General features: G+C 60.8%; 42 protein-coding genes. 23 read left to right on the forward strand and 19 right to left on the reverse strand.

Annotated features, from left to right (window positions below):
- Positions 1–207 precede the first annotated feature (207 nt).
- On the forward strand, positions 208–1,014 hold the full coding sequence (gene tcdA / locus ACW5W7_RS20445; protein ID WP_456502892.1) for a tRNA cyclic N6-threonylcarbamoyladenosine(37) synthase TcdA: 807 nt from the start codon (positions 208–210) through the stop codon (positions 1,012–1,014).
- A gap of 94 nt (positions 1,015–1,108) precedes the next feature.
- On the opposite strand, the gene ACW5W7_RS20450 is transcribed toward tcdA, so the two are convergent.
- Together ACW5W7_RS20450 and ACW5W7_RS20455 are read right to left on the reverse strand one after the other, a co-directional pair.
- Entirely contained in the window at positions 1,109–1,546 is a 438-nt protein-coding gene (locus ACW5W7_RS20450; protein ID WP_456502893.1) for a SufE family protein, read from the reverse strand.
- A 13-nt stretch (positions 1,547–1,559) separates the two neighbouring features.
- Positions 1,560–2,780 (reverse strand): aminotransferase class V-fold PLP-dependent enzyme, encoded by a 1,221-nt coding sequence (locus ACW5W7_RS20455; RefSeq protein WP_456502894.1) that lies wholly within the window; start codon positions 2,778–2,780, stop codon positions 1,560–1,562.
- A gap of 152 nt (positions 2,781–2,932) precedes the next feature.
- On the opposite strand from ACW5W7_RS20455, the gene rep reads away from it, so the two are divergent.
- Positions 2,933–4,945: a DNA helicase Rep gene (gene rep / locus ACW5W7_RS20460; protein WP_456502895.1), complete on the forward strand. Its 2,013-nt coding sequence runs from the start codon at positions 2,933–2,935 to the stop codon at positions 4,943–4,945.
- A 37-nt stretch (positions 4,946–4,982) separates the two neighbouring features.
- Here the strand turns inward: rep and ACW5W7_RS20465 are convergent, their stop codons facing one another.
- The 5 genes from ACW5W7_RS20465 to ACW5W7_RS20485 all read right to left on the reverse strand — a co-directional run bounded on the left by ACW5W7_RS20465 (position 4,983) and on the right by ACW5W7_RS20485 (position 11,125).
- Positions 4,983–7,259, reverse strand: a complete 2,277-nt coding sequence (locus ACW5W7_RS20465) for a putative bifunctional diguanylate cyclase/phosphodiesterase (protein WP_456502896.1) — start codon at positions 7,257–7,259, stop codon at positions 4,983–4,985.
- A gap of 84 nt (positions 7,260–7,343) precedes the next feature.
- The gene (locus tag ACW5W7_RS20470) at positions 7,344–7,799 is read right to left on the reverse strand and encodes a c-type cytochrome (protein ID WP_456502897.1); all 456 of its coding nucleotides are present in this window, start codon (positions 7,797–7,799) and stop codon (positions 7,344–7,346) included.
- Between the two features lie 195 nt (positions 7,800–7,994).
- Positions 7,995–9,020: an L-threonine 3-dehydrogenase gene (gene tdh, locus ACW5W7_RS20475; protein ID WP_349920399.1), complete on the reverse strand. Its 1,026-nt coding sequence runs from the start codon at positions 9,018–9,020 to the stop codon at positions 7,995–7,997.
- A 90-nt stretch (positions 9,021–9,110) separates the two neighbouring features.
- Positions 9,111–10,301: a glycine C-acetyltransferase gene (locus tag ACW5W7_RS20480; RefSeq protein ID WP_456502898.1), complete on the reverse strand. Its 1,191-nt coding sequence runs from the start codon at positions 10,299–10,301 to the stop codon at positions 9,111–9,113.
- 179 nt (positions 10,302–10,480) lie between these two features.
- Positions 10,481–11,125 (reverse strand): TetR/AcrR family transcriptional regulator, encoded by a 645-nt coding sequence (locus tag ACW5W7_RS20485; RefSeq protein WP_456502899.1) that lies wholly within the window; start codon positions 11,123–11,125, stop codon positions 10,481–10,483.
- 156 nt (positions 11,126–11,281) lie between these two features.
- On the opposite strand from ACW5W7_RS20485, the gene rfaD reads away from it, so the two are divergent.
- From rfaD to ACW5W7_RS20515, 6 genes are all read left to right on the forward strand, one after another.
- Positions 11,282–12,241, forward strand: coding sequence for an ADP-glyceromanno-heptose 6-epimerase (rfaD, locus tag ACW5W7_RS20490; RefSeq protein ID WP_349920396.1), 960 nt, complete (start codon positions 11,282–11,284; stop codon positions 12,239–12,241).
- 86 nt (positions 12,242–12,327) lie between these two features.
- Entirely contained in the window at positions 12,328–13,449 is a 1,122-nt protein-coding gene (locus ACW5W7_RS20495) for a glycosyltransferase (protein ID WP_456502900.1), read from the forward strand.
- A 95-nt stretch (positions 13,450–13,544) separates the two neighbouring features.
- Positions 13,545–15,305, forward strand: coding sequence for a polysaccharide deacetylase family protein (locus ACW5W7_RS20500; protein WP_456502901.1), 1,761 nt, complete (start codon positions 13,545–13,547; stop codon positions 15,303–15,305).
- Positions 15,306–15,311: 6 nt separating this feature from the next.
- A complete protein-coding gene (locus ACW5W7_RS20505; protein WP_456502916.1) occupies positions 15,312–16,523 on the forward strand; it encodes an O-antigen ligase family protein in 1,212 nt (403 codons plus the stop codon).
- Complete coding sequence (locus ACW5W7_RS20510; RefSeq protein WP_456502902.1) at positions 16,520–17,197, forward strand: glycosyltransferase family 25 protein; 678 nt, start codon at positions 16,520–16,522, stop codon at positions 17,195–17,197. The genes ACW5W7_RS20505 and ACW5W7_RS20510 overlap by 4 nt, the downstream gene beginning before the upstream one ends.
- Before the next feature lie 47 nt (positions 17,198–17,244).
- A complete protein-coding gene (locus ACW5W7_RS20515) occupies positions 17,245–18,279 on the forward strand; it encodes a glycosyltransferase family 9 protein (RefSeq protein ID WP_456502903.1) in 1,035 nt (344 codons plus the stop codon).
- Here the strand turns inward: ACW5W7_RS20515 and ACW5W7_RS20520 are convergent.
- The 4 genes from ACW5W7_RS20520 to ACW5W7_RS20535 all read right to left on the reverse strand — a co-directional run bounded on the left by ACW5W7_RS20520 (position 18,230) and on the right by ACW5W7_RS20535 (position 21,616).
- Complete coding sequence (locus tag ACW5W7_RS20520; protein ID WP_456502904.1) at positions 18,230–19,294, reverse strand: glycosyltransferase family 9 protein; 1,065 nt, start codon at positions 19,292–19,294, stop codon at positions 18,230–18,232. The genes ACW5W7_RS20515 and ACW5W7_RS20520 overlap by 50 nt on opposite strands.
- Before the next feature lie 230 nt (positions 19,295–19,524).
- Entirely contained in the window at positions 19,525–20,781 is a 1,257-nt protein-coding gene (locus ACW5W7_RS20525; protein ID WP_349920389.1) for a PTS ascorbate transporter subunit IIC, read from the reverse strand.
- Positions 20,782–20,850: 69 nt separating this feature from the next.
- Entirely contained in the window at positions 20,851–21,138 is a 288-nt protein-coding gene (locus ACW5W7_RS20530) for a PTS sugar transporter subunit IIB (RefSeq protein ID WP_456502905.1), read from the reverse strand.
- A 34-nt stretch (positions 21,139–21,172) separates the two neighbouring features.
- Positions 21,173–21,616, reverse strand: coding sequence for a PTS sugar transporter subunit IIA (locus tag ACW5W7_RS20535; protein ID WP_349920387.1), 444 nt, complete (start codon positions 21,614–21,616; stop codon positions 21,173–21,175).
- A 253-nt stretch (positions 21,617–21,869) separates the two neighbouring features.
- On the opposite strand from ACW5W7_RS20535, the gene ACW5W7_RS20540 reads away from it, so the two are divergent.
- The 4 genes from ACW5W7_RS20540 (at position 21,870) to ACW5W7_RS20555 (ending at position 24,621) form a co-directional block, all read left to right on the forward strand.
- Positions 21,870–22,892 (forward strand): LacI family DNA-binding transcriptional regulator, encoded by a 1,023-nt coding sequence (locus tag ACW5W7_RS20540; RefSeq protein ID WP_349920386.1) that lies wholly within the window; start codon positions 21,870–21,872, stop codon positions 22,890–22,892.
- 24 nt (positions 22,893–22,916) lie between these two features.
- Positions 22,917–23,897, forward strand: a complete 981-nt coding sequence (gene acuI, locus ACW5W7_RS20545; protein WP_456502906.1) for an acrylyl-CoA reductase (NADPH) — start codon at positions 22,917–22,919, stop codon at positions 23,895–23,897.
- A 71-nt stretch (positions 23,898–23,968) separates the two neighbouring features.
- Positions 23,969–24,091 carry a hypothetical protein gene (locus ACW5W7_RS20550; RefSeq protein WP_349920384.1) on the forward strand — a complete coding sequence of 41 codons (123 nt, stop codon included), beginning with the start codon at positions 23,969–23,971 and terminating at the stop codon, positions 24,089–24,091.
- Between the two features lie 185 nt (positions 24,092–24,276).
- Complete coding sequence (locus tag ACW5W7_RS20555) at positions 24,277–24,621, forward strand: DUF2799 domain-containing protein (RefSeq protein ID WP_456502907.1); 345 nt, start codon at positions 24,277–24,279, stop codon at positions 24,619–24,621.
- 58 nt (positions 24,622–24,679) lie between these two features.
- Here the strand turns inward: ACW5W7_RS20555 and ACW5W7_RS20560 are convergent, their stop codons facing one another.
- Together ACW5W7_RS20560 and ACW5W7_RS20565 are read right to left on the reverse strand one after the other, a co-directional pair.
- Positions 24,680–24,850, reverse strand: coding sequence for a hypothetical protein (locus tag ACW5W7_RS20560; RefSeq protein ID WP_434664774.1), 171 nt, complete (start codon positions 24,848–24,850; stop codon positions 24,680–24,682).
- Between the two features lie 69 nt (positions 24,851–24,919).
- Positions 24,920–25,345 (reverse strand): flagellar basal body-associated protein FliL, encoded by a 426-nt coding sequence (locus ACW5W7_RS20565; protein ID WP_349920381.1) that lies wholly within the window; start codon positions 25,343–25,345, stop codon positions 24,920–24,922.
- A gap of 145 nt (positions 25,346–25,490) precedes the next feature.
- On the opposite strand from ACW5W7_RS20565, the gene ACW5W7_RS20570 reads away from it, so the two are divergent.
- Positions 25,491–26,042, forward strand: coding sequence for a chorismate--pyruvate lyase family protein (locus ACW5W7_RS20570; protein ID WP_349920379.1), 552 nt, complete (start codon positions 25,491–25,493; stop codon positions 26,040–26,042).
- Positions 26,039–26,902 carry a 4-hydroxybenzoate octaprenyltransferase gene (ubiA, locus tag ACW5W7_RS20575; RefSeq protein WP_349920377.1) on the forward strand — a complete coding sequence of 288 codons (864 nt, stop codon included), beginning with the start codon at positions 26,039–26,041 and terminating at the stop codon, positions 26,900–26,902. Before ACW5W7_RS20570 ends, ubiA begins: the two co-directional genes overlap by 4 nt.
- Before the next feature lie 88 nt (positions 26,903–26,990).
- Here the strand turns inward: ubiA and plsB are convergent, their stop codons facing one another.
- Positions 26,991–29,414: a glycerol-3-phosphate 1-O-acyltransferase PlsB gene (gene plsB / locus ACW5W7_RS20580; RefSeq protein WP_456502908.1), complete on the reverse strand. Its 2,424-nt coding sequence runs from the start codon at positions 29,412–29,414 to the stop codon at positions 26,991–26,993.
- Positions 29,415–29,627: 213 nt separating this feature from the next.
- On the opposite strand from plsB, the gene lexA reads away from it, so the two are divergent.
- The 4 genes from lexA to dinF all read left to right on the forward strand — a co-directional run bounded on the left by lexA (position 29,628) and on the right by dinF (position 33,177).
- Complete coding sequence (gene lexA, locus ACW5W7_RS20585; protein ID WP_349920373.1) at positions 29,628–30,251, forward strand: transcriptional repressor LexA; 624 nt, start codon at positions 29,628–29,630, stop codon at positions 30,249–30,251.
- A 388-nt stretch (positions 30,252–30,639) separates the two neighbouring features.
- Positions 30,640–30,930 carry a hypothetical protein gene (locus ACW5W7_RS20590; protein WP_349920371.1) on the forward strand — a complete coding sequence of 97 codons (291 nt, stop codon included), beginning with the start codon at positions 30,640–30,642 and terminating at the stop codon, positions 30,928–30,930.
- A gap of 227 nt (positions 30,931–31,157) precedes the next feature.
- The gene (locus tag ACW5W7_RS20595) at positions 31,158–31,784 is read left to right on the forward strand and encodes an SCO family protein (protein WP_349920369.1); all 627 of its coding nucleotides are present in this window, start codon (positions 31,158–31,160) and stop codon (positions 31,782–31,784) included.
- A gap of 22 nt (positions 31,785–31,806) precedes the next feature.
- On the forward strand, positions 31,807–33,177 hold the full coding sequence (dinF, locus tag ACW5W7_RS20600; RefSeq protein ID WP_456502909.1) for an MATE family efflux transporter DinF: 1,371 nt from the start codon (positions 31,807–31,809) through the stop codon (positions 33,175–33,177).
- Between the two features lie 61 nt (positions 33,178–33,238).
- Here dinF and trmL read toward each other — a convergent pair whose 3' ends face one another.
- The 3 genes from trmL to ACW5W7_RS20615 form a co-directional block, all read right to left on the reverse strand.
- Positions 33,239–33,703 (reverse strand): tRNA (uridine(34)/cytosine(34)/5-carboxymethylaminomethyluridine(34)-2'-O)-methyltransferase TrmL, encoded by a 465-nt coding sequence (trmL, locus tag ACW5W7_RS20605; RefSeq protein WP_438551083.1) that lies wholly within the window; start codon positions 33,701–33,703, stop codon positions 33,239–33,241.
- A gap of 69 nt (positions 33,704–33,772) precedes the next feature.
- On the reverse strand, positions 33,773–35,128 hold the full coding sequence (locus ACW5W7_RS20610; RefSeq protein ID WP_456502910.1) for an ATP-binding protein: 1,356 nt from the start codon (positions 35,126–35,128) through the stop codon (positions 33,773–33,775).
- The gene (locus tag ACW5W7_RS20615) at positions 35,125–35,817 is read right to left on the reverse strand and encodes a response regulator (protein ID WP_434664763.1); all 693 of its coding nucleotides are present in this window, start codon (positions 35,815–35,817) and stop codon (positions 35,125–35,127) included. The genes ACW5W7_RS20610 and ACW5W7_RS20615 overlap by 4 nt, the downstream gene beginning before the upstream one ends.
- Before the next feature lie 86 nt (positions 35,818–35,903).
- On the opposite strand from ACW5W7_RS20615, the gene fieF reads away from it, so the two are divergent.
- The 4 genes from fieF (at position 35,904) to ACW5W7_RS20635 (ending at position 39,348) form a co-directional block, all read left to right on the forward strand.
- Complete coding sequence (fieF, locus tag ACW5W7_RS20620) at positions 35,904–36,815, forward strand: cation efflux pump FieF (RefSeq protein ID WP_456502911.1); 912 nt, start codon at positions 35,904–35,906, stop codon at positions 36,813–36,815.
- An 8-nt stretch (positions 36,816–36,823) separates the two neighbouring features.
- Positions 36,824–37,603 carry a serine O-acetyltransferase gene (cysE, locus tag ACW5W7_RS20625; RefSeq protein WP_456502912.1) on the forward strand — a complete coding sequence of 260 codons (780 nt, stop codon included), beginning with the start codon at positions 36,824–36,826 and terminating at the stop codon, positions 37,601–37,603.
- Between the two features lie 6 nt (positions 37,604–37,609).
- The gene (locus tag ACW5W7_RS20630; protein WP_456502913.1) at positions 37,610–38,890 is read left to right on the forward strand and encodes a hypothetical protein; all 1,281 of its coding nucleotides are present in this window, start codon (positions 37,610–37,612) and stop codon (positions 38,888–38,890) included.
- A gap of 248 nt (positions 38,891–39,138) precedes the next feature.
- The gene (locus tag ACW5W7_RS20635) at positions 39,139–39,348 is read left to right on the forward strand and encodes a cell division protein ZapB (protein ID WP_349920353.1); all 210 of its coding nucleotides are present in this window, start codon (positions 39,139–39,141) and stop codon (positions 39,346–39,348) included.
- An 86-nt stretch (positions 39,349–39,434) separates the two neighbouring features.
- Here the strand turns inward: ACW5W7_RS20635 and elbB are convergent, their stop codons facing one another.
- On the reverse strand, positions 39,435–40,085 hold the full coding sequence (elbB, locus tag ACW5W7_RS20640) for an isoprenoid biosynthesis glyoxalase ElbB (RefSeq protein ID WP_349920351.1): 651 nt from the start codon (positions 40,083–40,085) through the stop codon (positions 39,435–39,437).
- A 402-nt stretch (positions 40,086–40,487) separates the two neighbouring features.
- On the opposite strand from elbB, the gene polA reads away from it, so the two are divergent.
- The gene (polA, locus tag ACW5W7_RS20645; RefSeq protein ID WP_456502914.1) at positions 40,488–43,250 is read left to right on the forward strand and encodes a DNA polymerase I; all 2,763 of its coding nucleotides are present in this window, start codon (positions 40,488–40,490) and stop codon (positions 43,248–43,250) included.
- Positions 43,251–43,326: 76 nt separating this feature from the next.
- Here the strand turns inward: polA and ACW5W7_RS20650 are convergent, their stop codons facing one another.
- Positions 43,327–43,869: a gamma carbonic anhydrase family protein gene (locus tag ACW5W7_RS20650; protein WP_456502915.1), complete on the reverse strand. Its 543-nt coding sequence runs from the start codon at positions 43,867–43,869 to the stop codon at positions 43,327–43,329.
- Positions 43,870–44,107 lie beyond the last annotated feature (238 nt).

Genomic DNA, 44,107 nt, shown 5'->3' on the forward strand with positions numbered 1-44,107 from the left:
GTCACGCCGGGGGTCGCGGGTTCGAGTCCCGTCCGCTCCGCCACTAACAAGAAGCCCAGTCTAACGACTGGGCTTTTTTTCGTTTCTGCGTATCTGAATACGCCTCGTAAACCTGACCCTTCACTCCCTGTATTCACCCTATCCGATCCGATGATGTCGTAGGCCGCCGTTGCCGCTATAATGGCCGCCCTCAAGCAAGGTGGTGGTATGAAAGCAGAATATCTACAGCGATTCGGGGGCATTGCCCGTCTTTATGGCCAGAGCGCGCTCAGCTCCTTCAGCCAGGCAAGCGTCTGCGTGGTGGGCATAGGCGGTGTGGGCTCCTGGGCGGCGGAGGCGCTGGCCCGTGCCGGTATCAACCGGATCACCCTGATCGACATGGATGACATCTGCATCACCAATACCAACCGCCAGATCCACGCCATGCAGGGGACTGTTGGCCGCCTCAAAACCGAGGTGATGGCGGAGCGTATCCGTGCCATCAACCCGGATTGCGAAGTGACCGAGGTGGATGACTTCGTCACCGCCGACAATCTGGCTGAACATATCAAGAAAGAGTTCGACTATGTGGTGGACGCCATCGACTCGGTCAAGGCCAAGGTGGCGCTGATCGCCTTCTGCAAGCGCAACAAGATACCCGTGATCGTGGCGGGTGGTGCCGGTGGGCAGATGGACCCGACCCGGATCACCGTCGCCGATCTTGCCAAGACCATTCAGGATCCGCTGGCGGCCAAGGTGCGCTCTGACTTGCGCCGTCTGCATAACTTCAGCAAGAATCCAGCCCGCAAGTTTGGGGTGGAGTGCGTCTTTTCCACCGAACAGTTGAGCTACCCGGATGGCAATGGCGGCACCTGTCAGGCCAAGGCCGCCAGCGATGGCAACATGAAGATGGATTGTGCCTCCGGCTTTGGCGCCGTGACGCCGGTGACGGCCACTTTCGGCCTGGTAGCGGCATCCCGTGTGTTGAAGAAGATCGCCGAGCGGGGTGCTCGAGCCGAAAAATCCGTCGAGTAGATTTGCAGACAATGCAGAAATAAAGAGAGCGCCCAAGTGCGCTCTCTTATTTCTAGTGGTGCTCTTTATTGTGGTACTTGGAATCAGCCAGCCATCAGCGATCAGCCAGCGCCACTATGCCCTGCACTATGGCTCTGAGGCCGTTGCCCCGAGAAGGGCTCAGGTGTTTCTCCAGCCCCAGTTCGGCAAAGTAGCTATCCATATCGAACGTCTGAATAGTCTCAGCACTTTGGTGATTGAGCGCTGCCAGCACGATGACGATAAGTCCGCGCACGATGCGGGCATCGGAGTCACAGGCGAAGTGCCAGCAGCCATCCTCGCTCTGTTCTCCCTTCAGCCAGGCTTGGCTCTCGCACCCTTTCAGGCGGTTCTCTTCGATCTGCCACTCCATGGGCAGGGCAGGCAGCAGCTTGCCGAGCTGGATGATGAGCCGGTACTGGTTCTCCCAGCCCTTGGCTGCCGCAAACTGCTGACGGATGCTATTTGCGTCGGGCTCAACGCCTATCCGGGTATAGGTTGCGAGACTGTTCATTGGATGATCTGCCTTAGAAGAAGTCACAGAGTTTGTGCAGGGCGGCCAACAGGGTATCCACGTCGTTCTGATCGTTGTAGCAGGCCAGCGATACGCGCAGGGTGCCGCCGATCCCGAGGCTCTCCATCAGCGGCATGGCGCAGTGATGGCCGACCCGCAGCGCTATGCCCTGCATGTCGAGCAGAGTGGCGGCATCCTGAGGATGGATCTCGTCCAGCAGGAAGGAGACGGCGCCGGCGCGCTGCCTGGGCTCGCCGACGAGGCGCAGGCCAGGTACCTGTTGCAGTCCCGTCACCAGATAGTCGGTGAGGGCCGCTTCGTGGCGGACCAGTGCGGCTCTGTCCAGATCCGCGATGAAGTCGATGGCGCTGGCGAGGCCGATGGCACCGGCGATATGAGGGGTACCTGCCTCGAACTTGAAGGGCAGGATATTGAAGCTGGTGCCTGCGAAGCTGACCCTGTCGATCATCTCGCCGCCGGCCTGCCAGGGGGGCATGCGCTCCAGCAGGTCGGTTCGACCCCAGAGCACGCCGATCCCGGTGGGGCCATAGAGTTTGTGGCCGGAGAAGGCATAGAAGTCGCAGCCAATCTCTTGTACATCCACGTCGAGGTGGGCTACCGCCTGGGCACCGTCGATCAGGGTGAGGGCACCCACCGCCCTGGCGGCCGCCACTATCTCTTTCACCGGGTTGACGGTACCGAGGGCATTGGAGACATGAGCCACGCTTACCAGCCGGGTGCGCGGCCCCAGCAGGCTCTGGTAGGCATCCATATCGAGATCGCCCCGCTCATCGAGGGGGATGACCCGGATGAGGGTGCCGGTGCGCTGGGCGACGAGCTGCCAGGGGACGATATTGGCATGGTGCTCCAGGGTGCTGAGGATGATTTCATCCCCCGGTTGCAGCTCGCTCAGGCCCCAGCTCTGGGCCACCAGGTTGATCGCCTCCGTGGTGCCACGGGTCCAGATCACCTCCTGCGGGCGGGGAGCCTTGATAAAGCGGGCGACCGTCTCGCGGGCAGCTTCGAAGGCGCGGGTGGCACGGCCGCTCAGGGCGTGGGCGGCACGGTGCACGTTGGCGTTGTCGGTGCTGTAGTAGCGCGCGATCGCGTCCAGAACCCGCTGCGGTTTCTGGGTGGTGGCAGCGTTGTCCAGATAGATCAGGGGATGGTCGTTGACCTTCTGCGCCAAGGCCGGAAACTGGCTGCGAAGCCCGGCGTGTTGTTGCTGGTTCATGCTCCCCTCGTCATCTGCTGGAAAAGTCGGTCATGATCCTGAAAATGGTGGCCAAACACAAGGCGAAGTGATGGGGCCTGCGCGTGGTTTCGGCTGCCCGCGGGATCTCTGTTACAATGCCGCCCCTCATCATAAGCCAAGAGATCCGGCCCATGAAGCTCAACCCCAATCAGAACGAAGCGGTCAAGTTTGTCTCCGGCCCTTGCCTGGTACTGGCGGGCGCCGGATCGGGCAAGACCCGCGTCATCACCAACAAGATTGCCTACCTGGTGCAGCAGTGTAGTTATAACGCTCGCAACATTGCGGCGGTTACCTTCACCAACAAGGCGGCGCGGGAGATGAAGGAGCGGGTGGGCCAGACCCTGGGCCGCAAGGAGGCGCGGGGGCTGATGGTCTCCACCTTCCACACCCTGGGGCTGGATATCATCCGCCGCGAGCACAAGAGTCTGAATCTCAAGGCGAACTTCTCCCTGTTCGACGACACCGATCAGCTGGCGTTACTCAAAGAGCTGACCGAGGCCGAGCTCGACAACGACAAGGACAAGCTCTCCGCCCTCATCACCCAGATCTCCAACTGGAAGAACGATCTCATTCTGCCGGCCCGCGCCATGCGTATCGCCCGCGGGCCGGAAGAGGTGCTGATGGCCCAGCTCTACGAGCGCTATCACCGCCAGATGGTGGCCTACAACGCGCTGGATTTCGACGATCTCATCGTGATGCCGACCCTGTTGCTCAAGAACAACGAAGAGGTGCGCACCCGCTGGCAGAACAAGATCCGCTACCTGCTGGTCGATGAGTATCAGGATACCAACACCAGCCAGTACGAGCTGGTGAAGCAGATCGTTGGTGAGCGGGCCCGCTTCACCGTGGTGGGGGACGACGATCAGTCCATCTACTCCTGGCGTGGCGCCAAGCCGCAGAACCTGGTGCTGCTGAATGAGGACTTCCCGAGCCTCAAGCTGATCAAGCTGGAGCAGAACTACCGCTCCAAGGGGCGCATCCTGAAGTGCGCCAACATCCTGATCGCCAACAACCCCCATGTGTTCGACAAGGCACTCTTCTCCGAACTCGACTACGGGGTGCCGGTCAAGGTGCTGTTCGCCAAGAACGAGGAGCACGAGGCGGAGCGCATCGCCGCCGAGCTGATGGGCCACAAGTTCATGAACCGCACCCGCTTCAAGGACTACGCCATCCTCTATCGGGGCAACCACCAGTCGCGCATCTTCGAGAAGGCGCTGATGACCAACCGCATCCCCTATCGCATCTCCGGGGGGACCTCGTTTTTCTCCCGCACCGAGATCAAGGACATCATGGCCTACCTCAAGCTGTTGGTGAATCCGGACGAGGACACGGCGTTTTTGCGGGTGGTCAACCTGCCGCGGCGGGAGATAGGCCCCACCACCCTCGAGAAACTCGGCCAGTACGCGAACCAGCGTGGCAAGAGTCTGTTTGCCGCCAGCTTTGAACTGGGGCTGGAGCAACATTTGTCTGGCCGCGGCCTGGTCGCCTTGCAGGCCTTCACCAACTGGCTGGTGCGGCTCGGGGACGAGGCCCAGCGCGGCAACGCGGTGGAGGCGGTGCGGGACATGATCAAGGAGATCCACTATGAGGAGTGGCTCTACGAGACCTCACCCAGCCCCAAGGCGGCGGAGATGCGGATGCAGAACGTCTCCACCCTCTATCGCTGGATCACCGAGATGCTGGAGGGGAACGAGCTGGATGAGCCCATGACCTTGCCCCAGGTGGTGACCCGACTCACCCTGCGGGACATGATGGAGCGCAACGAGGGGGAGGATGATGCGGATCAGGTGCAGTTGATGACACTGCATGCCTCCAAGGGGTTGGAGTTTCCTTATGTCTACATGGTGGGAATGGAGGAGGGTCTGCTGCCACACCAGACCAGCATAGATGAAGATAACGTGGAGGAGGAGCGGCGCCTCGCCTACGTGGGCATCACCCGCGCCCAGACCGAGCTCACCTTCACCCTCTGCAAGGAGCGGCGTCAGTACGGGGAGTCGGTGCGGCCCGAGCCGAGCCGCTTCCTGCTGGAATTACCCCAGGACGACCTGGAGTGGGAAAACCAGAAGAAGGTGACCGCCGAGGAGCGCCAGCAGAAGGGGCAGGTCGGGGTTGCCAACCTGCGGGCCCTGTTTAAAAAGGATTGAGTGTCAAAAGGGCTGAATGCGACGGTTTAAACCTGCGTCAAACCATACCCGCCTGACCCAGCAGGGGGGTAATATCGGCCCCCGGCAGAGGAGGCGAGATGTGGCGTCCCTGTCCCATGGCGCAGCCGAGATCGATCAGTTTCTGCAACTGCTGGGGACTCTCGATGCCCTCGACCACCAGGGTGAAGCCAAGATCCTGGCAGATGTCCCGCATGGCCCGGATCAGCGCCAGATCCTTGGGAGAATTGAGCATGCGATGGGTGAAGCTGTCATCCACCTTGATGTAGTCCACCGGGAAGTGGAACAGGGCATTGAGGGAGGAGAAGCCGGTGCCGAAGTCATCCAGGCTGATCTGGATCCCCTTGGCCCTGAGTTCATGCAGGGCGGTGAGGGAGTCGGCACTCTGGCGCGACAGCTCCCGTTCGTTGAACTCGAAGATGAAGTAGCCCGGCATGACCCCCTCTTCCTCCATGATGTTGACCAGTTGCAGGATATGCTCCCGGCTGGCCAGATGCTTGCCTGACAGGTTGAGGGCGACCTTGAAGCGACCGGGGCCGGACACCGGCAACCAGCGCTTGAGCTGCTGGCAGGTGCGGCTGAGGATCTGTCTGTCCAGCTCCTGGATGAGGCCGCACTGCTCCGCCAGCGGAATGAAGTCGAAGGCGTCTTTCAGTTCCCCCTCCTCCGTGATCCAGCGGGCCATCACCTCCAGCGCCGTCAGACAGCTGTCCTCGAGCCGGATGACCGGCTGGAAATAGGGCACTATCCTGCCTTCCCGCAAGGCTTTGGCGAGCCGCTCCTCCGGTGAGCCTGCACTCTCCTTGCACGCCTCCGAGTAGTTGACGATGCGGCTGCGGCCATTGCGCTTGGCCTGATACATGGCGAGATCCGCCTGATGCAGCAGTTCGCTGACATCGTTGATCTGCTCGGAGACGCTGGCCACCCCCAGACTGATGGTGATGCTGAGCTCGTTGCCCTGCAGCCGGAACGGATGGGCGATGCGGCCGATCAGGCGGTTGAGTACCGGGCTGACATCCTCCTCTTCCTGGCTGTTGTCCAGGTAGATGACGAACTCATCCCCTCCGAGCCGCGCCACCATGTCGTTTTGCCGGATGCAGCTCTGCAGGCGCTTGCCGATCTCCTGCAGCAGTTGATCTCCGGCACTGTGGCCGAGGGCATCGTTGATCTGCTTGAAGTGATCTACATCGAGGAAGATCAGGGTGAAGCCAGCCGCCCGGTAGCGGCGAAAACGGGTCATGGCGTGATGGAGATGATTCATCAGCAGTGCCCGGTTTGGCAGCATGGTCAGGGGGTCGTGCAGCGCGTTGAACTGCAGCCGACGCTCCAGCTCCTGATGCTGCTTGAGCTGCTTCTGCAACCTCAGGTTGGTCTGGCGCAGCTGCTGCAGCCGTCGGTTGATGGACTCCTCGGAGTTGAGTTCATCCAACTGCTGCCTGACGCGTTTCAGTTCCAGCAGCAGGGTCAGCTGATGGCGCAGAAAGTCGAGGAACAACCGGTCATCGGCCTCCAGGGGATGAGGGGTGTTGATGATGAGGTGCGCGAAATATTGCTGTTGCTGACGCAGGGGCAGGCTGTACCAGTACATGCCCTGCTCGCAGCGCTCGACGCCGTTGGTGCTGTGGCACAGGCCCCGGATGAAGTCAGCCGGGTGGGCAAGCTGTGCCGGGTAGAGCGTCTCCAGCCGCTGGCTGCCCTGATGAACGAGCAGCATGTCCTGGACGGCCAGCATCTGGCGCAGCACGGCTTCAAGCTGGGAGAGCAGAGCGTGTTGGGGCAGGCTGTGGGCCAGCCGCATGATGCGGCTTATTTTCTCTATCTTCTGCTGCCAGTGAGGATCCCGCTGCATGAGGGGGGAGGCCTGCCCGGCCAGTTGGGTACCCGCCTGGGTTTCGTGCAGCCGCTTGGCCAGACACTCCAGCAACAGGCGCAGGGTAGCCGTCTGCTCCGGGGTCGAGCGGGCCAGCAACCACTGTACCTCGACGTGTTCCACGGGTTGCACGCACCAGCCCTGCTGCTCGTCGAGCTGGGTCAGTTGCTCCGTGAGGCGGGGCTCTTCCCGTCCCAGCCACTGCTTGAACGCCTGGGGGAGCCGCTCTTCATACAACCAGTGCACGCCGCCGTCGGCCAGGCCCAGCATGGCAAAGTGCTGCAGGGGGCAGAGTTGGTCGAGCTGCTGCACCAGGCGACCATAATCCTGTGCAGAGGCGGCGCCGGGGGCGGGGAAATCCATGATGGAAGAGACGGTCGCCAGCAAGGGCGTGGCATCGTGCGGTACGGCTGGCTGAACGGACATGCAACACTCCCGATTGAACGTACCTTCAAGGGTAGCCGGAAGTAGACAGATTGAAAGGGCTACAATAGAAGCCCTTTCAATTACTTAGAGCTTATCGATCATGTAGTGGATGGCATTCTCGAGCTCTTCATCGCTACAGGCGGCGCAGGTACCCCGAGGTGGCATCATGCCGGTCTTGCCGGTGAAGCCCTCGATGGCGTGCTTGCGCAGGGTGTCGAACCCCTGGGCGATGCGAGGTTCCCAGGCGGCCTTGTCACCCCGCTTGGGAGCACCGGCAGCGCCGGTATCATGGCAGGCGAAGCAGGCGCCCTTGAACACGGTTTCCCCGTCACGGGGGCCGGAGGAGGCAGCAGCAGCCGCGGGGGCGGCTGCCGTGGCTATCCCTTCCAGATCCTTGGCGGTATAGACCTGACCGACAGGGGCGATACGCTCGGCGATGGCCTCTGGCGACATCTCATCGGCGGCAAACGCGGCGCCGGACAGGCTGATGGCCGTGACGCCGACAGCCCATAAATAGCTCAGTTTTCTCAACACGCTCATCCACTCCCAGCTGGTTCTTATTATCCCTAGAAAACGACGGGATTATAACCGAATAGTTACAGCCATTTAAACGCTTGTGTGTGAAGTGTTAAGCAATCTGTGAAGAAAGTTTCGACAGCGAACGAGGGGAGCGACGGGAACGTAGGCAAAAAGAAACCCGGCGCTTGCCGGGTCTCTGGGGGCTGGGTCTTCACATCAATCCCAGTTCAGGATCACCTTGCCGGACTGACCCGAGCGCATGGCATCGAAGCCTTTCTGGAAATCATCGATGTGGAAGTTGTGGGTGATGATGGGGGAGAGATCCAGGCCGGACTGGATGAGGCTGGCCATCTTGTACCAGGTCTCGAACATCTCGCGGCCATAGATGCCCTTGATGAAGAGCCCCTTGAAGATCACCTTGCCCCAGTCGATGGCCATGGTGGCGGGGGGGATGCCGAGCATGGCGATTTTGCCGCCATGGTTCATCTTGTCGATCATGTCCTGGAAGGCGCTGGGCACACCGGACATCTCCAGCCCCACGTCGAAGCCCTCGGTCATGCCGAGCTCGGCCATGACATCGGAGAGCTGCTCCTTGGCCACGTTGACGGCGCGGGTCGCGCCCATCTTGCGGGCCAGTTCCAGCCGGTATTCGTTGACGTCGGTGATCACCACGTGGCGGGCACCCACGTGACGGCAGACGGCAGCGGCCATGATGCCGATGGGACCGGCGCCGGTGATGAGCACATCTTCCCCTACCAGATCGAAGGAGAGCGCCGTGTGCACGGCGTTGCCGAAGGGATCGAAGATGGCGGCCAGCTCATCGGGCACGTTGTCCGGCAGCTTGAAGGCGTTGAAGGCCGGGATCACCAGGTACTCGGCAAAGGAGCCGGGACGATTGACGCCGACGCCTATGGTGTTGCGGCACAGGTGGGTGCGACCGGCGCGGCAGTTGCGGCAGTGGCTGCAGGTGATGTGACCCTCGCCGGAGACGCGATCGCCGACCGCGAAGCCACGCACTTCCTGACCAACGGCGACGACTTCGCCCACGTATTCGTGACCCACCACCATGGGGACCGGGATGGTCTTCTGGGACCACTCGTCCCAGTTGTAGATGTGGATGTCGGTGCCACAGATGGCGGTCTTGCGGATCTTGATCAGCAGATCGTTGTGGCCGAGTTCCGGGGCCGGGACATCCGTCATCCAGATGCCGACTTCTTTCTTCAGTTTGGAGAGTGCTTTCATGACAGGGTTCCTCAGGGCACTTGGCCGAAGACAGAGGGTAATAAAATGGGGCCCAACCTTGGCCCCCGTTTTAATCAATCAGCCATGGGCTCAGATCACGCCCAGTTCGCGGCCGATGCGGATGAAGGCATCGATGGCCTTGTCCAGCTGCTCGCGGGTGTGGGCGGCGGACATCTGGGTGCGGATGCGCGCCTGACCCTTTGGCACCACGGGGAAGGAGAAGCCCACCACGTAGATGCCGGCGGCCAGCATGCGGCTCGCCATCTCGGCGGCCAGTTTGGCATCCCCCAGCATGACCGGGATGATGGCGTGATCGGCGCCGGCCAGGGTGAAGCCGGCGGCGCTCATGCGGGTGCGGAAGTAATCGCTGTTCTCTTTCAACTGGGCGCGCAGGGCGTGGCCCTCGGCCAGCATGTCGATCACCTTGATGGTGGCGGCAACGATGGAGGGAGCCAGGGAGTTGGAGAACAGATAGGGGCGGGAGCGCTGACGCAGCCAGTCGATCACTTCTTTCTTGCCGGAGGTGTAGCCGCCGGAGGCGCCACCGAGGGCCTTGCCCAGGGTGCCGGTAATGATGTCGACCCGATCCAGCACGTCGCAGTATTCGTGGGTGCCGCGACCGTTCTCGCCGATGAAGCCGACGGCGTGGGAGTCATCCACCATGACCAGGGCGTCGTACTTGTCCGCCAGATCGCAGATGGATTTCAGATCGGCAATGACGCCGTCCATGGAGAAGACGCCGTCGGTGGCGATCAGCTTGAAGCGGGCGCCATCGGCGTTGGCTTGCTTGAGCTGGGCTTCCAGCTCGGCCATGTCGTTGTTGGCGTAGCGGTAGCGTTTGGCCTTGCACAGACGCACGCCGTCGATGATGGAGGCGTGGTTGAGTGCATCGGAGATGATGGCGTCTTCGGCACCGAACAGGGTCTCGAACAACCCGCCGTTGGCGTCGAAGCAGGAGGAGTAGAGGATGCTGTCCTCGGTGCCGAGGAAGTCAGACAGCTTCTGCTCCAGCACCTTGTGCTGATCCTGGGTACCGCAGATGAAACGCACCGAGGCCATGCCGAAGCCGTGGCTGTCCAGCCCCTGATGGGCGGCGGAGATAAGCTCGGGATGGTTGGCCAGCCCCAGGTAGTTGTTGGCGCAGAAGTTCAATACCTGCTCGCCGCCCACCGCAATCCGGGCCTGCTGGGCCGAGGTGATGACGCGCTCCTGCTTGTACAGGCCTTCCGCTTTGACCTGTTCGAGCTGCTCGGTCAGGTGACGATAGAATCCGTTAGACATCCTCGGTCCTCATTCGCTGTGTTAGCTGTGTCGTTCCGGGTCTGCCTGTGCCGGCCATCTGGCCGTTGCCGCCTTCATGATGAAACGCCAGCAGACCCTGGAGTGGGCGAGATTTTACTGCAACCTCTGCTCGTTAATTCAAATTATTGTGCTGATATTCAACAATTGTGAAACAGATCTCACCCAGCTGGTTGGGCCAGCTGGTGGTAGTGTTGTTCCAGCTGGCGGATCTGATCCGCCACCTGGGGCTGCACATAGGGGCGCAGCAGGAAGAGTACGCGCAAGACCCCCTGATACAACAAGGGCTTGGTGATTCGGGTGGCGGGGGCCTGGGCTATCTGGAAGGGGATCCAGCAGGTCACCACCATCTTGATGGTCTGGCCAAGATCTGGCAGGTCATCGTCGCTGACGGTAATGATGCCGCCATCACGCAGGCTGCGAAGCAGGGCCTCCACGGCGGCCCTGAGCTGCTCCTGAGCCTTGAGATACTTCTGCTGCAGAGGGGCGTCGCGACTCAGAATGTCCGGCAGGTTTGCGTAGAAGAAACGGAACTGCCACATCAGATAGAAGATGGCGTCCAGGTAGCCCATCAGGTCTTCCAGCTTGATCTCGTGGCTGCGGGCCGGGGTAAAGCTCTCGCTCAGGTGGCGGGCATATTGATCGAAGATGGAGTGGATGATGTCTTCTTTATTGCGAAAGTGGTAATACAGATTGCCCGGGCTGATGCCGAGATGGGCGGCAATGTGGTTGGTGGTGATGTTGCGTTCACCCTGATCGTTGAACAGCTCGGTGGCGCTGTGAATGATCCTGTCTCTGGTCTTCATCGCTGATCCCTCTGCCGGGCCCCTGCCGGGGAAAGTCATCGAGGTCGAATCCCCTTGCGGCCCGTGATAAACTTTTCGGCAATTTCAAATTGGCTCACTATACACAGCTTTAACAGGCAGTCACACGTGGCCATCAACGTATGCGAGGCAAACTCCATGATCGTAGTAACTGGCGGTGCTGGCTTTATCGGCAGCAATCTGGTCAAGCAACTCAATGCCATGGGACGCACCGATGTGGTGGTCATCGACGATCTGACCGACGGCACCAAGTTCGTCAACCTGGTCGACCTCACCATCGCCGATTACATGGACAAGGATGAGTTCCAGGCGCGGATTGTCTCCGGCGACGAGTTCGAGGAGTGGGATGGCGGCATCGAGGTGATCTTCCACGAGGGTGCCTGCTCCGCCACCACAGAGTGGAACGGCAAGTTCATCATGGAGGTCAACTACGAGTACTCCAAGGATCTGTTCCACTACTGCATCGAACGCGAGATCCCCTTCATCTACGCCTCCTCCGCCGCGACTTACGGCGGGCGCAACGACAACTTCATCGAAGATCCCAAGTTCGAGCAGCCCCTCAACGTCTACGGCTACTCCAAGCAGTTGTTCGATCAGTACGTGCGTCGCCTGATGCCGGAGATAGACTCCCAGGTCGTTGGCCTCAAGTACTTCAACGTCTACGGCCCACGCGAGCAGCACAAGGGCTCCATGGCCTCCGTCGCCTTCCACCTCAATACCCAGGTGAAACAGGGTGAGAACCCCAAGCTGTTCGAAGGTTGTGACGGCTTCCCGGATGGCGGTCAGATGCGCGACTTCATCTACGTGGACGACGTCTGCAAGGTAAACCTGTGGTTCTGGCAGAACCCGCAGCACTCCGGCATCTTCAACTGCGGCACCGGCCGCGCCGAACCTTTCCAGAATGTGGCGGAAGCGGTGATCAAACATCACCAGCAAGGCGCTATTGAATACATCCCCTTCCCGGATCACCTGAAGGGTCGTTACCAGAGCTTCACCCAGGCCGACCTCACCCGCTTGCGCGGTGTCGGCTATGATGGCGAGTTCAAGACAGTGGCCGAAGGCGTGGCCGATTACATGGCCTGGCTAAACCGGGCTTGATGTAATTTTTTCAGTGACAAGGGCTACCCCTATATCGGGTAGCCCTTGTATTCTTTGTTCACGCCTTAAATTATGTGATTTCAAGTATGAAGAAAAAAGTGCTGTTCGTGATGAAAACCCTGGAGGGCGGAGGGGCCGAAAAAGTACTGGTCAACATACTCAATCATCTCGATGAAGCCAAATATGAAATAACCTTGCTGTTGCTGAAATATGAAGGGGTTTACCTGTCTTCATTGCCGAGTCACATCAAGGTGAAATATTTGCTGGGGCCTGAGCCGACGGGCTTCCTGCGTCGTGGAATCATCTATTCCATGAAGAAACGCTGGTATTCCCTGATCCTGGCCAAGCCATGGCTGGCCAATATGCTGCTTCCCGACTATTACGATGTGGGTGTCTCATTTCTAGAAGGGGATGCCAGTTTGCTGCTCTCCTATCTCAACGGCCCTCAGAAAAAAATAGCCTGGGTTCATATCGACCTTGAACGGCATCACACCTTGCCGAGAGAGGTTGAAAAGGTGGTGTATGAGCGGATGGATGAGGTCGTCTGCGTGTCGGAAGGTGTCAAGCAATCCGTACTGAATCTCCATCCTGCCCTCGAGAGCCATATTTCGGTTATTTATAATCCGGTTGATATCAACCACATCGCATTCAAAGGCCAGGAGTGCATCAAGGTCGGTGATGGCTTGAATGTGCTGGCGATTGGACGATTGCTGAACTCACAGAAGGCCTTTGATCTGTTGCTGACGGCCCATCATCGGAATATTGCAGCAGGGCTGAATTATCATCTCACCATTCTTGGTGAGGGCTCGGATAGAGAGGGATTGGAAAAATATATTCAGGAGCACCAATTGGGCAATCACACCAGCTTGCTGGGTTTTCAGGACAATCCTTATCCATATATAGCTGGCTGCGATCTCTTCGTGATGTCCTCTCGCTATGAGGGCTACCCAGTCGTTCTGGTTGAAGCCATGACACTGGGCAAGGCGATTGTCTCGACGGATTGTACCGGGCCGAAAGAGGCTCTGCATGATGGCGAATTTGGCTATCTGGTCCCCGTCAATGATGTTGATGCCCTGGCCGAGGGGATAAGGACCCTGTTGGAGGATGAGGAGGTCCGCGACCGCTACGCCAGTCTATCCAGGCAGAGATCCGATATTTTTAGCTTCAGACGAAGCATGATGGATGTCGAGCGCCTGCTAGATTCCTAATCCTCCGTTGCTTGCACCTGCTCGGCCACCGTTACCAAAGAAGTGTGGTTTTGTGGCAGAGTGGATGAGCAGCCTTAGTCGTGAGCCGAATAACTATGAATATATTGATGGCACTCTCCCAGCTCGAAGTGACGGGCGCCGAGGTTTATGCCACCACGGTGGGCAATGAGTTAACCTGCCGTGGCCACAACGTCTTCTACGTTTCAGACACCCTGACCAAGCCGACCCGGGGGCCTGTTTTCAAGCTGCGCTTCAACAAGCGCAGCATCTTGCGCCGCTTCTGGCATGTGTTTTACCTCATCTATCTCATCAAGAAGCATCACATCCAGCTGGTGCATGCCCACTCCCGTGCCTCCGGCTGGAGCAGCTACGTGGCCTGCAAGCTGACCGGCACGCCGATGATCACCACGGTTCACGGCCGCCAGCCGGTGCATGCATCGCGCAAAGCATTCCATGCGCTGGGCTACCGGGCGGTAGCGGTATGCGAGGACATCGCCCATCAGATCATCGACAACCTTGGTGTGGATCCCACCAAGGTACAGGTGCTGCGTAACGGCATTGAAACCGACAAGTTCCAGCCTGTCTCTGCCCCCAACAATCCCAAGCCGGTGATCGCCATCATAGGACGGCTGAGCGGTCCCAAGGGCGAGCTTTGCTATCGCTTGCTGGATGAGGTGCTGGACTTGGATGCCTGCCTGGTGCGAGTCGTCAGTGGCACTCAGGTGCCGGAGCGCTTTGCCCGTTTCAAGGACAAGGTCGAATTTGTCGGCTATGTGGATGATGTGCCGACCCTGCTGGCGGGTTGCGATCTGGTGATCGGGGCTGGTCGGGTGGCGATGGAGGCCTTGCTCTGCGGCCGTCCTGCCTTTGCCATCGGTGAGGCCAAGGCCATCGGGTTGGTGGATGAATCCAACCTGGACGAGGCACTGGCCAGCAACTTTGGCGACATCGGTCCGAAGGATCTGGCGATCGATTTTGCCGCACTGAGCGCTCAGATTGTCTCGGCCCTGACCTGTACCAGCGTGCCCGACCCCATTCGCCAACGTATCCATCAGGAATATGACCTGCAGGGCGTGGTGACGGGGCTTGAGTCCATCTATCAGGATGCCGTGGTGGAGACCTTGCGCCGTGAGGTGCCGGTCATCATGTATCACCGCTTCATTGAACATGAGAGCGAGAAGGGGGTGCATGGCACCTGGCTGCCCATCACCATGTTCGAAAAGCACCTCAAGCTGATGAAGTGGCTTGGCTACGAGACACTGACCTTCAGGGATCTGGCAGACAAGGGATTTATCCACCGTCTGCAATACGACAAGAAGTACCTGATGATCACCGTCGACGACGGTTATCGGGACAACCTGACCCGCATGCTGCCGCTGCTTGAAAAATATGGTTACAAAGCCGTGGTGTACATAGTGACGGGTGAAGATCACAATCGCTGGGATGTGGAGCATCCGACCCACCCGGACAGGCCGGTATCGCTGATGAATGCCGACGAAATTCGCATGTTGGGGGCATCTGAGCATATCGAGATCGGGGGTCATACCTTGACCCACCCACGTCTGAGCCAGCTTACCCCCGAGCAGCAGGCACACGAGATCCAGGCCAACAAACAGAGGCTGGAGCAGTTGCTCGATCATTCACTCATCACGTTTGCCTACCCTTACGGGGATCTGAATGACAGTGCTAAAGCTCAGGTAACGGCTGCGGGTTATCGCTATGCTGTGGCTACCAACAGTGGCCCCAAAGCCATGCATCAGGATCCGCTCCAGATCCGCCGAATCGCCATCTTCCCCCGTACCGATATGTTCGGGCTGTGGCGAAAGATCCGTGGCAACTATGTGTTCAGGAAATAAGACTTGATGTTGATTAAGCCTCGTAAACTGCTCGATAGAGCAACGACCACTGTTTATGCACTGACCATCATGTTTGCCTTCTGCGGACTTTTCCTGGTTCCGTCTGGTCAAAGCATTCTATCCAATCTGCTGGTGGTATCAGGCGTGTTTGGTCTGCTGAATTATTTCGTGGGAGGCAGCAGGGATGTCTTCTTTATCGATCGTCGTCTGCTATGGGCATTTATGTTTTATGCGGCGATAATCTTGCTTAACAGGGTTGTGCATGGTGATCAATATGGCATTATGCGAGGCCTGTTCTACGTGTCAATATTCTCTCTGATGATGCCCAAGAATAAAATAATACTCTCTCTGGGTTGGGTCGCTATTGTCGCTGGGGGAATTGGATTAGGTTTATTGAGTGTCTGGCAGTTCAAATCTGGGCTGATAAGAGTCGAAGGGTTTACCAACGCCATACTTTTCTCTCAGGCCGCACTGATTCTTGCCATATTAAATTGGTGTGCTTTCAGTCAGTCAAAAGAAAATAATATAATAAAATACATTGCCCTGTTTTCCATGATGTCCTCTATTGTTGCACTGTATTTCTCTCAGAGTCGGGGTGTGTGGTTGGCTTTGGGGGGCGTGATTATTATACATGTTATATACAAGGGCTTTCATAAGCCTGTTAAATATACCATTGTTGCACTCTTGTTGGCAGCCTCAATGGGGGGGATATATCAAACCAATAAAATTGTGCAGGATAGAGTCGCCGATGCAGCCTCGGATATAAGAGGGATAGAAGGTGGGACTTATTACTCCTCATGGGGACTGCGAGTCGTTGCATGGGAGAGTGCGTGGCTAGGTTTCTTGAACTCACCGATCATCGGTGTCGGTACTGATGGCTTTACTGCGGTCAAAGAGCAGCAAGTTGCACAGGGCTTGGTATCCCCCTTGGTAATGGATCCGGCGTTAGTGCACGCACATAGTCAATATATGCAGAATCTAGTGGTCAGGGGGCTCATCGGAATATTTGGTTTGCTGATTTTCATCTTTTACCCGATGAAGCTGCTGGTAGAGAAAACTGGCTGGGGATCTCTCTATATGATGATCCCACTGTCTATTTCTATTTGCGCATTCAGCGATGTCCCGTTTGAACATCAAAATGTACTCTATCTATATTCACTGAGCCTTGTTTTTGCTTGGTGTGCGACAGAATTCACTATGAAAGAGAATCAGTCATGATCCCAGTCTTTGTCATCAGCCTTCTTAGAAGCCATGATCGCCGCCATTTTATCGATCAGCACTTGGGTAGCCGGGCTATCGACTTCGCATTTTTTGATGCCGTAGACGGAAAGTCATTGTCAGAAGATGAATTGAAAAAAGTGGATTTCCCCATGGCCAAGCAATTTTGCGGTCACGACCTGAGTCTGGGGGAAGTTGGCTGCGCCATGAGCCATATCCGTATCTACGAGATGATGGTCGCCAGGAATATTGAGCGCTGTGTCGTGCTGGAAGACGATATCTATCTGCACAGCAACTTCAAATCCATCCTGTCAAAAGCAATATCCGCCAGCCAGTCTGATATTGTTTTCTTGCACCATGGCAAGGTGAAGTCTTGGCCATGGATGAAAAAAATGCCGGAAGGATATCGCCTTGCCAGCTATATCTCACCGAGTCGAAACTCCAAGCGCGGAATCATATCGACGGCAGGGTATATATTGACCTTGTCTGGCGCCAAGAAGCTGTTAAGCAAGGCCTATCCCATCCGGATGCCGTCTGATTATCTGACGGGAAGGTTGCAGCTCAACGGCCTGACGGCTTCGGGGATTGAGCCCTGCTGCATGGATGTCGGCCTGTTCGATACCACTATTGATGACCGCAATTACGGCCCCCATGTGGGCGGTGAAGGGGCGTGATGGTGATAGGCTACCTTCAACTGTTGCGTGATCGGGTGCGTAGGGCCTTGGGCATCTTCTTGTTTGACAAGAAGATGCCGTCCGGTATCCAGGGGGAGATCCACCATATATTGGTGGTGCGCTGGGATGCCAAGCTGGGGGACTCCTTCATCTCCTCCTTTTTCTTCCGGGAGATAAAAAAGCTGCCGGGTAACAAGAAAGTAACGGTTATCACGACCCCAGCCCTGGCCAGCCTGTATCGGGATTGCTTTGGTGTCGATGAGGTCATCGAGATCAACAAGCGGCCCGGCTATGGTGCCATCAAGAAGATGGCCGCAGCCATTCCCCATGTCGATCTGGTGATACACCTCACCGAGGGGATGAAGATGAAGGATCTCTATCTCCTTCACCGGCTCTCTCCCACCCACGTTGCCTCGCTCGATGACAGCATCGGGCGTGTGAATATCAAGCTGTCCAAGGCGACGGCCGGTTTGCTGTTCCAGGATAAATACCGCTATTTGCTCTCTCTGCTGGGGGCGAAAGAGGTGGATCAGCAATACATCATCCCGGTGGTGGGGAAGGGCAATGTGACCTCGCCCTGTGAGGATCTCATCCTCATCAATCCCTTTGGCAGCACCCAGTACAAGTCCTTCTCCCACAACAAGGTGGTCAGCTTGCTGCAGACGTTGGGAAGGGAATTCGCAGGTCACCGCTTCGGTGTGCTGTCATCCCCGGCGACGGATACCGTGGCGAGAGCCATGATCAACGCCTGTTCAACTAGCAATGTGATGCTGGTGGAGGGCGTATTGACGATAGATGATGCTATCTATTGCGTGCAGCAAGCAAAGGCTGTGCTGTCAGTGGATACCGCTATAGTGCATATCGCTGTCGGACTGCAGAAGCCGCTGGTAGCCATCTACCCGCGCCACGGCGAGACGTTCAACCAGTGGCTGCCGACCCGCACGCCGCGGGTCCGGATCCTGTTCAGCGATTCCCCTGGCCTGAATGCCGACATGAACAATGTCGATGACAGGTCCGTCTGCGAGGCGCTGTCTAGTCTGCTGTCTGTGACTGAACCAGCAGAGCCGCGAGCCGCTGAATAACCAGTTCCGGCGTAATTGAGCGGAACAGGGCCTCATCGAAGGCGTCCTTCTCCTGGGCGGGTAGCTGAAAGTCCGCCCCCTTGGCATCGAAGATATCGATGGCCTGATAACGGGGGTGGTTCACCGGGTTGGCGATGATCTTGTCGCCGCCCGGGGCCACTATGGTCAGCAGCGGCAGGCCGATGGCTTGGGCCATGTGCCGCGGACCCGTGTCGTTGCCGACGAACAGCTGGCAGTGGGCGAAGAGGCCGACCAGCTCCCGTACCGAGCGGGTCTGGATATGGTCAAACACGCTGGCTTGCAGCGTTTCTGGTAGCAGTGGCTTGAGGCCCCGGTTGTACTCTTCTTCCCCCGGGCCGCAGTAGATCAGGATCTGGGCGTCGTGCTCCTCGATGAGCCAGCGCGCCACCGCCGCAAAACAATCGATGGGCCAGCGCTTGTAGTGACCGAGGGAGTTGACGCCCATGGCGATGAGGGGCTTGCTCAGATCCACCCCGGCCGCCTGCAGGCTCTCGCGTCCCTGTTGCTTCTCCGCATCACTCAGCCAGAGATAGTAGTTGCGATCCTCTTGTGCTAGTCCGAGGGGTTTTAGCAGTGAGAATCTGTCGTCAACCAGGGTACTGTTGCCCTGATGTTCTGTGTCTTTGCGAAACCGCACTATGCGATTGTGGCCGAGTCGCCAGGGGAAGGAGTCAAAGCCGATGCGCAATCGGGCCCCGGACAGCAGGCAGGTCAGCAGGCCAATCATCTGGCCCTGGCTGTTCACCACCACGTCGTAGCGCTCGCGTCGAATATCAAGCAACACGTCTTTCATATAGCGCCATTCGTTGCGGCGCTTCTTCTCGATGACGATCAACCTGTCGATATTCGGGTTGCCCTCTGCCATGCCCGCGCAGTAATCCATCACCAGATAGTGCACTTCCCCAGCGGGATCATGCTGCTTGAGGTTGTTGCACAGGGCGGTGGAGATCAGCACGTCCCCTATCTGTTTGGTTTGTACTACCAGGTATTTCATGGAGAAGGCCTCGATGGAGGTCGGGTGGTTCGTGAGCCCGACAGCATATCGCACTCATTGGTCAGATGCTGCCGCGACGGTGTGAAAATCCGATCACCGGCACTGTGGTGACCAGATTTATTTAATCGGTGCGGGGAGATCCGCCACGCAGGGCGGGTTGATGCAGCGACATGTAAAAAGGCACGACCCCGGGTCGTGCCTTTTGTCGGCTATATCGTGGCGATGTCGGATCAGCGCACGATCAGGCCAAGCAGTATGCCTACCACACCGAAGTCGGCATCGCTGAAGGTTGTGTTGGCAAAGCCGAGATCCCCCAGCACCGGCAGCAGGAACACCGGCAGGAAGGTGATCAGCAGGCCGTTGGCGAAGGCACCCAGCAGAGCACCGCGACGACCGCCGGTGGCGTTGCCGAAGACCCCGGCAGCGGCGCCGACGAAGAAGTGCGGTACCACCCCCGGGATGATGACGGTGAGCCCCAGCAGGTAGAGCAGCACCATGCCTGCCAGGCCGGCGGTGAAGCTCGACAGGAAGCCGATCAGCACGGCGTTGGGGGCATAGGGGAAGACGATGGGGCAGTCCAGCGCCGGCTTGGCGTTGGGGACCAGCTTGTCGGAGATCCCTTTGAAGGCCGGCACGATTTCGGCGATGACCATGCGCACACCCTGCAGGATGACGTAGACACCGGCGGCGAAGGTGATGGACTGCATCAGGGAGAACATGAACCAGTGCTTGCCTTTGGCAACGCTGGAAACGAACTCGGGGCCGGCGAAGGCGGAGGTGATGAGGAAGATGATGCCCATGGTGAAGGAGATGGCTACCGGGGTATCGCGTAGGAACAGCAGGCTCTTGGGCACCTGCACCTCTTCACTGCTGTGGGCCTTGTTGCCGAATTTGGCGCCGATCCAGCCCGCCAGCACGTAGGAGACGGTGGAGAAGTGGCCGAGCGCCACATCGTCCGAGCCGGTGATCTGCTTCATGTAGGGGTGGGCGAGGGCCGGGAACAGCACCATGGTCACACCGACCACCAGGCTGCCGACCGCGATCAAGGGGATGCCGCTCATGCCACCGGCGGAGAGGATGGCTGCCACCATCATGGACATGAACAGGGTGTGGTGACCGGTCAGGAAGATGAATTTCCAGGGGGTGAGGCGGGCGATCAGGATGTTCACCAGCATGGCGAAGAACATGATCATCGCCATCTCCTTGCCGAACGACTGCTGAGCGATGGAGACGATGGCCTCGTTGTTGGGGACCACCCCCTTGATGCCGAAGGCGTGCTGGAAGATGGTGGCGAAGTCGCCGAGCGAGTTCACCACCAGGGTGGCGCCGGCCCCTAGGATGACGAAGCCCATGATGGTCTTGACCGTGCCCTTGATGCACTCGGTCACGGGTTTCTTCTGGGCAATCAAGCCGATAAGGGCGATCAGGCCGACCAGCACGGCCGGCTCCGACAGCACGTCAAACATCAGAAAATTGAAAAATTCCATGGTCAGCTCCAATCAATGGAAGAGGCGGCCCTCGGGCCGCAGTGTTGAACTCGCCGCAGGGTCACGAACTCAGAGTGCGCCCAGCTCGCGCAGGGCGGCGGAGAGCCGCTCCTTCATGGCAACCTTGTCGACCATGTTGTCCAGCGACACCAGTCGGCCGTTGACCCCCATGCTGGTGAGTTGTTCGGCGATGTCGCGGGTGGCGACGAAGATCTCGGCGCTCTCGCTGCCGGCAGAGGCGAGATCCCGGTGATCCACCTCGGCGGCCACATTCAGCTCCTTCAGAATGCTCTTGATGCTCATCTCCATCATCAGGCTGGTGCCCAGGCCGTGTCCGCATACAACCAGAATTTTCATTGTCTCTACCTCTGTCAGGGCGCCGGGGCGCAGCTCAATAGCGCGCCAGGATGCGCAAGATGTCGTCTTTGGTGTCGGCCGCGATGATGGCCGCCACGTCTTCTTCGTTCATGAACAGCTCGGCCAGCTGGGCGATGGTCTCCACATGAGAGTTGCTGTCGCTGGCGGCCAGGGTGACCAGCAGCTGGATAGGGTCATTGCCCTCCGAGTCGAAATTGACCCCCTCTTTCAGCACCGTCAGCCCCAGTCCCAGCCGGTTGACCCCGTCTTCCGGGCGGGCATGGGGCATGGCGAGGCCCGGGCCCAGCACATAGTAGGGGCCGAGTTCCTCGTGGGAGCGATACAGGGCCGCCACGTAGGAAGGCTCAATGGTGCCGTTGGCCAGCAGGGGCGCGGTGGCGAGCTCGATGGCATGGCGCCAGTCGCGGGCGCCCGCCTCGATGGAAATGACCTCCTCGGTCAGCAGTTCAGTCAGCATGGTGGTATCCGGCTGGTTGAGATGGGGCCAATCTAGCGATCTTGCCTTGGCATAACTGTGAGCCTGATCTCGAAAGTTAGCGCTACCAGATAGCGCTAACAGTGAATTGTGATAGCGCTATCATTTTATTGTTAAAAGGGAGTCATCCTAACCCCTGGCAGGTCGATACGGAGTAGAATCCGGCTTGAGCAAATAGTCAGTGCCCCGCTTTTGCCTTAAAGTGAGCAAGCCCGCATGCCGAGGAAGGAAATAGATGTCAGAAGTTAAGAAACGCCGCAGCACGGGTCGGGTGACCCTCAATGAGGTCGCCAGGCTGGCCGGTGTGGGTGCCATGACGGTATCGCGGGCGCTGCGTACTCCCGAGCTGGTGTCGGACAAGATGCGCGAGCGCATCGAGGCGGCGGTGGATGAGCTCGGCTATATCCCCAACCGGGCTGCCGGGGCACTCGCTTCCGCCACTTCCCAGACCATAGTGGTCATAGTCCCGAGCCTGGCGGAGCGCGGCTGTGGCGACATGGTCGCCGGTCTGCAGCAGACCCTGCTGGCGGAGGGTTACCAGATCATGCTGGGGGATGCCCAACACATGAAACAGCAGGAGGAGAGCCTGCTCGGCAACTTCCTGCAGCACAATCCGGCCGCCGTGGTGCTGTTTGGCGGCGATCCTGGCGAGACGGTGCGCACCCGCCTGAAGGCGGCACGCCTGCCGGTGGTGGAGGTGGGGGCCATGGCGCGTCAGCCCATCGACATGAACGTCGGCGTCTCCAATTTTGACGCGGGTTATCAGCTGACCCGCCACCTCATCGAACGGGGTTATCGCAACATCGGTTTCCTCTGCGCCCGCCAGGAGCAATGGATGCTGCAGCAACGCATGCAGGGCTGGCAGAAGGCCCTGCTGGACAACTATCTCTCGCCGGACGCCATCGTCAATACTTCGGAGTTGCCCAGTTTCAGTACGGGCGCCGCCATGCTGGGGGAGTTCCTGCTGCGCTGGCCCGAACTGGATGCGCTGATCTGCGTCAACGACGAGCTGGCTGCCGGCGTGCTATTTGAATGCCAGCGTCGCCACCTGAGCGTACCGGGCAAGCTCGCCATCGCCGGTTTCGACGATCTGGACGTGGCGCGGGCCTGTTACCCGGCCCTCACCTCGGTCAGGATCCCTTATCACCAGATGGGGCAGCAGGCAGCGGATCTCATCCTGCGCCAGCTGTCGGGGGAGGCCGTGGCAAATACGGCCCTGACCCTGGATTTTCAACTGCAAAAGCGTCAGAGCACCTGACGATACACAACCCGAGAGGCAAGCATGTTCAAGGCCCTGTTACTGGAAAACCAAGACGGCAAGACGATCCCCACCCTGACCCGGTTGGCTGAGAGCCAGCTGCCGGAAGGGGAGGTGCGCATCGCGGTGAGTTACAGCTCCATCAACTACAAGGACGGACTGGCCATCACCGGCAAGGGCAAGATAGTGCGCCAGTGGCCGCTGGTGCCGGGCATCGACTTCGCCGGTACCGTGCTGGAATCCGCCGACCCGCGCTATCAGGCCGGTGACAAGGTAGTGCTGACCGGCTGGGGTGTGGGTGAGGGACACTGGGGTGGCATGGCCGAGCAGGCCCGCGTCAAGGCGGACTGGCTGGTGCCGCTGCCGGCCGGGCTGGATGAGCGTCAGGCCATGTGCATCGGCACCGCCGGTCTCACCGCCATGCTCTGCGTGCTGGCGCTGGAAGAGGCGGGCATCACCCCGGATTGCAGCGAGATCCTGGTGACCGGGGCGGCCGGTGGGGTGGGGTCCACCTCCATCGCCCTCTTGGCGGCGCTGGGTTATCGCGTGGCGGCCCTGACCGGGCGTCCCGAGGAGCAGGGGGAGATGCTGACGGCCCTCGGGGCGAGTCGCATCGTGCCGCGCAGCGAGCTGCTGGAGCCCGCCAAGCCGCTGGAGAAACAGCTGTGGGCCGGTGCCGTCGACACCGTCGGCAGCCAGGTGCTGGCCAAGCTGCTGGCCCAGATGAACTACGGCGGCGCCGTGGCTGCCTGCGGGCTGGCGGGTGGCTTCGATCTGCCGACCAGCGTCATGCCTTTCATCCTGCGCAACGTGCGTCTGCAGGGGGTGGATTCGGTGATGTGTCCGCTGGCCCGCCGCCAGCAGGCTTGGGAGCGGCTGGCGCGAGACCTGCCTGCCCGCTTCTTCGAACAGGCGGTGACCGAGATCGGTCTGGAGCAGGTGGTCGCTGCCGCCGACGCCATTACCCGGGGTCAGGTGGCGGGCCGTACCCTGGTCAAGCTCTGAGCAAGGCACTGGCGAGCCCGGTGATTCTGGATAGACTTTGAAGGCCGGTGCACTATCCAAGGAGCATGAGCATGGGTGAACCAAGGTCGGATTACGAGCTCGACGATGACTGGGAGCCGGAATCCTGGGAGGACGAACTGGAGGAGCTGGACGACGAGGGGTGGCAGGATTTTGAATCCCTCGACGATCAGTGAATCCCGGTTGAGTGCGTGGGCGGGCCCTGGGGCTCGCCCTATTTTTTGTCTATTGCGCAGGATGCGGCTTGGTGGCTGTGGCGGGGCTAGTTAGAATGAATTGCTCAAATGGCGCTCAGATTGGATGAGCCGACGACATGTCGTCACGCCAGCGAGCCCTGTCACCACTCACCCGACGCTCAAGGATGATTATGCGCTCACTCGTCATCATGCTGTTTGCCGCCCTGCTTGGGGGCTGCGTTTCCAACTCGGACGACCCGTGCGAGAAAGTCTGGGCCGATGTCGGTGAAGCCGACGGCAAGCTCGGATTCGCCGCCGATCGGGTCGAATTCCACCAGACCCAATGCGGAGACAAGGTCGATGTGGCCATGTGGCAGCAAGGTCGCCAGAAGGGGCTGGCCTGGTACTGCCGTCCGGAGCACCTCTACCTGGCCGGTCGTGCGGGGGAGGAGTATCGCGGCGTCTGCCCGAACGATGTGCAGGCTCGTCGCTTGTTTGAGCAGGGGCGTCAGGGCTGGACCGATCAATAAGTCTGACCGGAGGTTCACTGAGATGGCCCTGGGATCGGGGGCCTCGGGATGAAGGGGGTCAGTCCCCCTTCTCTTTCAGGCGCAGCGGCTGACACAGGTACTGCTTGTCATTGGCGCTGCGGGCGCACTTGCCGCACACGAACTTCGGCTTGCGCACTATCTTGCGCAAGGCCTTGAGTTCGAACGGGATCTCGTGGCGGCGCCATTCACACAGCGTCTTGTGGCCCATGGCGCTTCATTCCTCGACAACAAAAAAAGGACGGATGGGGGGCTGGGTCAGCACTGCGTCACCCAGGGCTTATTGATACAGGTACTTGGTGAAGATGAGCTCGCGCACCGCCTTCTTGCCGCTCTCTTTTACCAGCAGCTCGTTGACCTTGTCCTGGCACTCCTTGCGCAGCTCTTCCCGGCTCGCCAGGGATTTGATCTGGGTGCCTGTCTTGCTGCCAATCAGGCGGATGATAGCGTCGCGGATCAGCGGGTCATGTTGCTCCAGCAGTTTGAGATCCGCCTCGTTTTCGGCCATCAGCTCCACCGTCACCCGCACATAGCCCAGGGTTTTGCCCTCGCCCAGGTAGTTGGTGATGATGTCCGGATCCAGCGCGTGGTAGGCAAAGCCGGGTTTGACGGCCGCAGAGGCGGCATCGCCAGCCTCCTCGGAGGCGGAGGCGGTCAGCGCGGTAACACTCAGCAATAACATCAACAGGACCTGGATCATCTTCATCTGAATGGCTCGGCAACGATGGATGCCCCATTTTTGATGCTGTCATCGGGGCCGTCAAGCACGGATGTTCTTACATTTCGCCATTGATTTACGGATAATAAACCGGATTTTAACCTGATAACGGAAACCTCCGGATGGTGAAGCTGTGAAGTCCGAGCCGACTGTTCCCCTCATCCAGCTCGATCCCTGGCGGGTCCCCGAGCACTGTGAGCCCCCCGAGGCACTGCGCCCCTGGCTGCTGGAGGCCGACTCCATGACCCGGCGACTGCGTCGCCATCATCGTCGGCTGTCGGTGCAACTGCTGGCCAATCGCAGCGTGCCGCTCGCGGCCGACGAACAGGCGCTGGTCGCCGCCGACTGTCCCCAGGGCCTGTGCCGCGAAGTGATCCTGCATGGGGATGGCGGGCCCGCCGTCCTGGGCTGGACCCTGTTTGCCGAGGCGGCCTTGCAGGGCAGTGGTTTGCAGGATCTCGGTGAACAGCCATTGGGTGAACGTATCTTCGGTTCAGAGCCAACCCAGCGAGACAATCTGCTACTAGCTCGCTTTGAGATAGCAGCCAATCCTTGCTGCCCGGCCGCCATCGTCTGGGGTCGCCGTTCCCGTCTCTATCTGGGGCCGTGGCCCTTGCTGGTCCACGAACTCTTCCTGCCCTCGTTGTTGTCCCATTCGCCGTCATTGCCTAAGGAGCCGGAGTGAAGCTGTTAACCAAGGAGCGGGGGCTGGCCTATGTGCAGTTGGCCCGCATCGACAAACCCATCGGTACCCTGCTGCTGCTCTGGCCCACCCTGTGGGCACTCTGGCTGGCGGCCGGCGGCGTGCCGAGTCTGTGGATCCTGCTGGTGTTCGTGGTGGGCGTTTTCCTGATGCGCTCGGCTGGCTGCGTCATCAATGATTATGCGGATCGCAACTTTGACGGCCATGTGAAGCGCACGGCCGGTCGCCCCCTGCCCATGGGCAAGGTGGCCCCGCGGGAGGTGCTGGCCCTGTTTGCCGTGCTGGCGCTGCTCTCGTTCGGCCTGGTGCTGACCCTGAACCCGCTCACCATAGGGCTGTCGTTCGCCGGCTTGCTGCTGGCCGTCTGCTACCCCTTCATGAAGCGTTTCATCCCCATCCCCCAGCTGGTGCTGGGCATGGCGTTCTCCTGGTCCATCCCCATGGCCTATGCGGCGGAGGCCAACGCGCTGCCCCCCGTGGCCTGGCTGCTGTTTCTCGCAAACCTGCTGTGGACCATCGCCTATGACACCCAGTACGCCATGGTGGACCGGGACGACGATCTCAAGCTGGGGCTGAAATCGAGCGCCATCCTGTTTGGCCGCCATGACAAGCGGATCATCGGCATGCTGCAACTGGCGACCCTGCTGGTGCTGCTGCTGGTGGGGGAGCTGATGGCGATGGGCGCCAGCTACTACTGGGGCCTGCTGGGGGCGGCGGCGCTGTTCGTCTATCAGCAGTGGCTGATCCGGGCGCGCCAGCGTGAAGCCTGCTTCCAGGCTTTCCTCAACAACAACTATGTGGGGGCTCTGGTGCTGCTCGGGGTCGTGGTTCACTACCTCTAGGCAGGCTCATGCACCAGGGGCTGACCCCATGAAAAAGGCCGCATCTGATGCGGCCTTTTTTTATCTCCCCCGACGCCTCGTCAGGGCATCAGGTGCGGTTGCCCGCCTCTATGGTGCGGCGGATCCGGGTGCTGAGCAGCGGCACTATGTTGTCGGCCAGGGCCTGGAAGCGGCCCAGATCCGGCTTGCTGCCGGTATCCAGATAGCCTTCCTGGCGCAGGGAGTGGATCAGAGTGCTGAACAGTTTCTGGTCGAAGAACTCGGGGGCGTTGATGCCATGCAGGGTACCGAGACGCTCCGCCATCATCAGGCCGTCCGCTTCCAGCTGCTCCGCTTCGATGCGGGGCTGGGCCAGCAAGCGGGTCAGCACGATGGCGTAGCGTTGCAGCGTCTCCTGAATGCTCTCTGCCAGCAGCAGCAATCGCATCTGGTTGACCGGGTTGACCCAGTAGCCGCCCTCGCGCAGCTCGATCAGTTGCTGGCGTTGCAGCTCGGCCAGCAGGGCGTCCACCAGTGCCGGCAGCTCCTCCTCGCCATAGCGCAGGAACAGCTCCGTCTTGAGCAGCGGATAGATGTCGATGCAGCGGGCGACGATCTCGCTGCGGCTTATGCCCTCGCAGCGTTCGATCAAGGCCGCCACCAGGGAAGGCAGGGCGAACAGGTGCAGTATGTTGTTGCGATAGTAGGTCAGCAGGATGGCCTGATAGCGATCCAGGCTGACTATCTGGCCGAGCTTGTCCTCGCTCACCTCGAACTTGTTGAGCTCCATCGCCTGATCCAGCAGGGTCTTGGCATCCTCGTCCGGCATGGTGCTCTGGGGGCTGTAGGGCACCTGCTTGAGCAGGTCCAGATAGGTGTTGATCTGGGCCTGCAGCTCGTCCCGGGTCAGGGCGTGGCGTTCGGCGGCCAGCAGGGCCAGGGCGCTCAGGGTCAGGCCGTTGACGGCGGCGGCGTCGTTGATGCGGGTCATCAGAAGCTCGGCCAGCTGGTTGACGGTGGGGGCCATCCATTCCGGGCGCTCTTCCTTGCCGATGCTCTCCTTCCAGTTCGGAACATGCTCACCGAGATAGCTGTTGAGGGTCAGCGGTTCGCCGAAGTTGACGAAACCGCGGCCGTAGTTGCGCAGCTTGCGCAGGATGCCGAGCACCTGCAGGAAGCTCTCCTTTTCCTTGCGGCTGCCCTTGAGCTCGTTGTGATAGGTGTTCACCTCCATCACGTGCTCGTAGCCCAGATAGACGGGGACCAGGGTCACCGGCCTGTCCAGCCCGCGCATCATGGCCTGCAGGGTCATGGCCAGCATGCCGGTCTTGGGGGGCAGCAGGCGACCGGTGCGTGAGCGCCCCCCTTCGGTGAAGAACTCCACCGAGTAGCCCTTGGCGAACAGCAGGTTCAGGTATTCACGGAATACGGTGCTGTAGAGGGGGTTGCCCTTGAAGGTGCGGCGGATGAAGAAGGCGCCGCCGTGGCGGAAGATGGGGCCCGCCGGCCAGAAATTCAGGTTGATGCCCGCCGCGATGTGGGGCGGCACCATGCCCTGGTGGTAGATGACGTAGGAGAGCAGCAGGTAGTCCATGTGACTGCGATGGCAGGGGACGTAGACGATCTCGTGTCCCTCCTGGGCCAACTGGCGTACCCGTTCGGCGCCGTTGACCGAGAGGCCGCGGTAGAGCTTGTTCCAGAGCCAGCCGAGGAAGCTCTCGCCGAGGCGGATCAGCCGGTAGGAGAAGTCGGAGGCGATCTCGTCCATGTAGCCATGGGCGCGTTTCTGCGCCTTTTCCAGGCTGATGCCCTCACGCTCGGCCTCTTCCTCGATCGCCTGCTGGATCACGCTGGAGTCCAGCAACTGCTTGAACAGCAGGTTGCGGTTCGGCAGCTTGGGGCCGGTGGCGGCGAGCTGCTGGCGGCTGAAGTGGGTACGCGCCACACGTGCCAGCTTGTGGGCGATGGCCTCGTCGGTGCCGTGTTTGTCCGCCATGTAGCGCAGGGAGAGGGGCGGAGAGAAGCGCACCAGGTTCTCGCGGCCCTTGAGGATCACAATCAGCGCCTTCTTGAGGCGGTTCGGTGCCAGGCTGCTGATGATGTTCCAGCCGGAGGCCTCTTCCCCTTCCCGGCCCGGACCGCGGCCCCAGAACAGGGTGACGGGAACGACCTGGATGTCCAGCGCCGGATCCTGCTTGTGCAGATCCAGCAGCTGGTGAAATTCTTGCAAGAAGGGCAGCGGTTTGGTGCGCTTGCCAAACAGGGGAGGCGGGCGATCCAGACAGACATAGCGCGGCAGCAGCTGACCGTTCAGTTCCAGCGGGGTGAAGGGACCGGGAAGACCGAGATCCTCGCAGCACTGCTGCAGGGTCAAGAGGTCGGTGATCGAGCTGGTTTTCAGGGCATAGACAATGGGTCTGGCCGGGTCCAGGTCCAGTTCCGTAATGGGGTTTTCCGGCAGGCTCTTGTGATTGACCAAGCCGCTGACCGGCCATTGCAGAATGGCTCTGGAAATGTTCTGTCCGATGGACATGGGTGTCTGCTCTCCAAAAAAATGCGGCGTGAGCATAACAAATCACCGCTGGCTTGTCGCCGAGAGGTAGGATGAGTGGCGCACAGGATCAAGAATGGGTCATTTGCCGCAATAAGTGCGACGAAGACGGGACAAATATCAGCTACGCCTTGCCTTGGCCCCAGCACTGTATATACTGCCAGTGTGCTGTATAAAAAGACAGGTGCCCATGTTATGAAACCCCTTACTCCCCGCCAGGCTGAAGTGCTGGAGCTTATCAAGGCGAACATGAACGAGACCGGCATGCCGCCGACTCGTGCCGAGATTGCCCAGAAGCTTGGTTTCAAGTCGGCCAATGCGGCCGAGGAACATTTGAAGGCCCTGGCCAAGAAAGGGGTCATCGAGATCATGCCCGGCACCTCTCGCGGCATCCGCCTGCTGCTCGAAGAGGAAGAGGCGCCGGAAGAGAGTGGTCTGCCCCTCATCGGCAAGGTGGCCGCCGGCGAACCCATCCTGGCCCAGGAGCACATCGAGAGCCACTATCAGGTGGATCCCGCCCTGTTCCACCCACGGGCAGACTTCCTGCTGCGGGTGCAGGGCATGAGCATGAAGAACATCGGCATCATGGACGGGGATCTGCTGGCGGTGCACAAGACCCAGGACGTGCGCAACGGCCAGGTGGTGGTGGCCCGCCTCGATGAGGATGTCACCGTCAAGCGCTTCCAGCGCAAGGGCAGCCAGGTGTGGCTGCTGCCGGAGAACGAAGAGCTCTCCCCCATCTCGGTGGATCTCGCCAGCCAGCACCTCACCATCGAGGGATTGGCGGTCGGCGTCATCCGCAACGCCGACTGGATGTAATCTCGGCAGCCATCAGACGGCCTCCTGCGGGAGGCCGCGTCGTTTCTGTCTCCCCCGCATCTGTCGCCACCTTCGCCATTTTTGTTGCCTTCAAACCACGCCGTCGCCACCGGGTCGGCATTTCAGATATATCCTTGGGTATGTCCGCCTCGCGCTGGCGGTTCAGGGGGTCGCCATCCCCCGAAGGATTGCCTGAGCTGGCCGGGATAAGGCCGCAGGGATGCAACGCCGATGCTGCTGGGGCGGCACGGGATAGAAGGGAGAGTCGCCCGGATGTGGTCAGTGTCCATGTCTCGAAGCGACCCACAGCGTCAGTACGTGGTCCTGCATCAGCTTGCCGCTGGCAAGGGGGCGGCTCGACGTAGCCTGTTGCGCAAGGAGGACAGGTATGGCTTCAAGCTCACCATGGGATCCGGGTCCGGAGACGGCCCCCGCATCTTCCATCACCCGCTTCATCAAGGGCAGCCGGATGACGTGGTTCTACGCGCTCTGGGTGTATCACAAGGGGAGTGGCTGGACCATCTGGTTGGGGTGCCCCAAGGACAAGATAGTCCGCCTGGTGCGCCTGTTTCGTCGCCATCACGACATCGGCTTGCCGGATGCCCCCTGGACAGCTCCTGTCGTCCCGTTGCATGCCGTCATCAGGCGTCCCCAGGTTCGGCAGCGGTGGCGCCCCTGAGTGATCACCACCCGTTTGCTCCAGGCCCCACCTTGTGTGGGGCTTCTGTTTTTCGGGCAAGCCCGAGGCAAAGCGTGGGGATGGACGGCCTGGTGACCGCGCCAGCGGGATGGGGTCCTACCCCCTATTCAGACCTTGGGGTAGCCAGCGACAGGGGCTGGCAGGTTACAATGACCCTCGATTTGGTCCGATCCCCTGGCTGAACTCCCTGGCAAGGCAAATTTTATATGGTGAAACCCCGTTATCCCCTGATGTTCATGCTGCTGGTCGTTAGCATCATGGTCATTTATTACTGGAGTCGGCCCCTCCAGCCGGAGCAGGCCAATTACTATCCGGCGGGGCGGGACATCAATCCCTTCACCCTGGTGGATGAGGATGGGGAACCCTTCACCGAGGCCAATCTGCATGGCCACTGGACCTTCCTGTTTCTCGGCTACACCTATTGCCCGGACATCTGCCCGACCACCCTGGCGGATCTGCGCGCCGTCTATCCGGAGTTGAAGCAGATAGCACCGCGCAGTCAGGTGGTCTTCGTCTCGGCGGATCCCAAGCGGGACGACAGCGCCCGCCTCAAGGGGTATGTCGATTTCTTCCAGCCCGAGTTCAAGGCGGTGACGGCGCAGCACGATCATCTGTTCCCCTTCGTGCGCAACCTGGGCCTCGTCTACTCCATCGTGGAGCACGACAGCAAGGACTACCTGATCGACCACTCTGCCTCCATCGTGCTGATAAGCCCGGCGGGCAAGCTGGTGGCCGTGTTCCGCCCCCAGGCACAGGAGGGCCAGGTGCCCCATGTGTCGATGGCGACCATGGTGTCCGATTTCACCCGGATCGTGCGACTGGCCGGCGAGTGATGCCTGCCGCCGGAGGTTGTGCATGCTGATCCCGCCCTGGCTTCGTGACCCCGGGCGTCATCGCGCCGTCTTTGCCCTGGCCCTGCCCATGGTGTTCTCCAACGTCACCACCCCGCTGCTGGGACTGGTGGACACCTGGGTGATCGGTCACCTCGGCCAGGCCTGGTTCCTCGGTGGCGTCTCGGTCGGTGCCACTCTCATCAACCTGCTGTTCTGGCTGCTGGGCTTCCTGCGCATGTCCACCACGGGCTTGACTGCCCAGGCTCAGGGGGCAGGCAGTGCCGAGGGGCAGCTGGATACCCTGGCGCGGGCGCTGGGGTTGGCGGTCGCCCTCGGTGCCGCGCTCCTGTTGCTGTTGCTGCCCTTTTTGCCGGCGCTCATCGCGCTGAGTGGTGGCTCGCCCGAGGTGCAGTTCCATGCCGGAGAATATGTATCGATCCGGATCTGGAGCGCCCCGGCGGCCCTGTGCAACCTGGTCATCATGGGCTGGCTGCTGGGCATGCAGGATGCCCGCAGCCCCATGCTGCTGCTCATCTTCAGCAACCTGGTCAACATGGTGCTGGATGCCGGCTTCGTGCTGGGGCTGGGCTGGCAGGTGAAAGGGGTGGCGGCGGCCTCCCTGCTGGCCGATTACGGCGCCCTGGTGCTGGGGCTCTGGCTGGTGAGCCGTCGGTTGCGCCACCTGCCGACAGAGACCTGGCGCGGGGCCTGGCAACGCTGGCGTCAGTGGCCCGCCCTGCGGCGCCTGCTCGGCCTGAACCGGGACATCTTCATCCGTTCACTCTGCCTGCAGCTCTGCTTCGCCTTCATGACCCTGCAGGGGGCGCGGCTCGGGGACGTGGCGGTGGCGGCCAACGCGGTGCTGCTCAACTTCCTGATGCTCATCTCCTACGGGCTGGATGGTTTTGCCTACGCGGTGGAGGCCATGGTGGGGCGTGCCATCGGGCGGCGGGATCGGCAGGCGCTGCGAGAGGCCATCGCCCTCAACCTGGGTTGGGCCGGGCTGATCGCCCTGGGCTTCACCCTGGCGTTTGCCCTGGGGGGCGGACAGCTCATCGCCCATATCACCGACATTCCGGCGGTGATCGCCGAGGCAAACCGCCAACTGCCCTGGCTGGTGGTCATGCCGCTGCTGGCGGTCTGGTGTTATCTGCTGGACGGGGTCTTCATCGGGGCGACCCGGGCGCGGGAGATGCGAAACAGCATGCTGGTGGCGGTGTTTGCCGGTTTCTTCCCCATCTGGTGGCTGTGCCAGGACTGGGGTGTGGCGGCCTTGTGGGCCGCCATGGCGGCGCTGATGACGGGGCGGGGGTTGACCCTTGGCTGGCTGTGCTGGCGGCTGGAGCGCGATGGCCGCTTGCTGGAGCAGGTCCGGCCGGTGCAATCAGCCTAGTCGGCAAACGGATGGATTGACCGGGCGCCGGGTCTGAGGGACGGCGCCCGCAGGCAGCGACTCAGAGCGCGCCCTGATAATCGAACTGGCGCCAGCTCTCGTAGACGAACACGGATACCGCGTTGGCCAGGTTCATGCTGCGGCTCTGGGGCAGCATGGGGATGCGCAGGCGTTGCTCGAACGGCAGGCTCTCGATGATCTCCGCGGGCAGGCCGCGGCTCTCGGGGCCGAACAGCAGGGCGTCCCCCAGGGCGAACCGAACCGCCGAGTGGGCGGTGCGCCCCTTGGTGGTACAGGCGAAGACCCGGGTCGGTGCGACCGCCGCCAGAAACGCCTCATAGCTCGGCCAGCGCTTCACCTCGGCAAATTCGTGATAGTCGAGCCCCGCCCGTTTCACCCGCTTGTCATCCCACTCGAATCCCAGCGGCTCTATCAGGTGCAACCGGTAGCCGGTATTGGCACAGAGACGGATGATGTTGCCGGTATTGGGCGGGATTTCCGGCTGGTAGAGCACGATGTCGAGCATGACGGGATCCTGAGGGAGGCGATAAGGGGCGCCAGCATACCCAGCGCCCGCCGTGATGAAAAGGGATTGTCACGCCATGGGCAGGCGGATGGTGATGACCAGGCCGTTCGGGTGGTTGGTGCCGGCCCGGATGGTGCCGCCGTGCCGCGCGATGGCTTCGGCGGCGATGGCGAGCCCGAGCCCGGTGCCGCCGGTCTTGGCGTTGCGGGCGTCATCGACCCGGAAGAAGGGCAGGAACAGCTGATCCTGCTGCTCCACCGGCACCCCGGGACCATCGTCGCGAATGGTCATCACCCACTCCCGACCTTCCCGATACCAGTCCACCTTGATGAACTCCCGCGCATATTTGAGGGCGTTGCGCAGGGGATTCTCCAGTGCCCGGCCCAGCAGCTCTGGCCACATCCGGATGGACTCCTCCGGCAGGGGCGGCAGCCTTAGCTGCTTGCCGTTCTGGTTGGCCTCGAACATGGCGTCATCCAGGATGGGCTCCAGCAGATCCGCCAGCGGCAGCTCCACCGGAGCCTCAACGTGTTGCTGCACCCGGGAGAGATCCAGCAGATCGCCGATCAGCTTGTCGAGCCGGGCGATCTCCGCCTCGATCCTGGCCAGCTCGCTGCTGTCACCCTGTTTGCGGCGGATCAGCGCCTGAGCGAGCTGGATGCGGGTGAGGGGGCTGCGCAGCTCGTGGGAGATGTCGGAGAGCAGCTGTTTCTGCTTCTGGATCATGCGCTTGAGGGTATCCACCATGTGACTGACATGATCCGCCAGCTGGCCGATCTCGTCCTGGCGCCCCAGGTTGGGGATCCGGGTCTCCAGCTTGCCCTCCGCCAGCTGGGAGACGGACTGCTGCAACTGCAGCAGGGGGCGGGTCAGCCGCCAGGCCAGCAGCAGGCAGAGCGGCGTGCTGACCAGCATGGCGATGCCGAGGATCTGGATGGGGTGATCCAGGATCTGGATGAACAAGAAGAGGTAGGAGTTTTCCACGTTGAGGCCGAAGTAGACGTGATAGTCCTGGCCGTGATGGTGCATCAGGAAGGGGCCGGCGATGGCCCTGTCGTGTTCGCTGCCGAGCATGGGCTTGGCCGGGTCGTCCGATTCCAGCATGAAGCGGATGACAAACTTGCTGAGCTGGGCGGTTGACTGCATCTGGCCACTGGCATCGCGCAGATAGACGTTGTCCACCGGCAGCAGCCCCGCGGCGTCGATGGCCTGCATCAGCACGAAATCCTGCTCGGGGGGCGCCCCCGCCTGCAGTGCCCGCAGGTTGTTGTTCATCCGGGTCACTTCGTGTTCGGGCAGGGGGATGATGTTGCGCGGGTCCAGGGTGGGCAATATGACTACCGCAGCGACAACCAGCAGCAGCATGAACCAGAACCAGAGAAAAATCTGGGTGGAGAGTCCGCCAAAGGGGCGGTGAGTGGTCATGCCTGCTCCAGCCAGAGGTAGCCTCGCCCGCGCACCGTCTTGAAGCGGGGCTGGCCATCGGCCCGCTCCGGCAGCTTCTTGCGCAGGTTGCTCAGGTGCATGTCGATGGCCCGATCGAAGGGTTCGAGCTTCTTGCCAAGCACTTGTTCGGACAGCAGATTCTTGCTGACGATCTGGCCGGGGCTGCGCAGCAGACACTCCAGCAGGCCGAACTCGGTGGCGGTGAGCTCCAGCAGTTCGTCATTGCAGCGGGCCTGCTGCAGGCCGGGTTGCAGCACCAGATCCATGAATCTCAGCTCGTCCGGGGCGCCGCGCTGGGGCTGGGGGCTCTGGGTGCGGCGCAGGATGGCCCGCACCCGGGCCAGCAGTTCCCGGTCGTCGAACGGCTTGGCCAGGTAGTCGTCGGCGCCGGCCTCCAGCCCGTTGACCCTGTCCTGGCTGTCTCCCCGGGCGGTCAGCATCAGCACCGGGGTCTCATAACGCTTGCGCAGTCGGGTCAGCATGGCGAAGCCGTTGAGCCTCGGCATCATCACATCCAGCAACACCAGATCGAACCGCTGCTCCGCCAGCCGCTGCAGCCCCTCTTCGCCGTCCTCGGCCACCGTCACCTCGAACCCTTCCAGGGTCAGGATTTCGGTCAGCAGCTGGGTCAGTTCGAGATCGTCGTCGACCAGGAGTATTTTGTTCATCTGGAGTCACTCCGTTGATTTTGAACGTCAAACAGGCGTTCGTGTCAGGGTATAATAGGGTTTTACACGCCAGAGGAAAGCCGGTTTTGAGCCATCAACAATATTCTCGCTGGGTCACCCTGGCCAGCATGGCGGCGGTCACCGTCGCCACCCTGCTGATCGTCGGCAAGCTGGTTGCCTGGCTGATGACGGACTCGTCCAGCCTGCTGGCGTCCCTCACCGACTCCTTCATGGACGTCAGTGCCTCCCTCATCAACCTGTTCGCCATTCGCTATGCCCTGGTGCCGGCGGATGACGAGCACCGCTTCGGCCACGGCAAGGCGGAGTCCCTGGCGGGCCTCATCCAGTCGGCCTTCATCTCGGGCTCCGCCCTGCTGCTCATGATGCATGGCATCTCTTCACTGCTCAATCAGGTGCCGGTGCAGCGGCTGGAGGCCGGTCTCTGGGTCAGCGGCGGCTCCATCCTGCTGACCCTGCTGCTGGTGAGCTTCCAGCGCTGGGTGGTGGCACGCACCAACAGCGTGGCCATCAAGGCCGACATGCTGCATTACCGCTCCGATCTGCTGCTCAACGCCGGCGTCTTGCTGGCCCTGGTGCTGGCGGGGCAGGGCTGGTTCTGGGCCGATGGCCTGTTTGCCATCCTGATCGGCCTGTTCCTGGTGTGGGGCGCAGTCCAGATCGGCTACGAATCGGTGCAGGCCCTGCTCGATCGTCAGTTGCCAGAGGCGGAACAAGCGAGAATAATGGCTCTCTGCTGTGCCGTTGAGGGGGTACATGGCGTGCATGATCTGCGTACCCGTCAATCCGGGCCGACCCGTTTCGCGCAACTGCATCTGGAACTGGATGATCAGCTGCCGCTGGTCAAGGCTCATCAGATAGCCGACGAGGCTGAGCTGGCCGTGCGCCAGTCATTTGAGCGGATGGATGTGATCATTCACATGGACCCCATCTCGGTGCTGACAAAAGAACAAAAAGGCTCTCACCCTGAACAACAGTAGGCTGTAACATGGACGATCTGGTTGCCCAAACGTGGCAAAAAATTCAGCAAGAAGCGCAGTGCATGGCGACTCAGGAGCCCATGCTGGCCAGCTTCTTCCACTCCACCATCCTCAACCACGGGGATCTGCGCTCGGCGCTCAGCTTCCAGCTGGCGAACAAGCTCGACAGCACCACCATGCCGGCCATCGCCCTGCGGGAGGTGATCGAACTGGCCCTGCGCAGCGAGCCCGAGCTGCTGGCCATGGTGGCCGCGGACATCTGCGCCGTGCAGGACCGCGACCCCGCCGTCGATCTCTTCTCCACCCCGCTGCTCTACCTCAAGGGCTTTCACGCCCTGCAGGGTTACCGGGTCGCCAACTGGCTGTGGCGCCAGGGGCGGCGCTCCCTCGCGCTGTATTTGCAGAACCAGATCTCCGTGGTGTTCGGAGTCGACGTACACCCGGCCGCACGGATCGGCAAGGGGATCATGTTTGACCACGCCACCGGCATCGTCGTGGGCGAAACGGCGGTGATCGAGGACGACGTCTCCATCCTGCAGAGCGTGACCCTGGGGGGAACCGGCAAGGAGGGCGGCGATCGCCACCCCAAGATCCGGGAAGGGGTCATGATAGGGGCGGGGGCCAAGGTGCTCGGCAACATCGAGGTGGGAGTGGGTGCCAAGATCGGAGCCGGCAGCGTGGTGATCAATCCCGTGCCACCTCATACCACGGTCGCCGGCGTCCCCGCCAAGATAGTAGGCCGACCGGAGTGTGACAAACCCTCCTTCGACATGAATCAGAACATCTAGGGACGCATGGTCAAGCGCTGGTCAGGTTTTCTGATCCTGGGGATGTGGCTGCTCAACCTGCTGCACCTCTATCTGGGATTCTCCCCCTGGCCGGCCGCCATCGCCGCCTGGGCCGCCTCTCTGCTCACCTGGCCCTGGCTGGTGGGCGCCGCGCGGCGTCAGGCCCTGGCCCTGTATGGGGCGGCGCTCCTGCTGCTGCTGTTCTCCTGGTGGCGCGGGGCCAGTCTCAGTCCCGGGGACTGGCTGCTTCCCAACATCAACATGCTCACCATGTTCGCCGCCGTCAGCACCCTCAACCTCGCCACCTCGGGCCTGCTGACCGGCACCACCTCCTGGTCCGGGCGAAAGGGGCTGTGGAGCACCATGGCGAGCCTCAATCTGCTCGGTGCCGTCATCAACCTCTCGGTGCTCTTCATCATCGGCGATCGGCTGGAGAAAAACGGTACCCTGGAGCGGCGCCAGGTGATGGTGCTGAGCCGGATCTTCTGCGCCGCCGCCTTCTGGTCCCCCTTCTTCGTCGCCATGGCGGTGGCGCTCACCTATGCCCCCGGTTTGAAACTGGCCAGCATATTGCCATTCGGTATCCTGGCTGCCCTGCTGGCCATGGGACTGACCGCCTGGCAGGTGGAGCGACTCGGGGTGGCGGACTTTGCCGGTTACCCGCTGCGGCTGCAGACGCTCGGGCTGCCGGTGACCCTGGCGCTGCTGGTGTTGCTGGTGCACCAGTTCTGGCCGAGCCTCAGCATACTCGCGGTGATCGCCCTGGTGGCACCCCTGCTGGCGCTGCTGTTCATGCCAAGCGCCGGGCGCGGGGCCGCCCTCAAGCGCCAGGTGGTGGAGCGCTTCCCCGCCATCGGCGGCCAGCTGGTGCTGTTCCTCGGGGCGGGCCTCTTGGCGGCGGGGATCAACAGCGCGCTCTCGGTGCTGGATCTCGGGGGTGGCCACGGCCTGCCGCTGTTCAATCACTTCGGCTGGCTGGAGGCGAGCCTGACCCTGCTGCTGATCTTCCTGGTGGCCATCGTCGGCGTTCACCCCCTCATCAGCATCTCCGGGGTGGCGCCCCTGCTGTGGCCCCTCTCGCCGGATCCCAGCCTGCTCGGCATGTGCTTCCTGCTCGGCTGGGGGCTCGCCACCGGCACCAGCCCGTTGTCCGGATCCAACCTGGCTCTGGCATCGCGCTACAACCTGAGTGCCGGTCTGCTGCTACGCTGGAACCTGCTCTACGGCCTGTTGATGTACGGGGTCGCCTGCCTGTTGATGGGGGGCTTCATCGCCCTGAATGGGTGAGGATTGCGGTGAGATGAGACGCTGCCCGATCCCGTGTTTCACCGCGTTGTTGTGCTGCTTCCCTTATCCTGACCCGCTGTTCATGCTGCCTGCGAGAAAAACAGACGCATATTTAGGCAATACGGGGATGGAGGGCGCATTTTCCGGCGCGCCGTCTTGTTTGTGTCGAGCGCATCGGGGTATGCTCATCTCACGCGCTTGAATCGCCCGCGTCGGGGCATCGCAATTGAACAAACAGGTATGCACATATGTCACTAGAAGTCCTTGAGCAACTCGAATCCAAAGTCCAATCCGCCGTCGACAACATCTCCCTGCTGAAGATGGAGCTGGACGAGCTGAAAGAGCAGAATAGCAAGCTGCAAGACGAGAACCATCAGCTGCGCAACGAGCACGTTGCATGGCAAGAGCGTCTGCGCGCCCTGCTGGGCAAGATGGATCAGATGGGCGAAGCCATCTAATCTGGCAGTTTCTGCTGACAAACACGAAAAAGGCCGCTTCATGAGCGGCCTTTTTGTTTTATGACAGACTGTCGCAGGGTGAGCGGTTACAGGGTCAGCAGCCGCTTGACCGTCTTCTCGATGCCATCGGCGGCCTCCACTATGTTCTGGGCCAGCATGTAGGCGGGGGTCGAGATTACCCTGTGGGTCTCGTCCACCACGAACTCGCTGACCGGGCAGGCGAGATGCTTGCCGCCCATGGCCTCGATGGCATCGGCGGTGCCCGCGTCATTGCCTATGGTAGCCAGGGCGCCGGCACCGTAGATGAGCGGGATCATGGCCGGCGCTATGCAGATGTAGGCTGCGGGTTTGCGGGCCCTGGCGAAGCTCTGGCAGGCCTTGAGCACGTCCGGCTGGATCCGGCAGTCCGCCCCCTGGATGGCGAGATCGCACAGATTCTTGGCGGCGCCGAAGCCACCCGGTACCAGCAGGGCGTCATAGTCCGCCGCATCCAGCTCGGCCACGTCCTTGATCTGCCCACGGCAGATGCGGGCCGCCTCGATCAGCACGTTGCGGCTCTCCCCTTCGCTCACCTCGCCGGTCAGGTGGTTGATGACATGCAACTGGGGGATGTTCGGCGCGAAGCACTGGACCTGGGCCCCCTGGCGGGCCAGCGCCAGCAGGCTGATGACGGCCTCATGGATCTCGCTCCCGTCGAAGACGCCGCAGCCACTCAAGATCACTGCCACTTTTTTCATGGTGAACTCCTTTATTGATGAAAATGTGAGCCAGGGTAGATTGTTGGTTTTTTGTATGGTTATCCCTTGCCTCTCGCTGGTCAAGTCATCCCGCTGTGCTAGGATTGTTTCGTTTTGGATCCTGCCGTACTGACCCCCTTGAAATTTTTTCCACATTGATCGAGATCATCTTAACGAAATGATGCTCTCGGTGCGTGATTGCATTTCATTGTTTTTATTATGTTTTTGTTTTGTTTTTCACAGCTTTATCACTGTGGGAACGGCAACCCTGCAATTTTGAACACAGAGTTATCCACAGAAAAAGTGCTCGCGCCCGACCCGAAAGCATGCTTGTACGCCCCTTGGTGTGCCGCGGGCCCTGTGGCATCCTAGCGACTGTTTATTCTTGGCAGGACTATTTTCATGGCCTCTAGCAATCCCCTCATCCTGGTCGACGGCTCTTCTTACCTCTATCGCGCCTTCTTCGCCTCCCAGCAGGCCGATCTGCGCACATCGACCGGGCTGCCAAGCGGCGCCGTCCGGGTGATGGCGAACATGATGCGCAGCCTGCGCAAGCAATATCCCGATAGCCACGTGGCCGTGGTGTTCGACGCCAAGGGCAAGACCTTCCGCGACGACATCTACCCCGAGTACAAGGCGACCCGTGCCAGCATGCCGGACGATCTGCGCAGCCAGGTCGCCCCCATCCACCAGATGATCAAGGCCATGGGCTTCCCCTTCCTGATGGTGGAAGGGGTCGAAGCGGACGACGTGATCGGTACCCTGGCTCGTCAGGCCACCGAGAAGAAGCTGCCGGTGCTCATCAGCACGGGGGACAAGGACATGGCGCAGCTGGTCTCCGACCATGTCACCCTGATCGACACCATGAAGGACGTGACCACGGATCGGGAAGGGGTGATCGAGAAGTTCGGCGTGCCGCCCGAGCTTATCATCGATTACCTGGCCCTGATGGGAGACAAGGTGGACAACATTCCCGGCATGACGGGGGTAGGGGAGAAGACGGCCCTGGCCCTGCTGCAGGGGATAGGCAGCATCGACGAGATCGCCGCCAATCTGGACAAGGTGGCGGCACTGGGCTTTCGCGGTTCCAAGGCGTTTGCGGACAAGTTCCGCGAGCAGGAGGAGCAGGTGCGCCTCTCCTATCTGCTGGCGACCATCAAGACCGACGTCGAGCTGGAGCAGCAACTGGAGCAACTGCAACTGGGCCCCATCGACAAGGAGTCCCTGCTGGCGGTCTACCGCGAATACGAGCTGCGCAACCTGATCAAGGAGCTGGAGTCCGGTGATGAGGGGGCCAGTGCGAGTGCTGGCCAGGACGCGGTGGATGAAGAGGCTGCCCCAGCTGCTACCATCGAGACCGACTATCGCTGCATTCTGGACGAAGCCGAGTTCGATGATTGGCTGGCGCGCCTCAAGGTCGCCCCGCTGTTTGCCTTCGACACCGAGACCACCAGTCTGGATTACATGGAGGCGCGGGTGGTTGGCGTGTCGTTCGCCATCGAACCGGGCAAGGCGGCCTATGTGCCGTTCGGCCACGATTACCTGGGCGCGCCGGCTCAGCTGAGTGAAGCGCTGGTGCTCGGCAAGCTCAAGCCGCTGCTGGAAGACCCTTCGCTGCTAAAGGTTGGCCAGAACCTCAAGTACGATCGCAACGTGCTGAAGAATCACGGTATCGATCTGCAGGGTATCGCGTTTGATACCATGCTCGAGTCCTATGTGCTGAACTCCACCGCCAGCCGTCACGACATGGATTCCCTGGCCAGCAAGTACCTCGGCGTGGAGACCATCTCCTTCGAGGAGATCGCCGGCAAGGGGGCCAAGCAGCTTACCTTCAACCAGATTGAACTGGAGCAGGCGGCTCCCTACGCGGCGGAAGATGCCGACATCACCCTGCGTCTGCATCAGACCCTGTGGGGCAACCTGAGCAAACTGCCGGAACTTGCCAAGGTATTCACCGAGATCGAACTGCCCCTGCTGCCCGTGTTGGCGAGAATGGAGCTGATGGGGACCACCATAGATCCCAAGCTGCTGCACCAGCAGAGCCAGGAGATAGAGGTGCGACTGGGGGAACTGGAGCGCCAGGCTCACGAACTGGCGGGGCAGGAGTTCAACCTCTCTTCCCCCAAGCAACTCGGCGAGATCCTGTTCGTCAAGCTGGGGCTCCCCATCATCAAGAAGACCCCCAAGGGCGCCCCTTCCACGGCGGAAGAGGTGCTGGCCGAGCTGGCGGAGACTTATGAGCTGCCGCAACTGCTGATGGAGCACCGCGGCCTCGCCAAGCTCAAATCCACCTATACCGACAAGCTGCCGCTGATGATCAAGCCCCAGACCGGGCGGGTGCATACCTCCTATCACCAGGCGGTGGCGGCAACCGGCCGACTCTCGTCCACCGATCCCAACCTGCAGAACATCCCGGTGCGCAACGAGCAAGGGCGGCGCATTCGGCAGGCCTTCATCCCGAGTGCTGGCTACAAGCTGGTGGCGGCGGATTACTCCCAGATCGAGCTGCGCATCATGGCTCACCTCTCCGGTGACAAGGGGCTGCTGACCGCCTTCGCCGAGGGCAAGGACATCCACAAGGCGACCGCCGCCGAGGTATTTGGCGTCGCACTGGATGCGGTCACCACCGATATGCGCCGCAGCGCCAAGGCGATCAACTTCGGTCTCATCTATGGCATGAGCGCCTTCGGCCTCGCCAAGCAGCTGGGGATCGGCCGTGCCGAGGCGCAGAAATACATGGATCTCTACTTCGAGCGCTACCCGGGCGTGCTCGACTACATGGAGCGCACCCGCCAGCAAGCGGAAGCACAGGGCTACGTCGAGACCCTGTTTGGTCGTCGCCTCTACCTGCCGGACATCAAGTCCCGCAACGCCGGTCTGCGCAAGGGCGCCGAGCGGGCGGCGATCAACGCCCCCATGCAGGGCACGGCCGCCGACATCATCAAGCGTGCCATGATCGGTGTGGATGGCTGGATCCAGGGCATCACCGATGGCTCCATCCATATGCTGATGCAGGTGCACGATGAACTGGTGTTCGAGATCCGCGAGGAGAAGCTGGAGGAGTACGTCGCCATCATCAAGGAGAAGATGTCCGCCGCTGCTGACCTGCATGTGCCCCTGGTGGTGGAAGCCGGGGTGGGTGACAACTGGGATCAGGCCCACTGATCCTCTGCTCACGACGGCAATGTATATAGAAGAAGCCCGGCACTTGCCGGGCTTCTTGTTTTCAGCTTTCCCTTCCTCATTCTGCTTCTTGCAGATACTCGTCCTTGAGCAGCACATAGTTGTCGGCCGAGGTTTTCAGAAAGGCCAGTTCGATAGGCTTGAGGGGGCGGGCCTGCTTGACCGGGTTGCCCATATAGAGGAAGCCGGATTCCAGGCGCTTGCCCGGCGGCACCAGACTGCCGGCCCCTATCATGACATCATCTTCGACGATGACCCCGTCTAGCAGTATGGCGCCCATGCCGACCAGGACTCTGTTCCCTATGGTGCAGCCGTGCAGCATGGCCTTGTGGCCCACGGTGACATCCTCGCCGATCAGCAGCGGATAACCATTGGGGTTGCTGGCACTCTTTCGGCTGAGGTGCAACACGGTGCCATCCTGCACATTGCTGCGGGCCCCTATGCGGATGTGGTTCACGTCCCCCCGGGCTGCTACCAGGGGCCAGATGCTGGCATCGTCGCCGAGTGTGATATCTCCCACCAGGGTGGCGAAGGGATCGACATATACCCGTTTGCCCAGTTGCGGGCGCTTTCCTTTGTAAGATCTCAGTCGCAAGTCCATCTTGGCCTCCTTGTTTTCGGCCATTCTAGCAATTTGCGCCCTTATCTGTGGATAAGTTTGTATAAAAACTGTGCTTCATTATGAATAACTAACTAAATGCGTATTTTTGACGATTTATTGTGGTAAAGGGGTTGCCAGCAGAATTCTGCTCCCTATAATGCGCCTCCATCGACAGGGCAAGCGGCAACGCAAACAACCCCGGTCGGTGCCTCGAAAAGCCTTTTAAAATAAGGCTTGA

The organism is Aeromonas intestinalis (assembly GCF_054052485.1).

Coding starts and splice junctions, on each gene's coding strand:
- tcdA (WP_456502892.1), top strand. CDS start 208: ATGAAAGCAGAATATCTACAGCGATTCGGGGGCATTGCCCGTCTTTAT.
- ACW5W7_RS20450 (WP_456502893.1), bottom strand. CDS start 1,546: ATGAACAGTCTCGCAACCTATACCCGGATAGGCGTTGAGCCCGACGCA.
- ACW5W7_RS20455 (WP_456502894.1), bottom strand. CDS start 2,780: ATGAACCAGCAACAACACGCCGGGCTTCGCAGCCAGTTTCCGGCCTTG.
- rep (WP_456502895.1), top strand. CDS start 2,933: ATGAAGCTCAACCCCAATCAGAACGAAGCGGTCAAGTTTGTCTCCGGC.
- ACW5W7_RS20465 (WP_456502896.1), bottom strand. CDS start 7,259: ATGTCCGTTCAGCCAGCCGTACCGCACGATGCCACGCCCTTGCTGGCG.
- ACW5W7_RS20470 (WP_456502897.1), bottom strand. CDS start 7,799: ATGAGCGTGTTGAGAAAACTGAGCTATTTATGGGCTGTCGGCGTCACG.
- tdh (WP_349920399.1), bottom strand. CDS start 9,020: ATGAAAGCACTCTCCAAACTGAAGAAAGAAGTCGGCATCTGGATGACG.
- ACW5W7_RS20480 (WP_456502898.1), bottom strand. CDS start 10,301: ATGTCTAACGGATTCTATCGTCACCTGACCGAGCAGCTCGAACAGGTC.
- ACW5W7_RS20485 (WP_456502899.1), bottom strand. CDS start 11,125: ATGAAGACCAGAGACAGGATCATTCACAGCGCCACCGAGCTGTTCAAC.
- rfaD (WP_349920396.1), top strand. CDS start 11,282: ATGATCGTAGTAACTGGCGGTGCTGGCTTTATCGGCAGCAATCTGGTC.
- ACW5W7_RS20495 (WP_456502900.1), top strand. CDS start 12,328: ATGAAGAAAAAAGTGCTGTTCGTGATGAAAACCCTGGAGGGCGGAGGG.
- ACW5W7_RS20500 (WP_456502901.1), top strand. CDS start 13,545: ATGAATATATTGATGGCACTCTCCCAGCTCGAAGTGACGGGCGCCGAG.
- ACW5W7_RS20505 (WP_456502916.1), top strand. CDS start 15,312: ATGTTGATTAAGCCTCGTAAACTGCTCGATAGAGCAACGACCACTGTT.
- ACW5W7_RS20510 (WP_456502902.1), top strand. CDS start 16,520: ATGATCCCAGTCTTTGTCATCAGCCTTCTTAGAAGCCATGATCGCCGC.
- ACW5W7_RS20520 (WP_456502904.1), bottom strand. CDS start 19,294: ATGAAATACCTGGTAGTACAAACCAAACAGATAGGGGACGTGCTGATC.
- ACW5W7_RS20525 (WP_349920389.1), bottom strand. CDS start 20,781: ATGGAATTTTTCAATTTTCTGATGTTTGACGTGCTGTCGGAGCCGGCC.
- ACW5W7_RS20530 (WP_456502905.1), bottom strand. CDS start 21,138: ATGAAAATTCTGGTTGTATGCGGACACGGCCTGGGCACCAGCCTGATG.
- ACW5W7_RS20535 (WP_349920387.1), bottom strand. CDS start 21,616: ATGCTGACTGAACTGCTGACCGAGGAGGTCATTTCCATCGAGGCGGGC.
- ACW5W7_RS20540 (WP_349920386.1), top strand. CDS start 21,870: ATGTCAGAAGTTAAGAAACGCCGCAGCACGGGTCGGGTGACCCTCAAT.
- acuI (WP_456502906.1), top strand. CDS start 22,917: ATGTTCAAGGCCCTGTTACTGGAAAACCAAGACGGCAAGACGATCCCC.
- ACW5W7_RS20550 (WP_349920384.1), top strand. CDS start 23,969: ATGGGTGAACCAAGGTCGGATTACGAGCTCGACGATGACTGGGAGCCG.
- ACW5W7_RS20555 (WP_456502907.1), top strand. CDS start 24,277: ATGATTATGCGCTCACTCGTCATCATGCTGTTTGCCGCCCTGCTTGGG.
- ACW5W7_RS20560 (WP_434664774.1), bottom strand. CDS start 24,850: ATGGGCCACAAGACGCTGTGTGAATGGCGCCGCCACGAGATCCCGTTC.
- ACW5W7_RS20565 (WP_349920381.1), bottom strand. CDS start 25,345: ATGAAGATGATCCAGGTCCTGTTGATGTTATTGCTGAGTGTTACCGCG.
- plsB (WP_456502908.1), bottom strand. CDS start 29,414: ATGTCCATCGGACAGAACATTTCCAGAGCCATTCTGCAATGGCCGGTC.
- lexA (WP_349920373.1), top strand. CDS start 29,628: ATGAAACCCCTTACTCCCCGCCAGGCTGAAGTGCTGGAGCTTATCAAG.
- ACW5W7_RS20590 (WP_349920371.1), top strand. CDS start 30,640: ATGGCTTCAAGCTCACCATGGGATCCGGGTCCGGAGACGGCCCCCGCA.
- ACW5W7_RS20595 (WP_349920369.1), top strand. CDS start 31,158: ATGGTGAAACCCCGTTATCCCCTGATGTTCATGCTGCTGGTCGTTAGC.
- dinF (WP_456502909.1), top strand. CDS start 31,807: ATGCTGATCCCGCCCTGGCTTCGTGACCCCGGGCGTCATCGCGCCGTC.
- trmL (WP_438551083.1), bottom strand. CDS start 33,703: ATGCTCGACATCGTGCTCTACCAGCCGGAAATCCCGCCCAATACCGGC.
- ACW5W7_RS20610 (WP_456502910.1), bottom strand. CDS start 35,128: ATGACCACTCACCGCCCCTTTGGCGGACTCTCCACCCAGATTTTTCTC.
- ACW5W7_RS20615 (WP_434664763.1), bottom strand. CDS start 35,817: ATGAACAAAATACTCCTGGTCGACGACGATCTCGAACTGACCCAGCTG.
- cysE (WP_456502912.1), top strand. CDS start 36,824: ATGGACGATCTGGTTGCCCAAACGTGGCAAAAAATTCAGCAAGAAGCG.
- ACW5W7_RS20630 (WP_456502913.1), top strand. CDS start 37,610: ATGGTCAAGCGCTGGTCAGGTTTTCTGATCCTGGGGATGTGGCTGCTC.
- ACW5W7_RS20635 (WP_349920353.1), top strand. CDS start 39,139: ATGTCACTAGAAGTCCTTGAGCAACTCGAATCCAAAGTCCAATCCGCC.
- elbB (WP_349920351.1), bottom strand. CDS start 40,085: ATGAAAAAAGTGGCAGTGATCTTGAGTGGCTGCGGCGTCTTCGACGGG.
- polA (WP_456502914.1), top strand. CDS start 40,488: ATGGCCTCTAGCAATCCCCTCATCCTGGTCGACGGCTCTTCTTACCTC.
- ACW5W7_RS20650 (WP_456502915.1), bottom strand. CDS start 43,869: ATGGACTTGCGACTGAGATCTTACAAAGGAAAGCGCCCGCAACTGGGC.